The sequence below is a fragment of the Pallidibacillus thermolactis genome, from assembly GCF_025660415.1.
Taxonomy (GTDB): domain Bacteria; phylum Bacillota; class Bacilli; order Bacillales; family Caldibacillaceae; genus Pallidibacillus; species Pallidibacillus thermolactis.
The window spans coordinates 1-49776 of record NZ_JAOUSE010000017.1; the positions used below are offsets into that span (position 1 = coordinate 1).

Here is a 49776-nt window from a genome sequence, read left to right on the forward strand (position 1 = left end):
TCATGGTACGAGAGAATTTATATCCGACCACTTTTTTTGTATGTAAATCAAGAACGGACGCTAGATAACACCAACCATCACGAAGCGTATGGACATATGTAATATCAGCTACCCATTTTTCGTTGATTGTTGTTGTAGTGAAATCTTGATTTAATACATTTTCTCGTTCTTCTACGGGCTTTTGTGTTGGTGTTGGGCGGAATTTTTTTACAATACATGATTGGATGCCTGCTTGTTTCATCAAACGTTGAACTCGATTGATACTGCCTGTATAGCCTTCTTTTTTAAGTATTTCAAAGATTTTAGGGGCCCCATAACGACCCTTACTTTCTTTATGGATTGCTCGAATTCGTTCAAGCAGTTGTTCGTTGGCGACATGATAGCTATTCGGCTTCTTGTGAAACGATTGATAATACGTACTTTTAGGCATCTTTAAAACACGACACATCATTTGGATTGGATGATGTTCGCTTTCTTTTGTAATCAAGTCAATCAGTTCTTGCTCATCTATTTTCTCGCGAATATGGTCATAGCCTTTTTTAAGATTTCGATCTCCTGTTTTAATCGAAGATTTTCCTTTTGAATGGCTTCTATATCAGCCAAAGTTAATTCCTGTTCACATTCAATTGGAGAGAGTTGCTTAATCCATTTATAAATCGTTACTTCTGAAACACCATATTCGCTAGAGAGTTGACTGACTGTAGTGCCTAAGCGATAAAGCTCAACTACTGTTTGTTTAAATTCTTGATTATACCGTTTTTGACTCATGATTCGGACACAACCTTTCGTTAGTTTAATATTAATGACTTAACCAAGTTGTGTCCATAAATCTATACTACATCTAATGATTTTAACAGAGGTTTAGTTTGTAAGGACTAAACTTCTTTTATAGATTTTAATTTATATTAATACTAATCATCCTATATAAACGTGTGTCCCACAATCCTCTAAAATTAGTAGGTAATATCAAGCTAAATTCAAGAAAGTGTAAAAAGAGTGAATCGAGAAACACGAAGATTATTCAAACTAGTTCTATTTTTTAGACTTATTAGAGCCCTTTTACTTATTTTTTAAAATTAATCGAAACGTTACCTTATTTTCCGATTTATCGTGATCAGAAACCTAATTATTTAATTTTTCTTGTATCTTGCTTTAGTAGAATTACTAAGACCAAGTTGTTGATATGATTCTGTGATTTTGTGGAAATCTAAGTTCAATTGGTTTTTACTTGAACCATTTACGAAACAAATTGACTTTTTGGTTATAGATGATACTTTTACAAAAAAACACTCATGCAGGAGCTGATTTAATGGAGTCAATCTCTATCAATAAATCCTATAAAAACGAGCGTTTATTAATTAATTACCTGATACTCGTTTTTTACATCATTACTGCTTTTCTTATGAGTTATCTTCTAACAAACGAATATCTTAAAACATCAATTTTTTATTGCTCTATACTATTATTAGCAGTTCTATTCGCTAGTCTTGCTGAACATACTAATAATACATTGATATTTCATTTTTGTATTCTTTTTTCATGTTATTTTTCACCTACGGTTTTAGAAATTTTTCTGCAATAGATGATCCATCATATATAGGAATTTTTGAAAATACTTTGTCTCTTGGATGGTTTGAATATTTTAAGTCATCTACAATAGAACCTGGGTATTTAATATTAAATGATATTGTCGGTACTTTTACAGACGATTATTTATTTATGCAATTAATAACCTCTTTTATACCCTTATTTATATTTTATTATGCGTTCAACAAATATAAAAAACTAATCAGTTTACCTATGGCAGTTTTTTTGTTGTGTTCAATGCTTTATTTTCAAATGCTATCAGTAGCTTTAGTACGAATGTTTATAGCGATTAGTATTATTTTTCTAGCTTTGGGTTACATACCAGAACGTAGACCAGTTAAATATATAACGTTAACACTTATTGCAACTTTTTTTCATTATTCTGCATTTATAATGATTCTACTCTCATATTTTGCAATCAACAAAAAGAACTTATCAAAAAAAGTGTCAAGAATATACACATCTTTATTTTTACTAAGTCCTTTTGTTTTTATTGCTATTAGTAAACTGGTGGTTCCTATACTTGGATCGAGATACCAACAATACGGTTCAATTAACTATGGTATTAATTTTGATTTCTCTACCTTCTCAACTGTTCCTTTAATATTTTTACTTTTATTTTTTATCAAAAAGTTCAAAGATAAAGAACAATTATACTTTAAATTCTTTTTATTCGTATATGCAATATCAGTAATAATTTCACTTTTTGGAGGTATGACTAATCTTGGACGTCTTATATTTTATTCGTATGCCGCGTTTATTTTTTGTGCGTCTATGGTCAGCAACAAAATAAGATTCAATACCTCTAAAATAATATTTACATCAATAGTGATTTTCTATGGATTTTTATACCTATTTTACAGTCAATTCACAAATGAACAGCACATTCCTTACTTGTTCCCATATAATAATATCCTGTTTACATTATAATCATTTATTAGAAACATACTAATATTAGTAGTACAGACCTAGGTCAAGGTTTGTGCTACTTTTTTATAGTAGAAGTGAAGGAAGGTCGGATAGCCCTCAGTATAGAGTCCGTATTTTAAACAGACCAACTTCACCCCCTTATGTGAACCAGTTTAGTATATTGGGTCCAAAGAGACCGTGTATAAGAAAATGGAACCGATAAGGCAATGTGAAGAACTTCTATGATTGGCTAAAAAGGAGAAGCAGTAAAAATGAAACATGTAGTGGCATTTGTATAGGAAAATTACAATGGTTATTGACGATCATTATAGTCTATGTCAATTTGATGGTGAAGTAGCTCATAATCGTCACTCTTTCAAGAAATAAATAAAACACATTTAGCTTTGACACAATCGTTTTTTGGCCATCACTTGTGTGAATAGATTATTAAAAACGCATTTGCAACAACCTGTTATACGATTACGAAAAAGCAGCAATGCATCCGTAAAATCGTTAAGTAACAGTATATCATAGAGACCTGGTGAGAAAAAAATTCATGAGGTTTATTTGTCATGCAAAAATTTTTTTGTAGATGGAACAAAATAGAAGCAAATGCTAATAAATATCAAACCAATTTGTAAAGTGACAACTGAAGAATTAGAAGAGGACTTAGAAAATGAATTAATAAAGACAGCAGAAGAACTTATAAAAAGTGTTGAAAGATTGGAAGAAAAATATAATCAGGTACCAAATAAAGTAGAGAGAAAAGATGTAATTGTATAGCTATTTGAAAACAGACTATGATACCACGTTTAAGAGAATGAGGATGCCTCTATAAAAAAACTGTCAAAAAGCAGGATACAACGTACAATTAGCTACTCAAAATCAAAGTTATTTCTAAGCGTTTATTGAAAATTGGATTCTTACCAAAAGCATCTAAATAATTCGTTGCGTGTGCAGGTTATGTAAGTGAAGAAAAATATTTATTTGCGTTATGAACAAGATTTTAAAATTTATGTATGCCGGATTGTACAGGTTGTCCGTTGAAGTCAATCAAAAGAGAATCGTAAAGTTTATTAGAATCCTATTTACGAAGATATGAAAGCAAAGACCTTCGATGACGAACAAAAAGCAACACTTTATGTCAAACGTAAAATGGATGTCGAAAGTGAGTTCTGTAAAATTAAGGGAATTTTCCGCTCATTCGAAACCGATTGCGTGGAATCGAAAAGGTTGAAACTGAATTTGGAATTGTGGCTTTAGCCCACAATCTCCTAAAATTTGTAGGTAATATCAATCTGTTTACAGGAAAATGTAAAAAGAGCGAATTGAGAAACACAAGGATTTCTCAATTTCGCTCTTTTTTTGGGGACTTATTGGACAGCCCTTTATATTATTTTCTTATTGCGACTTATTAATCCTAATAAACGTTTTCCAAAATAGTTTCGTAACTTTAAACTTTGGACTAGATATAAATTCTATTTTAATTCTCATATCCGCTTGGATGGTTTACATGCCAATTCCAAGCATCTTTGATAATTTGTTCGATATTGGTTCGTGTTGGATTCCAGCCAAGAATTTGTTTTGCTTTGTCTGATGAAGCGATAAGAACACTTGGGTCACCTGGTCGTCTTTCCCCAATTTTTGCAGGAATGTCTTTACCAGTTACTTTTCTTGCCATATCAATAATTTCTTTCACAGAAAAACCTTGGCTACTTCCTAAGTTGAATACGTCGCTGTTCCCACCATCTAATAAATAACGAAGGGCTAATATATGGGCATCAATTAAATCTTCTACGTGTATATAATCACGAATACAGGTTCCATCCTTTGTTGGGTAATCCTCACCGAAAACCGTAATATATTCTCTTTTTCCTAAAGCGGTTTGTAAGACTAGGGGGATTAAATGAGTTTCTGGATTATGATCTTCACCGATTTCACCTGTTGAACGTGCCCCTGCCACATTAAAATAGCGTAAAGCCACATAGTTAATACCGTGAGCAGTTTCGCACCATTTCATCATTTTTTCCATTGCAAGTTTCGTTTCGCCATAGGTATTCGTTGGGTTAGTCACCATATTTTCTGTAATTGGGACGGATTCCGGTTCACCGTAGGTTGCAGCAGTTGAAGAAAAGACAATATGTTTGACGTTGGCTTCGATCATCGCTTCTAGCAGTATTTGTGTCCCATAAACGTTATTATCATAGTATTTCAATGGGTTTTCCATTGATTCACCCACAAGTGAATTAGCTGCAAAATGAAGAACGCCATTAATTTTTTCTTGTTGAAAAACATCCTTTAAAAATGCACGATCACGAATATCACCTTCATAAAACTTAGCCTGTGGATGGATCGCCCCATGATGTCCAGTTTGTAAGTTGTCGATTACAACGACATCATATCCATTATCCATTAATTGATATACAGCATGGGAACCAATATAACCCGCTCCACCAAGAACTAATATACTCATATTTTCATCCTTTCCTAATACTAATTGGACAACCATTTTTATCATAACTGAATTATAGCAAAATAATTAGTCTCCGTCCTTAAAAGTAACTATGACTTCTAGGGAATTTTTGGAAATAGTAGAATGTAGATGATGACTGAAAACTTAAAGTACTTATACATAAACCGTAAATTTAAAGTTTAAGTAGTCCTATATATTTTATATTGGTTTTTCCCAACTTCTTTTGCTTCATAAAGAGCTTTATCTGCATATTTTATTAACATGTTCATGTCAAGGGTATGATCTGGGTACAGTGTCATTCCGATGCTAATACCCATGTGTATACATGTCCCATTGAAAAAGAAGGGGGACGTAAAGGATTGAATAATCCGTTTTGCAATCTCCTCCGCTATTTGCTGCGATTCAATATTTGGTAATAATATTGCGATTTCATCGCCACCGATTCGAGCGACGGTATCCTGTTTCCTGACGTTGGCCCGTATTCGTTTACCCATCTCAACAATGACCGCATCTCCCGTCACATGACCATAAGTGTCATTGATCTGTTTAAACTTCCAACCATCGACCATCATAACGGCGACTTTTTTATTGTTGAGAGCCGCTTGTAATTGTTTATGAAAGACACGTCGGTTTGGTAGTTTAGATAATGAATCATAAAAAGCAGCCTTTTTCAACTTTTCCGGCAATTTCTTACGATCCGTAATATCGCGGGCAATGGTGACAAGTTCGCGGACTTCTCCATTTTCTAATACGGGTGTCGTTGTAATTTCTAATCAAAGGTAAAACCCTTTTTTATGTAGTACTCGAATTTCAACAACAGGCGTTTTTTCTCCATTCATAATGTCTGTTAATCTTTTTCGTAAAATAGAGACATCTCAGGATGGACATATTTTAAGTATGACTTTCCAACATATTCCTCTACTGAATATCCTAGAATTTTCTGTATCGATGGTGATACATATTTTACGTATCCTGACGGGCTAATCACCCTAATAATATCGAAGGCATTTTCAGAAATGAGCCGATACTTTTCTTCATTTTCTCGTAAAATTTCCTCCATTTCCTTCTGGGTAGTAATATCTTTTGCAATCCCAAATACCCCTTTGAGCTCTCCATCAATGACAATAGGGATATTCTTAATGAATAACTGAATAGGGTTGCCATCTTTATGATAAATCTCCGCTTCATATTCTTCATAACGGCCTTGTAAAGCTCGTTGGAAATGGGTTAACGTTTTCTCCCCATCATGTTCTCTGATAAAAGGGACAAAGGGTTTTCCAATGAGGTCCTCTTTATCGTAACCGGTAATTTCGGTTGCCCTATGATTAATACTCCTAAAATGTCCATTTAAATCTAATTCATAAACCGCATCTCCATTATGTTCGATCAATGATTGTAGTTTTTTCTGATTTTCCTTTAATTGCTGTTCGTCTTGTTTTCGTTTCGAAATATCTCTTACGATGGCCAATACATATTTACAAGTCCCATCTTTTGTTAATATCGGTGAAAGGGATGTTTCTCCGAAAAAAGTGCCTTTCTCCGTTTTAAAATGTTCTGTAAATTCAATGGTTTTCTGTGTATATATGACCAAATTATATTTTTTAATTAAAATGTCAGCCCGGTCTTTTGGAAGGACATCTTCCATTCTACGTCCTATAATCGTTTCATCCAGGTTGAGAATGTGTAATGCGGAATGATTGACGTAAATATAGCGAAAGGAATGATGATCTTCTTCCATTAAAAAGATTAAATCCTTTATATTGTCAAATATACTTTTAAATGCCTGTAAATCATGGCCAACTATCTCTAAGAAGTTTTTCACATTGACATTCTCCTTCTTAATGCGGTATACCATCTTTTCATGTCTTCCTATGATTGTTTTAGAAATCATTAATAATCTGTTTTTTGTTTAAAAAATGTATAGCGATTTCCTTTAACAAAACGACAATCGGGTACCAATGGATTTTTTCTAAGGAGGATGGATAACTTATTTAGTAATTTGGCTAAGTTTGTCCGTTCATTTTCATCGATCGAAAATTCTAATCCATATTGATAAATCTGATGTTTTAATTCTTTCATCCAAGCTACGGATCCATATAGTGTAATGGTGTTCCCTAAAATTTCTGTCTCGAATTCTAAAATAATATCTTGATGGACAGGTAATCGTAAATTGGAAAGAAATCTTAAACCACCAAGACCGATGTTTTCAACTAAAACTTCTGATTTCCCAAGTTTTACATTTCTTCCATGAATTTTCGTCAAAGTCATATCGGCAACTAATGGATAAGGAAAAGTAACTCGAAAGTACTTTCTCCGCTCTGTTTTGATTTTTGTTTCTTTTTTCTCACTTGCGGGCTCTATTTTCCCTTTTATTAGTAATTCGGCAAATTCACTTGCTGGCACAGGTTCTGAATATAGATATCCTTGGATGGTATTACATTTAAAACCTTGAAGTATTTCTTGTTGCTCGATCGTTTCTACACCTTCAGCAACAACATCCATTTGCAAATGATGGGCCAGGTCGATAATTGTCTTTGTAATAAAATTCGAATTTTCCTCATCGGAATGACTCAACTCATAAATAAATGAACGGTCAATTTTAATTTCGTCAATAATCCCTTTACATTGTCTGAGTGATAATAAAGAAGAATAGCCCGTACCAAAGTCATCTAAAAGAATTCGAATGCCCATCTCTTTTAACTCTTGTAAAACTCGGATCACGATATTTTCGTTTTCAAGCAGTGACGTTTCTAATATTTCAATTTGGAAGTACTCAGGTTCCAGTTTGGTTAGTTCGAATACGTTTTTAATATTCATAACGAAGTCTTTATCCATAAAACGCTGAGGTGAGATATTGATCGATATTGGAATGGCCGGTAACCCGGCATCTTGCCATGATTTATTTTGAAGACAGACTTGTTTCATAATCCATTTCTCAATTTGTGAAATCAAGCTTGTCTTTCCTGCAATTGGAATAAAATCATCCGGCAGAACTTCACCCCAATCTGGATGGTTCCAACGAATGAGTGCCTCAGCTCCAATAATTTGATGATGGGTCGCATTTACACGAGGTTGATAATACAATTCCAATTGGTTTAGTTCCAATGCTTTTCTCAAATCTGATTCTAACGAGAATAACTTAAATGTTTCTGTATTCATCGAAGCGTTGAAGATTTGATACGTATTCTTTCCTAACTTCTTCGCCTTATTTAAAGCAGAACTTGCATTTTTTAACAGTGTTTCAGCATCTTTTCCATCATTCGGATGAATACTAATTCCAATGCTAGTCGAAATATAAATTTCATATGTTTTAATATAAAAGGGTTTCTCTAGTAGTTCGATTAACTTTTTTGCACGGTTAATTACTTGTTCTGTGTTTTCGGTGTTAGGAAATATAATTGCAAATTCGTCACCACCGATTCGTGAAAGCGTATCTTGCTCTTCCAAGTGGGATTGTATTCGTTCAGAAATTTTTTTCAGTAATTGGTCACCGATGGAAGGGCCGAGCGAATCATTTATATGATTAAAGCGGTCGATATCCAACATCATGATCGCAAATAGTTGATGAGAATGTTTGTTTTGTGCTAAAGTTTGCTCCATTCTTTTAAGAAATAATCTTTTATTCGGAAGCTCTGTCAAATAATCATGGTCAGCAAAATATTCATGCAATTCTTCTATTTTTTTCCGTTCGGTTATGTCTTGAAGTGTTCCTACGATATGTGGCTTATGCTGTAAAGTGATGATTTGTGCATGTGATTCAACATAGATGACTGCCCCATCTTTTCTATGCATTCGAAACGAGTGAGTTAAACCTTTTTCAGCATGAGTTAAAGAATTGGAGACATCATTTAAGTGAGGTATATCTTCTGGATGTACATAGTCTCTAAAATTTATTGTCGAACGGTGATTTTCGATTCCAAGTAAGTTATAAAAGGCTTTATTTCCATAAGTAACTTTTCCATCTTCATTGACAATATAAACACCAGTTAGTGCTTCATCGACAATGCTACTAAATTTCAATTCACATTCCGCTAACTTTTTTTTCTGTCTTTATTAAATTTGTGTTATCTTTCGCGGTAACAAAAATGCCCATAATTTGATCGTGGAATCTTGCAGGAATCATGTTCAAACTAACAGAACATGTTTCACCATTTTTTTGGAGCAGTGTCATGTGAGCACACAGTACTTCACCAGCGGTGGCTTGAGTAAAAAGTTTTTGGTAATGTGCTATTTCACTAGATGGAAAAAATCGTTCAAAAGGAGTTAAGATAATTTCTTGTAGTGTATATCCGAGTGCTTTGACAAAACCATGATTAATGTGAACAATATTCGCATTCATATTTAAAAAAATGACCATATCGGGGTTAAATTTAAAAAGGGAATGATCGAAAAGATTCGATTCTACTATTTTGTTTGTTTTTCCATCATTTTTTACTGAACCGTCAAACGAACTATGGATCATTTCTTCTACTCCTTTTATCTAATTCAGCCTTAAAAAACACAAAATTTATTATATAGGTATTTCGAACTATTTTCATTATAAATTTTAAAATTTTTTGTTTCAGTGAGCATTATCACTTAAAGGTGAGTATTTAACACATCTCTCTCATCAAACATTATAAAAATAATGTAGAAAATTGACGATGTTGATCATAAAGTTGACGTAACTACTTTAAATTGGATTCATTGACGGAATGAATGAACAGGTATAAAATTAATGGGTAAAAATGCCTATTTTTAAAATTTGAGGGGAAATTTCGTGAAAAAGATTATGTGATGGGTTTAGTGTTGTATTTTTGGAAGACATCGATATAGTTACTATACAAGTCGATGCATTGTTTGTCATAAATCGAGATAAACAGTATTTTTGTAGAAATCGAATTTTAGGTGACCTTGTTTGAGGTGCTTTTTTTGCGTAATTTTCTGAGCGGCAGATTGAAGGAGATATCTATTAGTAGTTGAGATTGTGATAGCTGAAAAGAGAAGACTAACCGAATTGGTTCCGTCGGTCAGCCTTATGGATTGTCAAGGAATCTTCATTACAATGGTATTTTATTATATTAAATATCTACAATGATCCCTTTCTAGAGGGATAACTAAGTTTACTATGTATTGAAAGATTGTAAGGCTGATATGTTGATTTATCCGGATTACTCTACGGATGTCGCTGTTGGGCAACGGTTTGAAGATAGGTTGCTTGGATACAACGGTCTTGAACAAGATGGAATTTCATGCCTACAGGAATCGAATGACCGTTATCCATTTGGATAATCGTTTTGTTCCCTTCGTAAGGTTTAATATGTTGAATATATTTGTTAATTACCCATACTTTCCCGAGTCGATCGATTGAAGGAAAGTGGAGTAAGACAATTTCGGACAACGCTGAATAAACAACAGGAACCTGGTTCCGTTTATTCAAGATTGCCCTTGCTCCTCGGACTGCCCCTTCATAATCAGAAGCAATACGCTCATACGATTCTTTCACGATGTGTAATGGTGATTTCCTCACGTTAATTTCTCTATTTTTTTCAAGTACTTTCGAGTTTTCAAACCCGTTTTTATCAAAATTGGATTGGAACACATATGTATTTTTGCTGATATAATAGTTTTCTTTCATAATAAATTCCTCCTTTTAAAATGTTGTTACTTTTTTAAGAGAAGAAATTTACCTTCATCTTCTTGTTGGAAAGTCTATTGATCATCAGCAAAATTAGCGTCCAATGTTTAGGAGATCATTGAAAACTGCAGAAACAAGTCTAGCAAACCCGATTTGATCATGAGCAGTGTCACATGTGGAAAATCCACTTATTATACACAGAAACTTTTCATAAAAATTATTCTGACGTTTTATAAAATTCTACATATAGGTAAAAATTCCTTCTTTTTTTGTCAAAAAATAGTAAAAAATACCCGATTTTTGTAAAAAATGATAACTTATTGTATGTAACGGGGGCAGTTCGGTTAATAAATTACTTTAAAATAGTATCCTAAAATTTTATGTAACTTTTTAAAAACGTTCATAACAAATCGATGCCAGCGTACCAGCAACTAAAATCGTAATGGAGGAAAATAAAACACTTTGCATACCTAATACTTGATAGCCAGATAATACAATTAAGCCGTCAATGATAACGAACAAAATTCCAATATTAATCGGGGTGATTTTTGCAATAAAGTAGGCGAGTAAGTCTGTACCAGCAGTGCTTGTCTCATAACGAAGCATGAGTCCTACAGCCACGCCACAAATGGCCCCGCCTAGAATCGCACTAGGGGCGATCGGGAGAAAAAAGTGAAATGGAGCAAGAAGATCGATAAATAGAGCGGTCAAAATCATACCGTAGAAACTACCATGAAATTGTTTCCGATCTTTGATCCATGCATAAATAATGAGGGGAAGGCTCAATAAAGCAGAACAAAGTCCGGCAGGAAAATGAAAATAATATTGTAGAAGAAGGGCAATACCAATAAATCCACCGTCTAGTAAATGATGAGGCACTAAAAAACCATTGATTCCAATTCCGAGCAAAAAGCTTCCGATAACCATCGCTGCGATTCTTGTAAAAATGTCAACCACCCCACATCTTTTGAAAAAAGACAAGTTCTATTCAAACATTATGAAACGATTCCTAAATTTATACTTAAGTTGGGGGAACGGATTATTTATTAAAAAAATATTAAAAAAAGGTAACAAAATGTAACAATCGACAGTCAATATATAGAGGAATAAGTGGGATTGTAAAAAGGTGATAGTTTGTTATTTTTCCATAAACAAAGTATAGGAAATAGCATAACGTCAAGGATAAATCTTCTGGAGGTGTAACACAATGTGTGGATTTATTGGCTGTGTTCATGAGAACCGAAAAAGTGAAACTGAGGATGAAAAAATATTACAAAAAATGAACAATTTGATTACACATCGTGGCCCGGATGACAAAGGTTATTTTCAAGATGAACATGTGAAATTTGGTTTCAGCAGGTTAAGTATTATTGACTTGGAAGCTGGAAGCCAGCCATTAAGCTATGAAAACGAACGTTATTGGATTATTTTTAACGGGGAAATTTACAATTTTATAGAATTAAGGGAAGGATTGATTAAAGAAGGTTTGCCATTTGAAACGCATTCCGATACGGAAGTCATCGTTGCGTTGTACAGTCGCGTAGGTGAAAAGGTGGCTGAATATTTACGCGGGATGTTTGCTTTTGTGATTTGGGATAAACAAGAACAAACGTTGTATGGCGCAAGAGATCCTTTTGGCATTAAACCTTTTTATTACAGTGTCAAAGGTGATCAAACGTACTTTGCATCTGAGAAAAAAAGTATCCTACTCGCACTTGAATCAACTGAAATAAATAAGGAAGCTTTACAACATTATTTCACATACCAATACGTTCCAGAACCAGAATCCATAAATAAAGGCATCCAAAGGTTAGAACCGGGTCATTACTTTGTCAAAAAATTGGGTTTACCGCTGGAAATTAAACGCTACTGGAAAGCTTCATTCCACCCAGTGCAAAAATCTGAGGAAGACTTTGTTAAGGAAATTCGAACGGTTTTATATGATTCAGTTGAAAAACATATGCGTAGTGACGTTCCTGTTGGTACTTTCTTATCCGGTGGAATCGATTCATCCTTTGTGGCGTCGATCGCAAAGGAATTTCACCCATCCATTAAAACGTTTACGGTCGGATTTCAACGTGACGGTTATAGTGAAATCGATGTAGCTAAAGAAACAGCGGAAAAACTAGGTGTGGAAAATATTCATCATGTCATTACGCCAGAAGAATATATGAGTGAAATTCCAAAAATCATCTGGCATATGGATGACCCACTTGCTGATCCTGCTTGTGTTCCTCTTTATTTTGTCGCGAGAGAGGCAAGTAAACATGTCAAAGTTGTCTTATCTGGTGAAGGTGCCGATGAATTGTTCGGTGGTTACAATATTTATCGTGAACCACTGTCTCTAAAAGTTTTTAACAACATGCCAAACGTTTTCAAATCCTTTTTACGTTCGATTGCTAACATCATGCCTGAAGGAATGAAAGGAAAAAGTTTTATTGAACGAGGGACAACTCCTATAGAAGAACGTTACATTGGGAATGCGAAAATGTATACTGAAGCGGAAAAACGTGCGTTTCTTAATGTTTATCATGCAAACATCCATTATACAGATGTAACGAAGAAACTTTATGAAGAATGTCGTGGTTATGACCCAGTTGAAAAAATGCAGTATATTGATATTCATACATGGATGCGCGGCGATATATTATTAAAAGTCGATCGTATGACAATGGCCCATTCGATCGAAGCGCGTGTACCGTTTTTAGATAAAGAAGTATTTAAAGTTGCTTCCCAAATCCCATCTTCATTAAAGACGGCAAACGGTACGACAAAATACATCCTTCGTAAAGCTGCTGAGGGAATTGTACCTGATCACATATTAAATCGGAAAAAGTTAGGCTTCCCTGTTCCAATCCGTCACTGGTTGAAGGGGGAGATGTATGAATGGGCGCAAAACGTAATCCGTGAAAGTGAAACAGACCATTTGATCAATAAACAATATGTTTTAAACTTACTTGATGATCATTGTAAAGGTAAGGATGATTTTAGCCGTAAGATTTGGACAGTCCTTATGTTTATGGTCTGGCATCAAGTTTATGTTGAAGAAAAATATTCCTTTGAAAAAGTGACCGATAATACGCAAGTTAAACAACTATCAGTTATTGAAAGTTAAAATATCAATTACGGAATCATATTTTTTTGTTTTCATATCTTTTTATTTGTGGCTGTCTAAATATAGGCAGCCACTTTTTATATATGTCTAATTTCGTCAATGTTTACAATCCTAAACAAAAGAGCTTTGGGGGCAGGAGTGACTGATGACCTATATCATCATTGACAAATGCTGGGAGAATGTCCTATATTTATCTGTAAGAAAATTTTGTCAATATATGTCAAAGGAGCATGGAAATAAATGGAAAAAGAAAAGGAATTGCTGTTAAAAGAACTGCTTTTGAATACATATGAAAAGGTGTATACTGATGCAGATATTACTGTTTATGACATTCTAGATTACTTAAAAATGCAACTTAAAAAGATAATGGTCTAACTCATGAATTCTTTCGAAGGATTCATTGATTTTTATAATCGTAAAGTTTTTTAGTTACAATATGTTTAAATTTTATTTTTATGACGAGATAAACGCAATTAAGGGGATGCGCATCCACTCGTACTTCAGCCACCTTAAGCGTAAAAGGGGATGGGAGGCTATTATGCTTTCATCACAAAAGCTTTTGCTACCCCCTGGATTCGCCTCCAACACTCCCTATATAGAATGATGAATTGGAAAGCCTCGTTAAGATAAATAACCTTAAATATTTCAATATAGGAGATTGGTTATTTGTGCACTAAATGTGGGAAAGATGAAATGAGAACTTTTTAAAATTGTGCGGAATGTCCCGCAAGGCCGATCTCGGATAGAAAATGTTCGATGGCAATGGAGGTTGCCCCTAGAGCCGTCGAGCGGTAATTTAAGGCAGAAAAACGAATTTCGGTGCTTTCTTTGAAGTAATTTGCTAGCCGTTCGTCAATGATACGTTCAATTGGGTTCGTGAGCCAATTTTTAAAGCGATTAATGCGATTACCGATAATAATCGCTTCAGGGTTAAATGTATTGATAATGTTCACAATCCCCACTCCAATATTTTCCCCTAATGTATTTAAAAGCTGTAACACTTGTGGATTGCTGTTTCTCGCCTCTTCAAGAAGGATATCCAAATCCGCTTCCTGATTTGCATTTAATATCTGATTTTGCTCGGCTGCTAATAAAAGTGCACTTTCGGAAGCATATAACTCCCAACAACCACGATTGCCACAGCTGCATTTTCGACCATTCGCTTCAATGGTAAAATGTCCCATTTCACCTGAAAATCCTAATGTTCCTTTGTAAAGCTGGTTATGAACGATAATCCCGGTACCAATCCCCATTCCGATACTAATATAAATTTGGTTTGCAATATTTTTTCCAGCACCATACAAATGTTCGGCGTGTGCCCCTGCATTGGCCTCATTTTCAATTCTAACGGGAATGGAATAGCGTTCCTCAATAACTTGTTTAAGATCCACATTATACCATTTTAAATTTGGTGCCAGTTGTATTCTTTGTTCATTATCTACTTGTCCTGGAACCCCAATTCCAATACCGACAATCCCATAAGGACTTTCTGGCGCATTCTGAATTAAGGATTCGATCATGGTAAATATTTTATTTGTCACATATTTAAATGTGGTTTCTTTTAATTTTTCGGTCATCTCGTAAATGACATTTCCACTTAAGTCTGTCAATACACCAAGAATATAATTGACACCAAGGTCAATGCCAATAGCATAACCTGCATTTTGATGAAAATAAAGTAAAACAGGTTTTCTCCCTCCGCTCGACTTACCTGCGCCGATTTCTTGTATAAACGATTCTTTTATAAGTTCAGATACCATGGTCGATACTGTTGCTTTATTCAGTCCAGTTTCTGTTGATATTTGTGCACGAGAAATCGGTCCCTTATTTTTGACCGTATGAAAAACTATCGATTTATTGATTTGCTTAACTAAACTTTGATCTCCTGTTTGTAAACGCTTCATGTCTTTTTCTCCTAACATTTTTTCTAAATTTATTCTAGCATAAAGATAATTTATATTCACTTGATTTTACGTTAAGTTTGTTTAATGAATAAACTTATAATGCTGTTTTACCGTGATATTTTGCAATAATGAATGAAAAATTAATGATATTTCAAAAGTTTTCTATTGACAACGTTTACATTTAGAATTACACTTAGTTTAAACATTAAATTAAGTTTTCACATATAGATGACATTACACTTTAATTCAGAGAGGGGATATCGAAATGAGCTATTTTGAAAGCGTTAAACCTATTCAGTATGAAGGACCAAAATCGAATAATTCACTAGCATTTAAATTTTATAACCCAGAAGAAAAAATCGGCGACAAAACAATGGAAGAAATTTTACGTTTCAGTGTGGCTTATTGGCATACTTTTGTTGAAGAGTTATCCGATCCTTTTGGAAATGGAACTGCGATAAGACCATGGGATAAATTTACTGGCTTGGACCTTGCGAAAGCACGTGTGGAAGCAGCCTTTGAATTTTTTGAAAAAATGAATGTTCCATATTTCTGTTTCCATGATGTTGACATTGCACCTGAAGGCGATACTTTAAGAGAAACAAATAAAAACTTAGACACGATCGTTGCCATGATTAAAGATTATATGAAAGACAGCAAAACGAAATTACTTTGGAATACAGTAAATAATTTCACCCATCCACGTTTTGTTCACGGTGCAGCTTCTTCAAACAATGCAGATGTCTTCGCTTATGCTGCTGCAAAAGTGAAAAAAGGTTTGGAAGTAGGAAAAGAACTAGGTGCGGAAAACTATGTATTCTGGGGTGGACGTGAAGGTTACGAAACGTTATTAAATACAGATATGAAATTAGAATTAGATAATTTAGCTCGCTTCTTCCATATGGCGGTTGATTATGCAAAAGAAATTGGCTTTGATGCCCAATTTTTAATCGAACCAAAACCGAAAGAACCAACTTCCCACCAATATGATTTTGATGTTGCCAGCGGTTATGCCTTCTTACAACATTATGGACTACAAGATAAGTTTAAATTTAATATTGAGGCCAATCACGCAACATTAGCGGGACATACTTTCGAACATGAACTACGCTATGCACGAATTCATGGTATGTTAGGTTCTGTCGATGCCAACCAAGGACATCCGTTATTAGGTTGGGATACGGATGAGTTTCCAACAGATCTCTATGCTACAACTCTAGCAATGTATGAAATATTAAAGAACGGTGGCCTAGGTCGTGGAGGATTGAACTTTGATGCAAAAGTCCGCCGCGGTTCCTTTGAACCAGAAGATTTATTCCATGCGCATATTGCAGGAATGGATAGCTTTGCCGTTGGATTAAAAATCGCACACGCATTAATTGAGGACAAAGTGCTAGATCAAATTATAGCTGATCGTTATAAGAGCTTTACAGATGGTATCGGTTTAGAGATTGTAGAAGGAAAAGCAGATTTCCATAAATTAGAGGAATATGCGTTGAATTTAACCGAAATTAAGAATGAATCTGGTAAATTAGAACGCATTAAATCAATCATTAATCAATACTTATTGCGTTTGTATGCGGAATAATCATAGGCGGATTCTCATAGGAGATGAGTGAAAATGAAATATGTCATTGGTATCGACTTAGGTACAAGTGCAGTAAAAATTTTATTGGTCAATCAAAATGGTGATGTAGTTCAAGAAGTATCAAAGGACTATCCGTTAATTCAGGAAAAATCGGGGTATAGTGAACAAAATCCGCAAGATTGGGTGGATCAGACAATCGCTGGATTGTCTGATCTTCTCCACAATTTTAATTATGAGCCTAATGATATCGAAGGAATTAGTTTTTCCGGACAAATGCATGGGTTAGTGTTGTTAGATGAAAACAATGATGTTTTACGCAATGCTATTTTATGGAATGATACACGGACAACTGCCGAATGTGAAGAAATTGATAACCGAGTCGGCAGAGAAAGATTACTTTCCATTACGAAAAATATCCCCCTAGAAGGTTTTACGTTACCAAAAATACTTTGGGTGAAAAAGCACGAACCAGATATTTTTAAAAAGGCTAAGTCCTTTGTTTTACCAAAAGATTATGTGCGGTATAAACTGACAGGTCAAATTCACATGGATTATTCTGACGCAGCGGGGACGTTACTACTGGATATCGTTAAAAAAGAGTGGAGTAAAGAAATTTGTGATTTACTCGATTTAGATATTCATCTATGTCCACCACTCGTTGATTCTCATGCTGAAGTTGGAACAATAAAACCTGAGATTGCTAGATTAACAGGTTTGCCTGAACAAACTCGCGTATTTGCCGGAGGAGCCGATAATGCATGCGGCGCCATTGGTGCAGGGATTTTATCGGAAGGGAAGACATTAGCAAGTATTGGAACTTCCGGTGTCGTATTGTCTTATGAAGATAGTGGTGAAAAAGATTTTCAAGGGAAAGTTCACTATTTTAACCATGGAGCCCCTCAAGCCTATTATACAATGGGTGTGACTTTGGCAGCCGGTCAAAGCTTAACATGGTTTAAAAATACCTTTGCAAAAAATAAAAGTTTTGATGATCTGTTAAAAGAGGTTGAAAGTGTACCGGTGGGATCAAATGGCTTGCTGTTTACCCCGTACATCGACGGTGAACGTACGCCACATGTAGACGCACAAATTCGCGGCAGTTTCATTGGACTGGATCGTTCGCATGAAGAGAAGCATTTTGTACGCGCTGTTTTGGAAGGGATTACATTTTCTCTCCATGAGTCGGTTGAAATTTTCCGAGAAAATGGGAGGGAGATTAATGAAATTATCTCCATAGGCGGCGGTGCTAAGAATGAAGCATGGTTACAAATGCAGGCCGATATTTTTAATGCCAGAGTGGTGAAACTGCAAAGTGAGCAAGGTCCAGGTATGGGAGCAGCTATGTTAGCTGCCTATGGATGTGGCTGGTTTCCAACCCTTCAAGACTGTGCAGAGAAATTTTTAAAAGTGGATAAAGTCTATGAACCAATTGAAGATCGCGTTGAGAAGTATAAAAAATTATTTACGCTGTACAAACAAGTATACACAGCGACGAAATCATTAAACAAAGAACTGATGGATTTTCGTGACTAATTGAATGCGGGACAATGGTACGCTGTTAGGTCATTTGTCCCAACTAATAGGGGGGGATACCCCCTTTGCCCCAAAGACGTAAAGAAAAATGGTAACGCTTTAATTCAACTAGGAGGGGAGTGAGGAAGGAGCGGATTTTGCGATAAGTCTTGCTCTGAATGACCATGAAAACCAAAAATTATAATACGATGTATATTATATCAATCACTTTAATTGCGACCCTGGGCGGTTTGTTGTTCGGTTATGATACCGCTGTGATCTCTGGTGCCGAACAATCGGTGCAATTGTATATGATTGATAATTTAGGATTAAGTTCATTTATACACGGTTTAACAGTTTCGAGTGCATTAATTGGTTGTATTATCGGGGGATTAATTTCTGGGTATTTTTCCAATAATTTTGGTAGAAAAAAATCACTATTAATTGCAGCAGTTTTATTCTTAGTATCTGCATTAACTTCTGCCTATCCAGAATTCTTATTTTTCAATGTAGGGGAACCCTCGGTTGGGTTACTTATTGCATTTAATATTTACCGAATTTTAGGTGGAATTGGTGTCGGAATGGCATCTGCAATCTGTCCGACATATATCGGTGAGGTTGCCCCCCAAGAAATTCGTGGTCGATTAGTTTCTTGGTATCAATTTGCAGTCATTTTCGGTCAACTTGTTGTTTATTTCGTGAACTTTGGCATTGCCAATGGACAACCAAGTGCATGGGTTAATGATATTGGCTGGCGGTATATGTTTGCTTCTGAAGCTATTCCGGCATTCCTATTCTTTATATTAATCTTCTTTATTCCGGAAACACCAAGATATTTAGCATCCAAAAATAAAGAAGTTCAGGCATTTAACGTATTGTCCAAAGTGAATGGTTCAAAAGAGAGAGCCCAAGCTGTTTTAGCTGAGATCAAAGAATCATTAAGTAAGAAAACAGCGTCAGGCAAACTATTTTCTTATGGAAAAACCGTAATTATTGTTGGGATTTTACTATCAGTCTTTCAACAATTCGTCGGTATTAATGTAGCCTTATATTATGCACCGCGTATTTTTGAAAGTATGGGTGCAGGTCAAAATGCATCATTGTTGCAAACGGTGATTATGGGAATCGTGAACGTGATCTTTACTGTTGTCGCTATACAAACAGTGGATAAATGGGGAAGAAAACCACTTCTAATGATTGGTTCCATCGGTATGGCGATCGGTATGTTTGGTGTTGCGATCCTTGCTCAAAATGAAATTTTTGGAATTTGGACGTTAATCTTTATTGTATTCTATACAGCATCCTTTATGATGTCTTGGGGTCCAATTTGTTGGGTTTTACTATCAGAAATTTTCCCAAATCTCATTCGTGGACAAGCAATGGCAATTGCCGTCGCAGCACAATGGGCAGCAAACTTTTTCATTTCGTCCACATACCCTCCAATGATGGAAATTAGCGGAGGAATGACATATGGATTCTACGGACTAATGAGTGTACTTTCCGCACTATTTGTTTGGAAAATGGTTCCTGAAACAAAAGGAAAATCACTTGAACAATTAGAATCGTTATGGGGAAAAAAGGATAAAAAATCATCGGAAGAAGTCTCTCAAGGAAACATTTGGAAATAATAGGAAGAGTTGTTAAGCCCTTGGTAACTCCAATCGGTGTGATCAAGGGTTTTATTTTTGCTTGATTGAATGAACAGAGGGAAACTAAGAGTAAGTTTTTGTATGAATGTATATGGTCAATGTGACATCATATCGACGACTTGAACCCACACAAAAAAAACACAACCTCATTTTTAAAAGGTTTCAGGGAATAAACACATTCTGTAAGGAAATGCACATTCCGTTCATATATATCAATATAGTTGGTAAAAATCCCCGTCACTCCCCATTCTTCTAGATGATCGATTGCGGAAGGATCGTCAACGGTATACGGATGGACTTGCAACCCTGTTTCTATCGCGTTTTTTACATAGTTTTCATTAACAAATTTATAAGACGGTCCAACAGCAACGGCATATTTACTAATTTTATTAAATGTTCTCTTTGTTGATTTTTTAACTTCATAGGACGTTTGTAATTTTACTAACGGTAAAGATGGTTCGAGCGCGTACATAATTCGTAAGCTTCGTTCGCTAAAGGAAGAAATAATCACTTTTCCATCTGATTCATTTTCTTCTAGAAAGCCGAACTCCTCAAGTAACAAAACTAACGTTTTTTCCATTTGTTTATATTGTTCGGGATTTTTCATTTCGATGTAATAGTTTACGTCATGGCCAAACTCTTCGAAAATTTCCCGCAACGTAGGAATCGTTAAGCCTTCGTATTCCACTTTTGCTCGTTTTGGAAATTTTTCATTGAACCACGAACCGGCATCCAATTGTTTCAATTCTTCTAATGTATATAGAAAAACTTTCCCTTTTCCATTGGTTGTACGATCAACCGAATCATCATGCAAAGCAACAAGATGGCCATCCTTCGTCATTTGAAGATCAATTTCGATATAATCGGCACCTAATTCATTTGCTAGTTTGAAAGAAGCCATTGTATTTTCCGGAGCATAACCACTAGCACCACGATGTGCGAAAATTAGGAAATGGTCATATGTTGGAAGAGTCGCTTTCATTGCTGAACTATTACAACCGGTCAATAAACTAAAAGTAACAAGTAGTAGTAAGAAAAATCTCATCACTCACCCGCCTTAGAACGAGAAATGCCCCGTTCCTGTTTTTATTATTATTCTATTAGGATTTCATACTAAATGTTCATTGATATGGATCCACTCCGAATAAAAGCGGATTAGATGCGGTTTGAAGGATGATAAAGGTATGCTTGTTACTGCGGAAAAAAGCGTGTTACTACTGAAAAAAAGGTTAAGCTAAGGATAAAAAAGGTTTAACTACGGATAAAGAGAGTGTTACTCTGGATAAAAAGGTTGTTGCTGCGGAAAAAAGAGGTTTAACTGCGGATAAAGAGTGTGTTACTACTGATAAAAAGGGTTTAGCTGCGGATAAAGAGAGTGTTACTCCGGATAAAAAGGTTGTTACTCCGGATAAAAAGGTTGTTGCTGCGGATAAAGAGAGTGTTACTCCGGATAAAAGGGCTTATGCTACGGATAAAAAGGGTTTGACTACGGATAAAGAGCGTGTTACTACTGATAAAAAGGGTTTAGCTGCGGATAAAGAGAGTGTTACTCCGGATAAAAGGGCTTATGCTGCGGATAACAAGGGTTTAACTACGGATAAAGAGCGTGTTACTCCGGATAAAAGAGGATTAACTCCGGATAAAAGGAGTGTGACTACTGGTAAAAAGGTTGAGCTGCGGATAACAAGGGTTTAACTAATAGATAAAGGGGGTTAACTGCGGATAAAAGGAGTGATTGCTCTTGATAAAATAAGTTTTACTGCGAACAGTTGAAGATTTACCACGGTTAAACAAGGGTTTATTACAGATATAAGGAAGTTTCACTATAGAAACTGTGTTCAAGCCCTTGATGAAACCACTTTTTACTCCGTTTCAATTAAAAAACTGCGTTCAAGCCCTTGATGAAACCACTTTTTACTCCGTTTCAATTAAAAAACTGCGTTCAAACCCTTGATGAAACCACTTTTATCTCAGTTTCAAACAAAAAACTATGTTCAAGCCCTTGATGAAACCACTTTTATTTCAGTTTCAAACAAAAAACTGTGTTCAAACCCTCAATGAAAGCACTTTTTACTCTGATTCAATCCCTTGATGAAAGCACTATTTACTCTGATTCAATCCCAAAACTGTGTTCAAGCTCTTGATGAAAGCACTTTTTACTCTGATTCAATCTCAAAACTGTGTTCAAGCCCTCGATGAAAGCACTTTTTACTCTGATTCAATCCCAAAACTGTGTTCAAGCCCTCGATGAAAGCACTTTTTACTCTGATTCAATCCCAAAACTGCGTTCAAGCTCTTGATGAAAGCACTTTTTACTCCGTTTCAAACAAAAAACTGCGTTCAAACCCTTGATGAAACCACTTTTATTTCAGTTTCAAACAAAAAACTGTGTTCAAGCCCCAGATGAAACCACTTTTATCTCAGTTTCGAACAAAAAACTGTGTTCAAGCCCTTGATGAAACCACTTTTTACTCCGATTCAATTAAAAAACTGCGTTCAAACCCTTGATGAAACCACTTTTATCTCAGTTTCAAACAAAAAACTATGTTCAAGCCCTTGATGAAACCAATTTTTCCTCAATTTCAAGCAAATTCTATATATCTTGTAACATTTTCAAAAATTGTAAAAAATACTGCAATCAATTTTTAACCTACGTGTAACCTGCCTATAATAGTATCTATGTTAAGGTGGAAGTACAAGAGATAGGAGGTATTGATACATATGAAAAAAGGAGCAATAACCTTAGCCATTACCGTAGCAATTGCTAGTTTAGGTTTATGGGCTGGACAAGCTTCTGCTAAAGAAGTTGTTGTAAGGAAAGGTGACACTCTGTGGGATCTTGCTAGACAGCATCATACCACTGTAAATAATCTCTTTAAATTTAATAATTTGCAATCTTCCATTATCTATCCAGGCCAAGTATTACAAACTGAATATTTATATACAGTCGTCAAAGGTGACACACTTTGGGATATTTCGCGAGCCTTTGGTATTACAGTTGCTGAGTTAAAAGAGCGCAATAATTTAACATCTGACCTTATTATTGTTGGTCAAGTATTAACGATACCTAATGCGAATACTGAACATATCAATCAGCAAGTTGTTAAAAGAGCAAGCTTAGCGCATAAACAAAAGAATTTGAATGTCACAAACCAAGATACTCCAGTTGAAGTTCAATCGCAAAAAGCAGAGGAACAGCCTGCAAAAGCTGAGGAGTCAAATAAAAAAAGCACGACGCAATCAGTAGAAAAATCTGAAGAGCAAACAGAAAGTGCTAAAATACCGCCAGTAGAGAAACCTGTAAAACAAACAGAAAGTGCTAAAACACAATCAGCAGAGAAAACTGTAAAACAAGCTGAGAGTCCTAAATCACAATCAGCAGATGAACCAAAACAAGAAACGGAACGTGTTGAAACAAAAGCTGCAAGTCAACCAAATGAACAATCAAAAGAAGCAGAAAAAATGGTTGTTGAAGCAGGGGACACCATTTCTGTAGAGGCAACGGCTTATACCGTTGAAAGTGCAGGAGGAAATGGAATTACAACTATAGGTATTGATTTAAATAAAAATCCGGATGCAAAAGTTATTTCAGTAGATCCTAATGTTATCCCACTTGGAACTAAAGTTTATGTTGAAGGTTATGGTAATGCCATTGCAGGAGATACCGGTAGTGCCATCAAAGGCAACAAGATTGATGTTTACCTACCAACGGAAGAAGAAGCTCTAAACTGGGGTAGACGCACTGTTAACGTTACAATTTTAGAGTAAATAAGAATTTGAGATATTGTCCATACCCATTTATGTGTTTATCACGACCCAAGGTTGCATTTGCCTTGGGTCTTTTTGTGCTTTAAAACTTATATGAGAAATAATCCAATGAATATAGAGGAGTTGATGATTTTCTGGTGTTGTTTTTGCTGGTATCGTAAAAAATTGTAGGAATATAGCCAGTATGGCCTTGATCAAGTTTCCACCGGCAAACCGGCATTTAGAAACTCGGCAGTGCGGTTCGGAACGTATTCATCGAATATAATCAAGTTTATCATTCTTTGCTTTCACCAGCGTGCTTAAAAAAATAAAATAACCATACAAAATCAAATTATTGCGTGTTGAAATTGAGCCGTAACTCATAGTCGAACAACATTCCCTAGCTCCCATAAAGACAATATCGTCCGCAGGAAAAGAGTCCCCATTGGAAAAATCGATCATCCCAATTTGCTTAAACGTCTGCTACTCTGTTTTTTCGAGACCGGAATAACACCCAAATAGCTACAACGAGTCCTCCCGCACCGTCCGTAATTAAATCGGACATTGTATCAGCATTTCCATGTTGTAAATTCATGTCAAATAAAACATCCGCTAAGTATTCATAGATTTCCCACAACACACCGCCCATGATAGAGAAGGAAAAAATAAAGATAAATATAAACCAGGTGGAAAGTTCATACACCGTGTCCCTGGGCAACAATTTTTTATACAGATCAATCGCTAAACAGGCTAACAATATACCGCTAATAAAGTGTAACAATAAATCCCACCATACGAAATGCTGATAAAAATTGGCAATCGATCCAAGGATTTGACTACCAAATAAAAACAAAATATAAAAGCAAATCAATGGTAATCCAAGTTCGAACTTTGTGAATATCATAATTCCGATTGGGAACAGTCCTAAAGCAATGCCGCTTAACGCAACTAAACCAAAGTTGTGCGTACCATTTATAAAGAGCACTATAGCTAGGATGAGACAAATTATTGAGTAAAATAAACTGATGCCAATGATCGCTTTTCTTTTCATTTTTTCACATCCAATACCGAAAGACTATCGTTTTTCGTCCTATTGTAAGTTTATGTAACAATTCTTTTTTTTAAGCTCTTTTTCAAGAAAATGTTTATCCGAGCCTTTTTGTTAAAAATTATCTGGCCTCTTGTTCAAACCTCGTCTTTCAAGCCTAATTCATCTTTTATATAAAAAAGTAATAAAGAAACGGTAGCGCAAATATGCATATGTCAGTAGGCGTAATTTTTTGAACATCAGGAGGAGGATATATGAGGTTTTGTAGTGAATGTGGGAATCTGTTGGTGGAAGGGGCATTATTTTGTAGTGATTGTGGTACCCGAATTAATAAGCAGCATGAGAGCCAATCTTTTTCCTCAGATGAAGAAAATCAGCAAAGTAAACCGATACAAAACGATCAAGATGGGACACCGTCCCAAGAGGACCACGACAATAGACCTTTTGATTCAGAGCAAAATAACAACGTGAACGAGCCATTTAATAAACAGCAATATTTATCACAGAGTGATGAACCGCCAGGCCAATCTTCTTTTCACGGAACAAATCATCAAAACGTACCATCAGGAGGAGAACCCCCAGTTCAAAGTCCATTTCAAGGAATACCATCCGGACCTGTACCACCGAAAAAGCCAAGAAAACCACTTTCAAAAGGTGCCATTATTTCAATTATATCAGGTGCTGCACTCATTGTTTTGTTCATTGTGACGCATTTTGTACTAAATTATATTTTTTCAGTCGAACGTTTAATCGTTAATTTTGAAGATGCATTAAAGGAAAAAGATGTAGACACATTAGTTGACATGTTGTCAGCTGATCATAAAGATGTAAAAATTGATGAAAATGCCGTTGAAGCCTATCTCGGGTATTTTGAAGACCACTCGGATGAAGTGGAAGATGTCATTCGATCATTAAAAAAACAAGCAGAAGGACGAAAAAGTTCCGTTCATATGGCAAAACTTGAAAATGACGGGAAGTTTTTATACTTTGATAAATACAAAATCGTAGTGCCAACCGGGTATATCAAGGTCATGACAAACGTGGAGGGTGCAAAAATTTTTGTAAACGGTGAAGAAGTTGGAGTGTCTGATGAAGATTATTATGAAGGAACTTTTGGTCCTTTTATTACCGGAAAACATAAAGTGGAGGCCGTTTTACAAACGGATTTCTTAGAATTAAGCGCAAATGAAGAAGTCGTCATTTACGATGATGACAAATATTTTGCCGACCTTTATATTGAAGCTGAGGAGGTAGCCTTTTATGTTCCAACTGTCGATCCGGATGTGGATATTAAGTTGTTGATTAACGGTAAAGATGTCGGTGTTGATCTAACAGAAGAGGATGAGTTTGGTCCTGTTCTGACGGATGGTTCTATGACATATGCCTTTGAGGCTGAACTACCTTGGGGAACGGTTCGTACTGAAGAACAACCGTTAAAAGAAAATTTTATCGATGTTGTGCTTATGGATGAAACATTAAAGTCAAATCTCATGGATGTGGCCCATAACTATCAAATGGAATGGATTGAAGCGGTGACGAGTGAAAATTTAGATGCAATTACGCTGGGAGTTGAAGCCATAAAAGACAGTGTGCAAGTTACGATTGATATATTAAAGAGTGAAAATCTGGCTGTAAGTTTCCAATATTTATCGACAATCTTTGATTTAAATTCCTTTAACCTTTATTATGATAAAATTGATGAAGTTTGGGTTGTTGAACTAAATGCAAGAAGTACCTATCTGTATAATGAGTTTCCAGTTGGTCAAGAACCACCGGAATTAGAAGAAATGGAACAAGATCTTACTTATATTCTCATTTATGATGAGGAACAGGAAAAATGGTTGGTCGAGTATTATTTCGATACATGGTTGTTTAATGATGAAAATACAGAAGAAATGAAAGTGGACTCCCCAGAAACATTCACAGCGAAATGGGCAAACTAAAATGTTGAGAATAAGGGGGATCTGAAGCAGCAATGATATAGCCGAAGATGTTATCTTGAATTTGAGCTGAACCTGGTTTCATACCAGGTTATTTTTTTAAAATATTGCCAGTGAAAATGGTTTTATCGTTAGTGTAAGAAAAACATCATTAATGAAACAAAATATACCGCCAGTAAACAAAAATATGTATCTATAGAACCTCTAATACCCACAACTATTGAACCGGGCGAAATCGTTTGCCCGGTTTAAGCGATCGATCGATGCATGACATGACACGAACTTGGTCTTGTTTAACTTTGACTCACTTTTTTGCGAAGTTCACGTATCACGTTTCGATGCCATAATTTCACTGTTTGATAACTAACACCAAAGAACTCGGCAATTTCTATTAACTTTATGCCTTTAAAATAATATAAATCAATGATTTGCTGTTGTTTTTTAGGAAGTGATTTTAACAGTTCTAAAAGCTCTACCATTTTAATATTGTCTTTGTTTTCCACAACGGAGTTGGCAATCACCTGCCATTGATAGTCATCGACAAACTGTTCTCCTTCTTCCTTTATTCGATTTTTATTTAATTCTTTTAAAATAGCACCGCGAATATAATGATATGCAAATGTTCCAAAATTCCCTTTCTCAGGATCGTATGCCCGATAGGCATCCCATAATCCGATGAGTCCGGCTTGATAATATTCTTCAAAGTTTTTATAAATGTTGAGCTTACGAATAATGGAATAAATGATCGGCTTCATGTCAGTCACATGTTTTTCAAAATCCTTTGTTTCGTCTTTCATATACTACCCTTTCTGAAAGACGCGCCTTTCCAATTATTCCCGGGTACTTACAACATAAGCATTGTCGCCATTTTAGTCGAATTTCGTTTTCAGCCGAATCCTAATGGTTTAATGTGGAAATGGGGAAGGATGTGGTATAAAAGTGAAGAACTACACATAAAAAATTAACGATATAATGGAATTTTCTAAAAAGTTTTACAATAGACAAAAAATGAATTTTATCCTGTTTTTATAAATTTTTATTAAATTTGTTTCAAAAACTGAGGGGCTATACTATCTTAATTTGTGATAAAATGAACATTGAAAAATAAGGAAAAAATCCCCATTTTACAAAGATATTCTAGTTTGTTATATTGGAAATGAAAATGTTATGAATTTGAAATATATAAGTAACTAGTATTGTATAAACTATATAGGTACTAATGGAAAAATTTTTCTATCACGTCGAAGAATAATTGAAATGTGTTTATATAAATGAAATGTCAAAATTTAGGAAGTAGATTAGAGGAATTCTCTACTTCCTTCCTTTTTTCAGGCTTTCAATAGTTTAGGAGGACAACCATGAAACATTGTCAGAAATGTGGCAGGCAAATTCAAGAGGGTACGGTTATTTGTAGTGAATGTGGAACTCCTCTTAACGAGGCGACATCTGCCAAACAATCAAATAACGGAGTTCACAATTCTGTACCTGTGGCACCACGAAATCACTTAATGACTAAAAAAACGAAAATTCTATTATTCTCATGTTTATTTACTATTATTCTATTAATTGGATTACATTTATTTTTGCAAAATTTGTATTCACCAAATGTAATGATCAAAAATTTTGAGCAAGCTTTGATTGATGGTGATGTGAAATTTGTTGCTAATCTTCTTACGCCTGATAATGACAAATTAAAAATAAATGAGGAAGCAGTGCGCGGTTTTGTAAAATATTTTAAAGAAAATCCAGATAATATTCGATCAACTGTGTCGAGTTTAGAAGAACAGCTGAAAATATTAGAACATCAAAATCCCAAACAAGAAAAGGATACAACTCATACAGGGATGGTTTATTTAGATAAGGATGGCAAGTTTTTGCTTTATGAACGATATAAATTGGTCGTAAATAGTGTATATATCGAAATGAGTACAAATTATCAAGATACGATTTTGACTGTTGATGACAAGGAAGTTGGTAAAGCGGATTCTGACAAGTTTTCTAAAAAGTACGGGCCATTTGTCCCTGGTATCCATACCGTTAAGGCTAGTTTAAAAACGGATTATGTTGATTTATCAACAGAGAAGGAAATTTTATTAGATGGTGATTCAAAAAATGTTCCTGTTCATCTTTATTTAGATGGCGATTCGGTAACGTTTGATTTAGGTGACTATGACGGTCATGCTAAGTTGTTTATTAACGGAACTGATATTGGCCAAGATTTAGTGGAGGATTCAACCTTTGGTCCCATATTAATCGATGGCTCCATGTCTTTTTCTGTTGAAGCGGAATTACCTTGGGGTACGGTTAAAACCGATGAATTACCAATTGATAGTGAATATATAAAAGTAAATTTTATAAATGAAAGTCTAAGGAAAAAATTAATGGAGACTATTCATACATTTAACAGTGAACGTTTTCTAGTTAGAACAAGTGCGGACGGCAGTAAATTAACAACAGCGACGGAGGAAGTGAAAAACGAGTTACTTGCCCTAGCTGAATATGACCAAGAACGAAACTATGTATTAAGAGTGAAACATGTATCCACGACCTTTGACCTAGATTCTTTTGACCTTGAGTATGTACCATCGGAAGACAGCTGGTATGCTTATGTGACTGCAAAACCAATTTGGGAAAGTGAATATTATAAGAAAAATTATGGTTCTGTTGGGTTAAAAGAAAATGCGGAAGTATATCATTATGCCTTAATTTATCATGCAGTTCGAGGAAAATGGTTAATCGATACCGAAAGTTATTCGGAGTCTTTTAATAATGAAAATACGAAAGAGCTAACGGTTGAAGAACCTGTCCAATATATTTCTGGATGGGCGAAGTAATTATGACCTCCTGATGAAAGGGAGGTCTTTTTTTATTTCAAATGATACATATTAACGGATTCACTTTGATTTTCAAATATTTTGTAAAAAAACAATTGTATTTTTTTAGAAATTGTTTTAAAATGTTCACTATAAATAAACAAATGTACATACAAGAAAGACATAGAGATTGTTTTGGAAAAAGGGAGGAGCTACAAAGATATGAATGGCAAAGTGAAAATCGGTCTAATGGGGTTAGGAACAGTTGGAACTGGTGTCGTCCGACTTGTCGAATCTTTTCAAGAAGATTTATTTAAGCAAACAGGTTCATCGCTTGAGATTAGTCGTATTTTAATTAAAAATCCAGATAAAAAAAGATCGATCTATGTACATCCAGATAAATTAACAACCAATCCAGACGATCTCATTTATGATGATGAAATTGAAGTTGTTATTGAAGTAATGGGTGGAATTGAACCAGCCAGAACTTATATTTTAGAAGCTTTTGAGAATGGGAAACATGTAGTAACTGCAAATAAGGATTTACTCGCTGCCCACGGTGATGAATTGTTAAGAAAAGCAGCGGAAAAGGGCTGTGACTTGTTTTACGAAGCTAGTGTTGCTGGAGGAATCCCTATTTTAAAAACGGTTGTTGAAGGTTTTTCTTCGGATCGCATTACACAAATTATGGGGATTGTAAATGGAACGACAAATTATATTTTAACGAAAATGACACAAGAAGGACTTCCTTTTGAACAAGTTTTACGAGAAGCACAAGAGTTAGGCTATGCAGAACCGGACCCAACCTCTGATGTGGAAGGGCTAGATGCAGCACGAAAAATGGCGATTCTTGCTACTTTAGGCTTTCATGTTGGTATGAAGTGGGACGATGTAGCTTGTAAAGGGATATCTGAAGTGACACAAGAAGATATTCGATATGGTAAACAGCTTGGATATACGATGAAGTTAATTGGTATTGCCAAACGGGATGATGATTGTGTCGAAGTGAGTGTAGAACCAACTTTTGTAGCTAATTCCCATCCGATTGCGAATGTTAACGATGTATTTAATGCGGTTTATGTTTATGGCGAAGCGGTTGGAGAGACTATGTTTTATGGTCCAGGAGCTGGGGAGTTACCGACAGCGACAGCGGTTTTATCGGACCTTGTGACGGTTGTGAAAAATAGCAAACTAGGCATTAATGGTCGGGAAATGGCGTTTCCATATCATGAAAAACGACTGAAGTCTCCAGAACAAATATTTGCGAAATATTTTGTCCGGCTCATCGTACAAGATGAAAGTGGCGTATTAGCAAGAATTGCTAAATTGATGGCAGAAAACGAAATTAGTTTGGAAAAAGTTTTACAAGAACCGTATGGAAAAGAAGATGCAGAGTTAATTATAGTGACGCATTCAGCTTCGAAAGCTAGTATTGAGCGATTTTTAGAAGAAGTTCAAGAGTTTCATATTGTAAAAGAATTGAAGAGTTGTTATCGTGTGGAAGGCGGCGAATAAGATGACAGGAATTTTAGAGAAATATCGAGAATATTTACCGGTAACAGATAAAACCCCGATGATTAGTTTACATGAAGGAAATACGCCGTTGATTCGGGCGAATCAATTATCAGATGAGTTAGGTTTGGACCTTTATTTTAAATATGAGGGATTAAATCCGACGGGATCCTTTAAAGACCGCGGAATGGTGATGGCTGTTGCAAAAGCTGTTGAAGAGGGGAGCCAAGCCATTATGTGTGCTTCCACTGGGAATACATCTGCAGCAGCTGCCGCCTATGCTGCGCGGGCTAATTTAGATTGTTTTGTTTTAATTCCTGAAGGGAAAATTGCAATGGGCAAGCTTGCCCAGGCTATTATGTATGGAGCGAAAGTGATTTCAATTAATGGAAATTTTGATGAAGCGTTATCGATCGTTCGCGAGATTACAGGCACAAAACCAATTACGCTTGTAAACTCAATTAATCCGTTTCGCTTGGAAGGACAAAAAACGGGAGCTTTTGAGATCGTAGACGAGCTAGGAGATGCACCGGATATTTTGGCTATTCCAGTAGGGAATGCCGGCAATATTTCTGCATACTGGAAAGGATTTAAGGAATATTATAAAGATGGTAAATCTGCCCGATTACCACGGATGTTTGGTTTTCAGGCAGCCGGTGCAGCACCATTAGTGAAAGGTGAAGTTGTTAAGAATCCAGAAACGGTAGCAACTGCCATTCGCATTGGTAATCCAGCAAGCTGGGAGAAGGCTGCAAATGCGTTGAAAGAATCGGACGGTCGAGTGGATGCGGTAAGCGATGATGAAATTTTACAAGCACAAAGTTTGTTAGCAAAATCGGAAGGGGTGTTTGCAGAACCAGCTTCAGCAGCATCCTTGGCAGGAGTGATTAAAGCTCGTGAAGCAGGTGTTATTCGTGAAGGTCAACGTGTTGTTTGTATATTAACCGGAAACGGCTTGAAAGATCCAGACGCGGTGCTAAATCAAAGCGTTGACTTAATTACTGTAGAAAGTAGTTATGACGAAGTTTTGAAGGTTTTGTAGTAGGAAAAAAGAATAGAAGAGCAATCTAAGAGAAGAAAAGAAGAGAGACGTTCAAGGAGAAGGTAGGAAATAATAGAGACGCATTCAAGGACAAGATTCGGTGAAAGTTATCCAAGAGACAAAAGAGGGGATCTCGTGGACAAAACTTAGTGGAAGTAGGTAGAACGGTCCATGGGAAGGCGTCTCGAAGACAAAGCGCTGAGAATAATAGATCGAACTGGGAAGGGTTGTCGAGTCCAAAACATGGAGGAAAATAGGGTGAACTGTCCGTGAGAAAGGATCTCTGAGACAAAACGTGTTGGAAAATAGCGTGAACTATCCATGAGAAGGGTTGTCGAGGCCGAAACATGGAGGAAAATAGAGAGAAATGTCCGCGAGAAAGGGTCTCGAGGCCAAAATGCGTTGAAAAATAAGTAGAAATGTTCGCGAGAAAGGGTCTCGAGGCCGAAACACGGTAAAAAGTAAGGAAAAATGTCCAAGTGAGCGTCTTCTAATCAATGCTAATAGACATGCCTATAAGGAGTCTCTCAGCAAATGTCGCGGGTCTTCCTTATATGGAAACAATACCTCCAACTATTTTAAAATAATAATCAGGAGTCGTTAAATATGAATGATTATGAAGTCGTGGTAAAAGTGCCTGCCAGCACAGCAAATCTAGGATCTGGATTTGATTCGATAGGTATGGCCTTGCAACGTTATACAACTGTAAAAATGAAACTAGCAAATCAAACGAAAGTTAATCTTATCGGTCAACATCAACAAGGATTGCCGATGAACAAACAGAATCTAATTTATCAAGCTGCAGACTATCTTTGCAGACAGGCAGAAATCGAAACTCCACAATTAGAAATCGAAGTAGAAAGTGAGATTCCATTATCTAGAGGATTGGGCAGTAGTGGAGCAGCGATCATTGGTGGAATGGTGGCCGTAAATACACTTGTTGGTACCCCTTTTACAAAAGATGAGATTTTTCAATTGGCTAGTGAATTGGAAGGGCACCCTGATAATGTAGGAGCATCCCTTTTTGGTGGTGTCCTTGTAGCTGCTAAAAATAAAGAAAACAAGTTTACTTATGTGAACTTCTCACCTCCAGAACAATTAAAAGTTGTTGTTTCTATTCCAGATTATGAATTACAAACGAAGGAAGCAAGAGGTGTCTTACCTGAACAATATTCCCGTGAAGATGCAGTTTATGCCTTGAGCCATGCAGCTCTTCTTTCGGCAGCACTAATGAGGGGTGACTTCAAAGCAATGGGAGAAGCTTTAAATGATCAAATCCATCAACCATATCGGAAACATCTTATACCAGGTTTCGAGGAGATTTTAGAGAACGGAAAAAATTATGGAGCAATTGGTGCAGCCATTAGTGGAGCAGGACCAACAATTATTGCTTTTACCTCTCAAAGTAGCGAGCGTCTGATCCTGTATATCAAGCAAGTCATGGAGAAATACAACGTAAATGCCCAAACAATAGAAATACCAATCGATTATAATGGTGTGGTTTGTAAGATAAATGAACGGACTTTTGAAAAATTAGAAAACTAGGTGACGTTTATTTTCCAAGTAAAAAGGAAAGCAGTAAGGTAGCTTTCCTTTTAAAAATTTCCTAAAAACATTGTGCTAAAATTAATCATCTGTTTTCGTTTTCAGTTGTGCTTCCAACTCTTCAACCTGTTTTTTTAGTTTGTCAAATTCTTCTTTTGTCACGAAATCATGATCTTTTAATGTTTGTTTTACTTTTTCTTTAATCGAGGCTTCAAATTTACTTTGATATTCTTTCCCTTTTTTCATTAGTTCGTCAACGATATCGGCAGACTCTTCCTTTGCGACATTGCCTTTTTCAACAAGTTCGTCGACTAATTTTTCAATTTGTTCTTTACTTGCGATTGCTGCTCCAATCCCAAGGGTAAACATGCGATCTAAAAAGTCTTTGATATCCATTGAAATCCTCCCTTTGGAAACTTCCTTTCTTTCATTATACAACCATTTCAACATGTTATTCATGACAATAAAGGTACAGTTATATTCTGCCTTATACGATATGCAATACGATTTGAACTTAATATATTTGAATATATAAAAAAGGCAACCTTCAAGCAGGTTACCTTCGGCTTTATTTCACGAGTGTGTCTACAGTTTCAGCAAACCATTTACCTAAAATGCGACAATTTTCCAGTTCATCTGGGTCAGGATCGAGTTCGATTTTAAATCCTTCATAGATCAATTCGGCTCCTTGTTTTTTCAATTGTTCCATCATGATGTCAACTGCAATTCCATTATCGCCATATATGGAGTCAAAAGAACCGAATACGATTGCTTTTTTACCCGATAAATTCACATTCTCTAAGTCTTCGTAGAAGTCTAACATTTCATCTGGCAATTCGCCGCCGCCCCAAGTATAGGTGCCAACGAGAATACCGTCATAGTTTTCGAGCTCTTTCGCATCAAAATCATCAGACTCTTCCATTCGCACGTCATAGCCAGCTTTGCGGATTCCTTCTGCAAGTCCGTCTGCCATAGCTTTTGTATTGCCAGTCATGCTTGTATATACCATAATGAAATTTGCCATCATTCAAACCTCCTACATCTATTATCACCTTTTTTTAGGGAAAAAGGTAATCATTTGTTTGGAAGTTTGCCCCTATTTATGAAGAAGATTTTTTAAAAGATATTGGATTTTTTCAATGAGCATCGTCTTAGCTTCTTCTTCGATCTCAAGTTCACGAATTGTTTCCACCACCGTATTCATCCAAAGTTCGGCACCTTCACGACTCATTTGAAAAGCATGACTGCGATTAACACGATTTGTATGTTCATTTGCAGCTTCCGTGTTGGCAAGTTTATATAAAAATTCTCGCTGTCTATTCTTTAAATTTTCAACATTCACTTCACGTTTTGAGAAAAGTTCAATAAAATATTGTTCTTTTGTTAACTTGTCATAGAATCGGTCAACCAGTTCATTGATTGACTCTTGCGCAATCATTTCAGTCATGATCATTCACCCCTAATAATAGATTCTATGATAAGTATAATGGAAAGTTTTGCACTATTAAGTGATTTAGCTCACAGTGTCGAGTTAAAGCAAATTGAACACCCTAATTTTGAAGGAATCGTAGAGATGTACGAACGAGATCTATTTTCTGTACTCAGAAAAAGGAAAAAAAAATTAAAGGTAGAAACTACGTAAACATGATGATTCTTGGAAGAAACGTGACATAAGCAATGTACAAGTTTGTGTGTTGGTTGCCATGGACGATGGTAAAACTACCTTTTCCGAGATTTAGGAAAGATCAATTAGACACCATTGAGTATAGGCAAATGACCGATACACGGATTCTTAGAGTGCAACATATGCTTCTGAAACAATTCAAATCCGAGAGTAGGATGCGTGTCCCAAATTATCATAGAAGACAATACAACGATTTATTTTACTTGGTTTCAGGTTAGAAGTATCCATCACCAAAGTGTTGAAGTAACAATGAATCAATGATTAGTAAAAAGAAATTTTTGATATAATCAAGTTAACTAAATGTGCTGTATAACTGCTGCAGCTTAATTAACTAATGTGAAAGGGGCTGGTTAGTGAAAGAAGAAATAGCTAAAAAACTTTTATTTGATACAGTGATCAAATTGGAGGGAAAATGATGAATTTTTTTGATTGGAAAATAGAAATGGAAGACAGTTTAAAACCTTATATAGATATTGAAAATAAAAGAATGGCTATTCTTACAACTGAAGATGATGAAGTTCATATAGCTTTAGAATTTGATGAAAACAATAATTTAGTGATGCATCCAAGATGGAATATAAACATTACAATTTTGGGTGATAAACATTTCAAATTCACTACGAATTCATAAAGATACTCTTCAAGGAACGGGTGCATTAGTTGAAGAAGCCGTTATTATGAATAGAACTTTTAAAAAACAGAAAATTCTTCTGAACACCCTCAATAGAAAGAAGTTGATTTTGAAACTGCCAGTCAGCTTGATACATGTTTTGAGAATGTGTCTGAGGGTTGTCGCTGCTCATTAAAAAAACGGACTTCAATTAAGAAGTCCGTGAAAAATTTAAGCCACTTTTTTTAATCTAATCTCTTTCGGCCTTGTTTCTGGTAATGTCGGAATTAAGAAGCAATAAACACTTGCCACTGCAATAAAGAAAAAGAGTGATGGTACATAACCAAAATTACCAAGTATGAAGCTCCAAATAATGTTAGCAATTGTTTGTCCCGCATATGCGATGGCCCAAAAAAGACCAAACATAATGGTTAACTTTTGTGGCGTCATATTTTTTAATTCATGTGGTAAGTTCAAAAAAATTGGATATTGTACGAACATGAAAAATCCAGAAATCGTTAATAAGATGTATGAAACGACTGGAATTGCGTTAGCAAAGGCTAATGCAAGAGCAAAACTTGAAACCATGCAAATTCCTACGATCAATAAAGTTGGTTTCCGTGGGCCACCTTTATTTCCAATGGCAATCCCTGCTAACGTCCCGACAATGGCACCGCTAGAAATAAATAAGTTTGTAACAGAACCGTTTAATAATGTATATTGGTCGAAAATGTTTTTAAAACTGACTAACGATAATACATATAAAGTTAAGAATGACGCAAATGCTAGGCCAAAGCGCCAAATGAAACCGTCTTTAAAAGCTTGTTTATACCCGTACGCTTCAGTATTGCCTGTTGGTTGTTCTACTTTAAAGTCCTCAGCTCCCAACAGCCATATAATAAATAAAATAACCGTAATGGATGCAAAAAAGGTCATGGTTAATTTCCAATCCGAAACGAGTTGCTCAGCAAATAAAGTGAATAACACGGCAACGATAAAGGTTCCGATATTGTAAGTTGCTGTATTTGCGGCATTGATCCCCAATTTTACTTTTTGATTAGCAATGTAGTTTGATACAAATGGGTTCATATAAACAATAATCATTGATCCACCCATCGCCATAATCATCCGTGCAAAAATATATCCCCAATAATTTGGAATATAAATAGCAACAAGTCCCATCATGAGTAGACCGATTGACAATCCTGCTGCTTTTTTCGGTCCAAGTCGCATAATCACGACTGCTGCTAAAATATTAGCAAAAACCCGTGCGGTCGTAATGGAATAGTTGACGACTTCAGATATAAGTGGATCCACAGGACCGCCGAAAAATGTATTCGTGATTTGCGGTGTTAAGGATGAACCTGCTACCCAGTTCATGACAAAGGTAACGTAAGCAAGCCATAAAACCGCAAGCATTAAGTAACCCCGTTTATTTTGTCCTTTAGTGTTCATATTTTCACCTCATAGTTTCGGCTTAAGAAAGCTTTCGAGAAATTTTGTGATACTTTTCACATTTTCTATATTCAAAATAACAGGTTGATCATTGGCATTCAACTCCGTTCACAACTTTGTAATAATGAAAGGGGATTCAATCTTGAAGTTTTTGTAACAATAAAGTTCAGTAAGTTTGGGGAGTGAAGTGGAGTCAGAAACTTAGTAGAATCCGTGTCTAACAAGTGTGTTCCTCAAACGGACTGAAAGCAGAAATTCAGTTAATCTTGTGGAAAAAGTGTCTTCAATGAGGTTATGAAAACAGAAATCCGGTCAATCTAGTGGAAAAAGTGTGTTCATCGTTGTTATAAAAACAGAAATCCGGTCAATCTAGTGAAAAAAGTGTGTTCATCGTTGTTATGAAAACAGAAACTCAGTTGATCTTGTGAAAAAAGTGTGTTCATGAGCGTTATGAAAACAGAAATTCAGTTGATCCAGTGGAAAAAGTGTGTTCATCGTTGTTATGAAAACAGAAATTCGATTGATCTTGTGAAAAAAGTGTGTTCATGGGCGTTATGAAAACAGAAATTCGATTGATCTTGTGGAAAAAGTGTTTTTAATGAGGTTATGAAAACAGAAATCCGGTCAATCTTGTGGAAAAAGTGTCTTCAGAGAGGTTATGAAAACAGAAATTCAGTTAATCATGTGGAAAAAGTGTTTTCAGAGAGGTTATGAAAACAGAAATTCGATTGATCTTGTGGAAAAAGTGTGTTCATAGTTGTTATGAAAACAGAAACTCAGTTGATCTTATGAAAAAAGTGTCTTCATGGGCGTTATGAAAGCAGAAATTCAGTTGATCCAGTGGAAAAAGTGTTTTCAGAGAGGTTATGAAAACAGAAACTCAGTTGAACTTGTGGAAAAAGTGTTTTCAGAGAGGTTACGAAAACAGAAACTCAGTCGATCTTATGAAAAAAGTGTGTTCATTGGAGTTATGAAAGCAGAAATTCAGTCGATCTTGTGAAAAAAGTGTTTTCAATGAGGTTATGAAAACAGAAATTCAGCTGACCATGTGGAAAAAGTGTGTTCATTGGCGTTATGAAAACAGAAATTCGATCAATCATGTGGAAAAAGTGTCTTCATTGGCGTTATGAAAACAGAAATTCGATCGATCTAGTGGAAAAAGTGTTTTCAGAGACATTATGAAAACAGAAACTAAACCGATTCCGAGTAAAAAGTGCATTCATCGACCACACGAAACCAAAAACAATGGTAGTTTCATACAAAAAGTGTGTTCATCGACTTTATAAACAAAGACTACCCTCGTTTCAAGCAAAAAAATGAGTTCATCTCCTATATGAACGCAGAATCTCAGTTCGTCTCAATATCAAAGTGCGTTCAAACGGTTGATGAACTCCCATTTCAAATATATATTCTACAGATCTATTCAATTTCAATCCCTCGAATGCCCTCTAACAACATATCCTGTTTATTTTGACCAATTAAGTAGAGCTGGTGCATTGGTCTTGTCATGGCGATATACAATAATTTTAAATCAAGTTCATCACGAGTATAGGTTTCATCCATTACAACAATCAAAACAGCGTCAAACTCTAAACCTTTTGCTAAATAAGATGGGACAATCACGATATGATCGCTTTTAATTTCTTCATTTTCTTTTAATAATTGAATTGGTGGTTTCGACTTATCTGTCAATAATTTTCTTATCTTCTTGCATTCATGGTCTGTTTTTCCAATAATTGCGATGGATCTGTAACCGGCTGCTTTAGCTTTCCCAATAGCATCATTCATGATCTCCACTAAGTCAAGAGTGGAATTGTATTCAATATATGTTGGCTTCTTGCCATGGCGCACAACGGGTTCAACTCTCGGCAAGTCTTCTTTCATTAAACTTAAAATTTCGTTAGCCACATTCATAATCTCTATCGTCGTCCGATAACTTTTTTGTAAGGTCACGTAATTGGCTTCAGGAAAAATCGCTTTCCGTAAATATTCCCAAGACTTCAATCCCCGGTACGAATGAATACCTTGTGCCAAGTCACCAACGATCGTAAACATCTCCGTTTCGAGTCCTTTTTTCAAAGCGTACAATTGAAAATAACTGTAATCTTGGGCTTCGTCGATGACAACATTTTTTGCTTTAAATTGTTTATCAATCCCAAACAATTTATGTTGCATATAAAAGAGTGCAGCTAAGTCCTCCCATTCAACTTGGTTATGAGCAAGCAAGTTTGCATTATATTGAAACATGAACTTTGCTTGTTCGTTTGTGAGCAATCCTTCGCCATATTCCGCAAAACGTTTAAAATCGGCAAATAGTTCCTTGTAATAGCCGATAAGCGTATTTCGTTTAATTTTCCCCATATAACTTTTAACCGCTGTTTTAATGCTATTTTCAATTTGTTTCAATCGTTCATCCTTCGTATCCATCAATTGAACAACTTTTGTTTTCCGCTTTTCTGCATTCCGAATGTTGAGTGCACGGTCGAGTTGTTCATCGTATTTTTTGGCCAACTTGTCAAAAATTACTTTTTTCTTTTGACGGACATCGGTTTGTAACACGTTTTTAATTTTTTCGAGCCGTTTATAATATGGAAGATAATTGTAGTCTTTTAAAAATAGATATTGTAATCGTTTTCCAGTAATTAATCGATATTTATCTAAATAAAAATCGTCCCGTGGACAAAGTTCACTACGAAGATCTTTTAAATAACGGTCGATCAGTTTTGTATATTTTAGTGAACCTTTAAAATAAGATAGCCATTTCACCATTTGTTCATCTTCAATTTCATGGTTAATCAATCCTATTAGTTTCTTTTCTGGTTTCGTCACTTTCACTTTTTTCCCGATGCATTTGCAAACAAAATCTACATATGTTGTCTGCCGAATTTTATCAACGCCTAATTCTGGTAAAACATCAGCAATATAGCCGATAAACATATGGTTGGGGGCAATGATCATGAGTTGTTCGGGTTCGAAACGGTCGCGGTATCGATAAATAAAATAGGATAAGCGATGGAGTGCAATTGTTGTTTTCCCGCTTCCAGCGGCTCCTTGAACGATGATCGGTTTATTCAAATCAGCTCGAATTACACGGTTTTGTTCTGCTTGTATTGTGGTGATAATTTCGGTTAAACGGGTATCAGCTTTGCCGGACAAAGCTTCTAAAAGGAGTTCATCGGCGGCCATCATATCGACATCAACAAAATCAATGAGCTTTCCGTCTTCAATACGAAATTGTCGTTTAAGAGAAAGATATCCTTCGATTTCACCTTCATTACTTTCATAGGAAAGTTCACCGAGGCGGCCGTCGTAGTAAACATTGGCAATGGGGGAGCGCCAGTCTACGATTATCGGTTCTTGTGTTTCCCGCTCATACAGGGAAGTTTTCCCAAGATAGTAAGTATCTGTATAGTTTTGACCTTTCCTTTGGAAGTCAATTCTCGCAAAGTAAGGCTTGCCCATAATTTTGTTCAGCGTATCCACTTCTTTTATAGCCATTTCTAAAAAACGTACATTAGATAGAGCGCTTGTATAGCCTAAACTACTGTCTTTGTCATTTAGTTGGGAAAGGGCTTCTTGGACGTTGCCTTTGACTTCACCCAATTTTTCCTTTGCTTCTTTTATAATGAGTTCCATATATTTTCTTGTATAAATCAAATGTTGTTCTTCTTCTTGAAAGGCGGACATCTCACATTCCCCCCTGTCTTTGCGAATTTGTCTGAATTTTTAAGATAGCATAAACAAATTTAAATGTCTATTCCTATTTGGAATTCGGGTCTTTACCATAAATTATTGAATGACTAGGACAATAATCGGCTGGCTATGTTAAAATATGGAAAAGTAATTTTGGAGGAATGAGATGCTTAGATCGAGACGTAGAAAACGAAAAGTTGGACCATTGCTTGGAGCAGGTATACTATCGGTTATCATTATTGTTGTATTAGTATTCATGAATTTGCCGGAACAAAAAGCAACGATGACAAAATGAAAGTGAGTCTTCATAGTAAAAAAGCTCAAACGAGAATTCTAAGTAAGTTATATGAATTAGATGAAGAAAAACTAAGTGCATATCTCGAAGGGAATTTAAATGGGGAAGAACTTGAATCGATGAAAGAGGGAGAAGTAGAAGAAGTCGATTCGGTTGTGATAAATAAGGAGAATCATCATACGGCTAATACTAGTAAACGTTTCTCAACACCTTCAACATCAAATAACTTGAGTCATCGTTCTAGAAAGGTAGATAAGGGTTCGGAAACAAGTAAGCGTGATCATAAAAAACCAACGAAATCAAAAGAACCAAATCCACCGGCAGTAGAGGAAGAACCTGAAGAACCGAAACAAGAGGATTCAACACCATTGGAACCAAAGGATGACCTAAATTTAGAGCCAGATCCAACACCAGCAGATCCTGTCCCAAATCCGGAACTGGATCCAGCGCCACCGGAACCAGAGACTGAACCGAATGCAGCGCCACCGGCACCTTCTAATCCTCCTAAAGCGAACGGTGAAAATTGATTCAGATATAACTTAACTAAGTTTAGCCTTTAATTCATTGTTTTTTATAAGGAACAAGAATTTTTCACATTTTACTCTTTACCGTTTCTGGGTTAAATAAACTTTTAGGGGAAGAAGGCTGCTGAAGTAGAAGGGGGTCTTTTTGCAAGTTGAGGTAAGCTCAAGCAAGTTTGAAGTATATTAGTGACTTTTTTGGGATTGAAACATTTTGTTCAAACTGTGGACGGTAAGGGCTTTCTCAACAATTGGTAAATTCTTGTCTGCCCTTCTTTTTTAGATAAAAGCGATACGTTTTTCTTTTAAAATAAGTTTGATTGTATTAAGCTTCATTAAGTAGTCAATATTCACATATGTGTACTAAGGAGCGATTCCATTGGTCGTAGCAGATTTTATTCGTAAAATAGATCCGATCTTAATTCAAAATGATCCAATTATGCAGGAAAATGTTCTACATATCATGAGGGAGTTTCCTTATGCGCCTGTCGAATGGACCAATCGGTTATTACAACATGCGATTGAATCTGAAGATAATCGTATTAAAATTATTACAACCGTTGGTTCCCTGCCCTTTAATGAAGAATCCGTAAAACCTTTACTCAAGTTAACAGACATAGTTGATGAACCGAGAAAATTTTTACTTGTACGTTTAGTAAACAGATTAAAGCCAGAATCCATTGTAAAATATGGAGAGACTCTTGTTCAAAAGCAGTTAATTACGAGGGAATATATTGATTATTGTCGCTTTTTATTAGAAGGGGAAGAAGAAAATCTTTGGAAACAATATCGTTCATTTTTAAATCAGTTAGATCATGCAAAACAGTTTGATCCCTTTCTTTTTCAATTAACCAAACAATTGGTTTCGATCATGGTTGAAAAAGGGGTATATGAACCACAAAAAGTAAAAGATCACATTGAAAAGAATTTAGAAAAAGATTGGTTTTCTTTTGAAGGGATCATGGCCATTTTTGCGGCAGGATTCCTTCAAGATGAATCGATGATTCCACACCTAGCAAAACTATTAGCTTCTGATGATTATCTTGTATTAGAGACGGTCTTAGAAGCATTACCACATTTTCAAAGTGAAGAAGCGGTATGTGCGGTGGTACCTTATGCGAAGAATCATAAACATTATATTTTTGCCTTAGGTGTATTGAAGCAAATGAAAAATGAAGCAGCTGAAAAAGCGCTTATTCAATGTTATGATGATGCTAAAGCTGATGGCAAAATTATGTGTATTGAAGGGTTAGTTGGCCATTTATCTTCGAAAGCTTTTCCGTTAATTGAGGATTTTGTAAAAAACGGCTATCAAACTAGTGTGCTAAATGCAGAAGAGTTATTTTACTTTTTTTATACATTAATGAATCAAAGTCATCCGTTACTACCAAAGTGGAAAGAAATAACAGTAACAAGAGAAGAGGAGTATTTACAAAGATCAAAAAATGAAGAATTGCTTTTTAAGAAAAATGTTGAAAAGAAGGTCAAAGTGGGAAGAAATGATCCTTGTCCGTGTGGAAGTGGCAAAAAGTATAAAAAATGTTGTGGTAAATAAGGATTCACTCAAAAGAACATGTTGGGCCATGCTTTCTCCGTGTCCTCATTAAACGGTGGCATGGCCCTCTGTCTTTATACGTATTGGACTTGTTTACCAGTTTGTTTTTCTACAGCTTTCATATATTCGATTTTTTGTTGTGGTCGGTTGCGGACTTGTTCATCTGCATGGTAAGAAGAACGGACGAATGGTCCTGCTTCACAATGGGTGAATCCTTTTTCTAATGCAATTTGTTTGAGTTCTTCAAATTCGTCTGGATGATAGTAGCGAACTACATTTAAATGTTTTTTCGTTGGTTGCATATATTGACCTATTGTAAGAATATCTACATCATGGGCTAATAAGTCATCCATCGTTTCGAGTAACTCTTCTTTTGTTTCTCCAAGTCCTACCATTATGCTTGATTTCGTTGGTGTTTCTGGTGAAATTTCTTTTACCCGTTTCAATAATTGTAGGGAACGGTCGTATTTTGCAATTGCACGAACCCTTGGCGTTAGTCGACGAACCGTTTCAACATTATGGTTGAATATATCTGGTTGTGCATCCATTAATGTATGTAAACTCTCATTATCCCCTTTCATGTCAGATGGTAACACTTCAACGGTTGTAGCTGGATTTTTTCTCCGAATTGCACGGATGGTTTCAGCAAACACAGCAGCTCCACCGTCTTTTAAGTCGTCACGAGCTACAGCAGTCACCACTACGTGTTTTAAGCCCATAACAGAAACGGAATCAGCAACCCTCTCAGGTTCTGCCCAATCCAGTTCCGTTGGGCGCCCCGTTGCCACCGCACAAAACCGGCAAGCCCGTGTACAGACACTACCTAAGATCATAAATGTAGCCGTGCTACGTTCACTCCAACATTCATAAATATTCGGGCATTTTGCCTCTTCACAAACGGTATGTAGACGATTGTCACTAACTAGTTTTTTAATATTTTTATATGTTCCTGTTGTATTAATTTTAATTTTTAACCATTCCGGTTTTTTCACGTGTTCATACTTTGGCAATGGTTTCACGCTCCTTTGAAGTGTACAAATTCCAAGTATCTGTGGCATATTTCGTTTCAGCCAATTCCTTTACTTCCGCCCATTGTTCATCTGTCAATTCATACGGTGTTAACGAAATGCTTAATCCTTTGGCAAATCCATTTTTAAAAGCTTCAACCATTTCTTCATAGGTAAAAGTTTTACCTGTTACTTCTTGAATTGTTGTTGCTTTTTCTGTAAATCGGACCTTTCTCCGTTCGCGCATTTTTTCAGATGAGAAGGCAAATAGATCAAAAAGCAAATCATTATCCATCGTGATTGGTAGTGATCCGTGTTGCAAGAGGACACCCTTTTTTCTTGTTTGGGCATTCCCGCAAATCTTTTTGCCGTCAACTAGCATTTCATAAAAGGATGGTTTTTCAAAGCAAATAGCTGAGCGATCATTGTCGAGTTCTCGTTCAGGAATAGCAAAATCTGCATCTATGCCTAAATTTTTATATCCTTCTAAAACTCCTTGTGTTAAAACATAATAGGCTTTCGTTACAGACTTCGGAATGTCGGGATCATTTTCTGAAATAACGAGACTGTAAGTCAGTTCATCTGCATGTAAAACAGCGCTACCACCGGTTAAACGGCGTACAAATTCACAATCATGTTTTCGGATTCCTTCAAAATTAATTGTTTTGGCCCGTTGGAAATAACCGATGGATAAAGAAGGTTTATTCCAACCGTAAAACCGTAAAGTAGGTGGAATTTTACCCTCACTTTGCCAATTTAGCAAACATTCATCAAATGCCATATTGATTGCTGCACTGTGGTAGCCAGTGTCGAGTAATCCCCAGTTCGTTTCCAAAAAATCGCCACCTTTTTGTAAACTATAAAACTTTCCTTTTTAATTCGATTTGAAGTACTTTTTAGAAAATTTCATTCATACGATACTATTTTAAAACTTTTTTTATCAACATAATTTATAACTTGGTTTTTTAGTAAAAAATCGTATGAAAGGGGATACATTTTGCATATACCGGGTTTTTTGCTATTTTACAAAAGTAATTTTCGCTTCCCCGATATTCGTATACGTAACGGTATAAGTTCCTTCTTTTACAACAGGAGGTGAAATAAATGTTCCGGAAGATATGACCATCCCTTTTTTTAGTTGTTTATCATGTTTTGCTAGTTTTTGAGCAAGCCAAATAACCGCATCAACGGGGTTCCCGAGTACAGCGGATGATACACCTTCTGCAATTTTTTCATCGTTATGGAAGAGTTCCATTTTGACATTTGCGAGTTGTTCATAGGTTAATGGTTTGATCACATCCGATATAACGACAAATCCAGTAGCGGTATTATCGCTTAATAGATCCGCTAATTTGAAGTTTGGAAACCAATTAATATAACGGGCGTCAGGAATTTCAATCCCTGCAGCAAGTTTACTTTTTTGTAAAACTTCATTCACATCCGCATCAGGTGACAGGTCCTCTTGTAAAATAAACATAATTTCCGTTTCGATTAACGGGGAGAAAAGGTCAGAAAGTGAAAGAGTATCACCGCTTTTTATGAGATTCGTAGTAAGTAAGGTTCCGTAGGCAGGTTCATTAACTCCAGCAATTGCTTGGGTTTCGGGAGTTGTCATACTAATCTTATAACCGGCAACTTGTATGTTTTGACGTTTACATTGTTTTTTTATGAGTGCATCTTGGATGGCGTACCCGAGATCTTCATCGATGTCATATTGATCGTGAATAAAGGGAATTGGCTCCTTTGTATCATATGCATGCAATATTTTTTCTACGACTTCTTCAATAACATTCGACACTTTGGCAGGCTCCTCCTTTTGTTTGTAAAACTTTACATGAATCATATACAAATTTGGAAGATTGTGCAAATAATTAATGTTTTCTATTTTGTAGGGAAGGACGGAAGAATAAGATAAGAAAATAGCTAAAATATTTTTTGAAAAGTCAAACAATATGTTATTTATTTTGTGGCAGACAACATGAAAAAAACAACTGCAACAATTTTGCCAATGTGAATATACTCAAGTTTCAAATTGTGGCGGTGTTTTTGTTATCTATTAAAAATAGTAGGGCTTCAAAAACTGTGAAGCCCTATTGTCACCTACAATTTTTCACTCCGTTTTTGCGTAAGAAACCGTTCTGTTATTGGTTTTGGAAAACTGGCAAGTAAAGCACCTACTATGGATATACTGCCCCCGATTAAAGAGATAATGGTTACCGTTTCATTTAAAAGAATGATACCAAATAATAGAGTACAAACCGGCATTAAATTCATAAATGGAGCAGAATAGCTAGCTCCAACTTGTTGAACCCCGATCTGCCATGCGATAAAAGCAACTACTGATGCCAAGGTGCTAACATAAACTACGGCTAGCCAAGTTTCAAGTGTCATCTGTATATGTTCCACACGAACGGTACCAATACAACTTATTGCACTTAAAATAGCACCGTAAAAAGATGCCCCTGTTATAAACGTTAATGGATCAAATTTGTTACTGTATTTTTTACTGAGAGCCGTATAGATGCCCCATGAGAGGGAAGCCAAAATAATTAATATTCCGCCGAACCAAGATCCAGCTTCTTCTGCATTTGACTTTCCTAAAAATAAAATAAAAACACCTATTACCGAAATAACAGTGCCAATTAGGCCCTGCCGAGAAATATTCTCTCTTAGTAAGACAATGGCAAAAAGCAGGATTGATATGGGGGTAAAGGCAGTGATCATTCCGACTTGGGAGGCGGTAAGATAGTTTAATCCCCAATATAATAACGTTGAAAAGATGAAAATGCCGAAAAAGCCTGAGATAAAAAATTCCTTCCAGTTTAAAATTAATCGGATTCTTTTCTTTTTATAAAAGAGTATAGCAAAAAGTATTATGGTTGAGATTACCCAACGGATGGTGTTGAGTAAATGGGGTGGAAGTGCATCAGCTAAAAATCGTCCACATATGTAATTACCAGACCAAAGGACAATCGCCATTATTAAGTAAAAAATACCTCTTTTCACCATTGTCCCCCCTAATATTCGAAACTATTAAAATCATATTATTAGGAACGCGAAATATTGTCAATTTTTAAAAATTAACCGCGTGTCAATTTTTCAATTCTTATATTATGAATTGTAAAAAAAGCATGTACCCTAAATAAGTACATGCTTTATAAAAAGGACCCATTTTTATGGGTTCCAACAACGTTATTCCTTTTCTGTCTAAAAGCCAACTTATACTTACACTTTTCATTACATATTAGGTGTGATAAGCTTATCTTGAGATTCACTTTCTTTCATATAAATAATTTTAAAACCTGTGATGGCAAATAAAATGCTGATAATCGGTACAGCAAAGTTTAATATCGCGTACGGTGCATATTCTAGAGGACTGACAAGTAATGTGGAAGCGATAAATACCCCGCAAGTATTCCAAGGAACAAATGGTGAGGTAAGTGTTCCACCGTCTTCAAGGGCACGGGATAGGTTTTTCGAATGAAGCTGTTTTTCTTTGTATGCTTCTGAGTACATTCGTCCAGGGAGCAATATTGATATATATTGTTCAGAAGCAACAACGTTTGTGAAAAATGATGAAAGAACGGTACTAGAAATTAAACTGCGTGTGGTGCTGGCAATTTTTAAAATTTGTCGCACAATGGACCGCAACATTCCTGTTGCTTCCATAACCCCGCCAAAGGCCATTGCCACTAACGTCATAGAAACAGTGTACATCATTGACTCGATACCACCACGATTAAATAGTTCGTCAGCCAACTCATTTCCAGTTTCAATTGAATAACCGTTATGTAAAACATTAACAGCTTCCGCTACACTGCCTCCTTGTACAAATATATGACATAAAAATCCTAAAATAAGACCAACAATTAAAGCGGGTAGTGCGGGAGTTTTTTTCACAACAAGTAATATAACAATAACTGGAACGAGTAATAACCATGGTGATATGACAAAGTTTTGTTGCAAAGCAGTAAGAATCGCTTGAATATCTTCATTATTCATGTTAAGGGAAGCAAATTGTTGCCCGATCAAAAAATATACAATTAACGCGATGACTAATCCGGGTACCGTAGTATAAAACATATGTTTGATATGATCAAAAAGATCAGTACCAGTAATTCCAGATGCCAGTAAAGTTGTGTCTGAAAGCGGTGACATTTTATCACCGAAATAGGCGCCTGAAATAATCGCACCCGCCACCATTGGTGCAGGAATTCCCATACTAATCCCAATTCCCATGCCAGCAACACCCACTGTGCCCATAGTTGACCAAGAGCTACCAATTGATAATGCTACAATTGCACACAAAATACAAATGGTCACTAAAAATAAGGAAGGTGTAATCAACAATAATCCGTAGTAAATCATGGAAGCAATAATTCCGCCACCAATCCATGCACTAATGATCATCCCGACCGTAATAATAATGACAACCGCTGGTAAAGCAAGTCGAATCCCTTTATATATCCCTTCTTCAATTTCTTTCCATTTAAACCCAAGTCGCCACGCAATAAAGGCAGCAATGATAGATCCGACAATTAACGGAACATGGGGCTCACCTTCAAAAACAATAATGGTGACTGCCATAATTATAATCATGCTAATCACAGGAATTAATGCTAGAAAGAATGGAATATTTCTATTTTTTACATCCATTCCAATCCCCCCTTAGTAAACAATTGTTATAACTCTAAAAAGTATAGCTCTATGTGCATGATTTTAGTGTAAATTGGAAAAATTTTCAAATTATTTACATTATATTTATTATTAAATCAATATATTAGAATAGTAACTTACATATAAAAAGATGTTTATTTATTGTATATATGCTGTGATGATGTATAAAATTTTGTGTAAGCAAATTTCTAGATAAATAAAAATAGGTAGGGTATTCTCAGATTTGCGACCAAACAAATTGAGAAAGGATGACCCTACCTATGTCTAGTAGTATACCT

General features: G+C 35.8%; 41 protein-coding genes. 18 read left to right on the forward strand and 23 right to left on the reverse strand.

All coding sequences use genetic code 11. The features are described 5' to 3' along the window. Together OEV82_RS07330 and OEV82_RS07335 are read right to left on the reverse strand one after the other, a co-directional pair. A partial coding sequence (locus OEV82_RS07330) for an IS3 family transposase (RefSeq protein WP_263061474.1) occupies nt 1–487 on the reverse strand: 487 nt, incomplete at its 3' end. A 20-nt stretch (nt 488–507) separates the two neighbouring features. Beyond that, nucleotides 508–768 (reverse strand): transposase, encoded by a 261-nt coding sequence (locus OEV82_RS07335; protein ID WP_263061475.1) that lies wholly within the window; start codon nt 766–768, stop codon nt 508–510. A gap of 756 nt (nt 769–1524) precedes the next feature. Between OEV82_RS07335 and OEV82_RS16155 the strand changes: the two genes are divergently transcribed. Further along, complete coding sequence (locus OEV82_RS16155) at nt 1525–2517, forward strand: EpsG family protein (protein WP_407672752.1); 993 nt, start codon at nt 1525–1527, stop codon at nt 2515–2517. 591 nt (nt 2518–3108) lie between these two features. Continuing rightward, a complete protein-coding gene (locus OEV82_RS07340) occupies nt 3109–3279 on the forward strand; it encodes a hypothetical protein (RefSeq protein ID WP_263061476.1) in 171 nt (56 codons plus the stop codon). 700 nt (nt 3280–3979) lie between these two features. Here OEV82_RS07340 and galE read toward each other — a convergent pair. From galE to OEV82_RS07375, 7 genes are all read right to left on the reverse strand, one after another. Then, nucleotides 3980–4969 (reverse strand): UDP-glucose 4-epimerase GalE, encoded by a 990-nt coding sequence (galE, locus tag OEV82_RS07345; protein ID WP_263061477.1) that lies wholly within the window; start codon nt 4967–4969, stop codon nt 3980–3982. A 179-nt stretch (nt 4970–5148) separates the two neighbouring features. Further along, nucleotides 5149–5655: a GGDEF domain-containing protein gene (locus tag OEV82_RS07350; RefSeq protein WP_263061478.1), complete on the reverse strand. Its 507-nt coding sequence runs from the start codon at nt 5653–5655 to the stop codon at nt 5149–5151. Nucleotides 5656–5816: 161 nt separating this feature from the next. Beyond that, nucleotides 5817–6824: a PAS domain-containing protein gene (locus tag OEV82_RS07355; RefSeq protein ID WP_263061479.1), complete on the reverse strand. Its 1008-nt coding sequence runs from the start codon at nt 6822–6824 to the stop codon at nt 5817–5819. A gap of 35 nt (nt 6825–6859) precedes the next feature. Continuing rightward, complete coding sequence (locus tag OEV82_RS07360; RefSeq protein ID WP_263061480.1) at nt 6860–8989, reverse strand: EAL domain-containing protein; 2130 nt, start codon at nt 8987–8989, stop codon at nt 6860–6862. 1 nt (nt 8990) lies between these two features. After that, the gene (locus OEV82_RS07365) at nt 8991–9431 is read right to left on the reverse strand and encodes a PAS domain-containing protein (RefSeq protein ID WP_263061481.1); all 441 of its coding nucleotides are present in this window, start codon (nt 9429–9431) and stop codon (nt 8991–8993) included. Between the two features lie 693 nt (nt 9432–10124). Beyond that, nucleotides 10125–10586: a competence protein ComK gene (locus tag OEV82_RS07370; protein ID WP_263061482.1), complete on the reverse strand. Its 462-nt coding sequence runs from the start codon at nt 10584–10586 to the stop codon at nt 10125–10127. Nucleotides 10587–10976: 390 nt separating this feature from the next. Next, nucleotides 10977–11543, reverse strand: coding sequence for a YitT family protein (locus OEV82_RS07375; RefSeq protein ID WP_317634305.1), 567 nt, complete (start codon nt 11541–11543; stop codon nt 10977–10979). 250 nt (nt 11544–11793) lie between these two features. Between OEV82_RS07375 and asnB the strand changes: the two genes are divergently transcribed. Both asnB and OEV82_RS07385 read left to right on the forward strand, forming a co-directional pair. After that, complete coding sequence (gene asnB / locus OEV82_RS07380; RefSeq protein WP_263061483.1) at nt 11794–13701, forward strand: asparagine synthase (glutamine-hydrolyzing); 1908 nt, start codon at nt 11794–11796, stop codon at nt 13699–13701. 240 nt (nt 13702–13941) lie between these two features. After that, entirely contained in the window at nt 13942–14076 is a 135-nt protein-coding gene (locus OEV82_RS07385) for a hypothetical protein (protein ID WP_263061484.1), read from the forward strand. 329 nt (nt 14077–14405) lie between these two features. Here the strand turns inward: OEV82_RS07385 and OEV82_RS07390 are convergent, their stop codons facing one another. After that, nucleotides 14406–15605 (reverse strand): ROK family transcriptional regulator, encoded by a 1200-nt coding sequence (locus OEV82_RS07390; RefSeq protein ID WP_263061485.1) that lies wholly within the window; start codon nt 15603–15605, stop codon nt 14406–14408. Nucleotides 15606–15870: 265 nt separating this feature from the next. Here OEV82_RS07390 and xylA point away from each other — a divergent pair, with 265 nt between their 5' ends. The 3 genes from xylA (at nt 15871) to xylE (ending at nt 20333) form a co-directional block, all read left to right on the forward strand. Next, on the forward strand, nt 15871–17193 hold the full coding sequence (gene xylA / locus OEV82_RS07395; protein ID WP_263061486.1) for a xylose isomerase: 1323 nt from the start codon (nt 15871–15873) through the stop codon (nt 17191–17193). A 33-nt stretch (nt 17194–17226) separates the two neighbouring features. Then, nucleotides 17227–18726 (forward strand): xylulokinase, encoded by a 1500-nt coding sequence (xylB, locus tag OEV82_RS07400; RefSeq protein WP_263061487.1) that lies wholly within the window; start codon nt 17227–17229, stop codon nt 18724–18726. Between the two features lie 164 nt (nt 18727–18890). Then, a complete protein-coding gene (xylE, locus tag OEV82_RS07405) occupies nt 18891–20333 on the forward strand; it encodes a D-xylose transporter XylE (RefSeq protein ID WP_263061488.1) in 1443 nt (480 codons plus the stop codon). A 127-nt stretch (nt 20334–20460) separates the two neighbouring features. On the opposite strand, the gene OEV82_RS07410 is transcribed toward xylE, so the two are convergent. After that, nucleotides 20461–21399, reverse strand: a complete 939-nt coding sequence (locus OEV82_RS07410; RefSeq protein WP_263061489.1) for a glycerophosphodiester phosphodiesterase — start codon at nt 21397–21399, stop codon at nt 20461–20463. Between the two features lie 437 nt (nt 21400–21836). On the opposite strand from OEV82_RS07410, the gene OEV82_RS07415 reads away from it, so the two are divergent. Further along, nucleotides 21837–22049: a hypothetical protein gene (locus tag OEV82_RS07415; protein WP_263061490.1), complete on the forward strand. Its 213-nt coding sequence runs from the start codon at nt 21837–21839 to the stop codon at nt 22047–22049. A 1026-nt stretch (nt 22050–23075) separates the two neighbouring features. Further along, the gene (locus OEV82_RS07420; RefSeq protein WP_263061507.1) at nt 23076–24122 is read left to right on the forward strand and encodes a LysM peptidoglycan-binding domain-containing protein; all 1047 of its coding nucleotides are present in this window, start codon (nt 23076–23078) and stop codon (nt 24120–24122) included. Nucleotides 24123–24573: 451 nt separating this feature from the next. On the opposite strand, the gene OEV82_RS07425 is transcribed toward OEV82_RS07420, so the two are convergent. Then, nucleotides 24574–25152: a hypothetical protein gene (locus OEV82_RS07425; RefSeq protein ID WP_263061491.1), complete on the reverse strand. Its 579-nt coding sequence runs from the start codon at nt 25150–25152 to the stop codon at nt 24574–24576. A gap of 251 nt (nt 25153–25403) precedes the next feature. On the opposite strand from OEV82_RS07425, the gene OEV82_RS07430 reads away from it, so the two are divergent. Beyond that, nucleotides 25404–27092, forward strand: coding sequence for a zinc ribbon domain-containing protein (locus OEV82_RS07430; protein ID WP_263061492.1), 1689 nt, complete (start codon nt 25404–25406; stop codon nt 27090–27092). A 290-nt stretch (nt 27093–27382) separates the two neighbouring features. On the opposite strand, the gene OEV82_RS07435 is transcribed toward OEV82_RS07430, so the two are convergent. Continuing rightward, the gene (locus tag OEV82_RS07435; RefSeq protein WP_173657816.1) at nt 27383–27886 is read right to left on the reverse strand and encodes a sigma-70 family RNA polymerase sigma factor; all 504 of its coding nucleotides are present in this window, start codon (nt 27884–27886) and stop codon (nt 27383–27385) included. A 561-nt stretch (nt 27887–28447) separates the two neighbouring features. On the opposite strand from OEV82_RS07435, the gene OEV82_RS07440 reads away from it, so the two are divergent. From OEV82_RS07440 to thrB, 4 genes are all read left to right on the forward strand, one after another. Continuing rightward, the gene (locus tag OEV82_RS07440) at nt 28448–29923 is read left to right on the forward strand and encodes a zinc ribbon domain-containing protein (protein WP_263061493.1); all 1476 of its coding nucleotides are present in this window, start codon (nt 28448–28450) and stop codon (nt 29921–29923) included. Between the two features lie 201 nt (nt 29924–30124). Further along, complete coding sequence (locus OEV82_RS07445; protein WP_263061494.1) at nt 30125–31417, forward strand: homoserine dehydrogenase; 1293 nt, start codon at nt 30125–30127, stop codon at nt 31415–31417. A 1-nt stretch (nt 31418) separates the two neighbouring features. Further along, the gene (gene thrC, locus OEV82_RS07450) at nt 31419–32456 is read left to right on the forward strand and encodes a threonine synthase (RefSeq protein ID WP_263061495.1); all 1038 of its coding nucleotides are present in this window, start codon (nt 31419–31421) and stop codon (nt 32454–32456) included. Between the two features lie 606 nt (nt 32457–33062). Beyond that, nucleotides 33063–34001, forward strand: a complete 939-nt coding sequence (gene thrB, locus OEV82_RS07455; protein WP_263061496.1) for a homoserine kinase — start codon at nt 33063–33065, stop codon at nt 33999–34001. Nucleotides 34002–34082: 81 nt separating this feature from the next. Here thrB and OEV82_RS07460 read toward each other — a convergent pair whose 3' ends face one another. From OEV82_RS07460 to OEV82_RS07470, 3 genes are all read right to left on the reverse strand, one after another. Next, entirely contained in the window at nt 34083–34397 is a 315-nt protein-coding gene (locus OEV82_RS07460) for a phasin family protein (RefSeq protein ID WP_173657944.1), read from the reverse strand. Between the two features lie 172 nt (nt 34398–34569). After that, nucleotides 34570–35025, reverse strand: a complete 456-nt coding sequence (locus OEV82_RS07465) for a flavodoxin (protein WP_173657945.1) — start codon at nt 35023–35025, stop codon at nt 34570–34572. A gap of 72 nt (nt 35026–35097) precedes the next feature. Beyond that, nucleotides 35098–35448 (reverse strand): protoglobin domain-containing protein, encoded by a 351-nt coding sequence (locus tag OEV82_RS07470; RefSeq protein WP_263061497.1) that lies wholly within the window; start codon nt 35446–35448, stop codon nt 35098–35100. 652 nt (nt 35449–36100) lie between these two features. Between OEV82_RS07470 and OEV82_RS07480 the strand changes: the two genes are divergently transcribed. Next, nucleotides 36101–36316: a hypothetical protein gene (locus OEV82_RS07480; protein ID WP_263061498.1), complete on the forward strand. Its 216-nt coding sequence runs from the start codon at nt 36101–36103 to the stop codon at nt 36314–36316. Between the two features lie 210 nt (nt 36317–36526). Here OEV82_RS07480 and OEV82_RS07485 read toward each other — a convergent pair whose 3' ends face one another. Next, nucleotides 36527–37750 carry an MFS transporter gene (locus OEV82_RS07485; RefSeq protein WP_263061499.1) on the reverse strand — a complete coding sequence of 408 codons (1224 nt, stop codon included), beginning with the start codon at nt 37748–37750 and terminating at the stop codon, nt 36527–36529. 1419 nt (nt 37751–39169) lie between these two features. Then, nucleotides 39170–41437 (reverse strand): RNA polymerase recycling motor HelD, encoded by a 2268-nt coding sequence (gene helD, locus OEV82_RS07490; RefSeq protein WP_263061500.1) that lies wholly within the window; start codon nt 41435–41437, stop codon nt 39170–39172. Between the two features lie 172 nt (nt 41438–41609). Here helD and OEV82_RS07495 point away from each other — a divergent pair, with 172 nt between their 5' ends. From OEV82_RS07495 to OEV82_RS16090, 3 genes are all read left to right on the forward strand, one after another. Further along, complete coding sequence (locus tag OEV82_RS07495) at nt 41610–41738, forward strand: hypothetical protein (RefSeq protein ID WP_263061501.1); 129 nt, start codon at nt 41610–41612, stop codon at nt 41736–41738. Next, nucleotides 41735–42265: a hypothetical protein gene (locus OEV82_RS07500; protein WP_263061502.1), complete on the forward strand. Its 531-nt coding sequence runs from the start codon at nt 41735–41737 to the stop codon at nt 42263–42265. Before OEV82_RS07495 ends, OEV82_RS07500 begins: the two co-directional genes overlap by 4 nt. A gap of 373 nt (nt 42266–42638) precedes the next feature. Further along, nucleotides 42639–43814, forward strand: coding sequence for a HEAT repeat domain-containing protein (locus OEV82_RS16090; RefSeq protein ID WP_317634306.1), 1176 nt, complete (start codon nt 42639–42641; stop codon nt 43812–43814). Between the two features lie 74 nt (nt 43815–43888). Here OEV82_RS16090 and lipA read toward each other — a convergent pair whose 3' ends face one another. The 5 genes from lipA to nhaC form a co-directional block, all read right to left on the reverse strand. Further along, on the reverse strand, nt 43889–44824 hold the full coding sequence (lipA, locus tag OEV82_RS07510) for a lipoyl synthase (protein WP_263061503.1): 936 nt from the start codon (nt 44822–44824) through the stop codon (nt 43889–43891). Beyond that, entirely contained in the window at nt 44811–45656 is an 846-nt protein-coding gene (locus tag OEV82_RS07515) for a lipoate--protein ligase family protein (RefSeq protein ID WP_317634307.1), read from the reverse strand. The genes lipA and OEV82_RS07515 overlap by 14 nt, the downstream gene beginning before the upstream one ends. A 183-nt stretch (nt 45657–45839) precedes the next feature. Beyond that, nucleotides 45840–46619: a 2-keto-4-pentenoate hydratase gene (locus OEV82_RS07520; RefSeq protein WP_173658617.1), complete on the reverse strand. Its 780-nt coding sequence runs from the start codon at nt 46617–46619 to the stop codon at nt 45840–45842. A gap of 302 nt (nt 46620–46921) precedes the next feature. Next, the gene (locus tag OEV82_RS07525) at nt 46922–47827 is read right to left on the reverse strand and encodes a DMT family transporter (RefSeq protein ID WP_263061504.1); all 906 of its coding nucleotides are present in this window, start codon (nt 47825–47827) and stop codon (nt 46922–46924) included. 231 nt (nt 47828–48058) lie between these two features. Beyond that, the gene (gene nhaC, locus OEV82_RS07530) at nt 48059–49477 is read right to left on the reverse strand and encodes a Na+/H+ antiporter NhaC (protein ID WP_263061505.1); all 1419 of its coding nucleotides are present in this window, start codon (nt 49475–49477) and stop codon (nt 48059–48061) included. Between the last annotated feature and the right edge of the window lie 299 nt (nt 49478–49776).

Excerpts from the sequence above, each read along its gene's own strand:
- OEV82_RS07335 (WP_263061475.1), bottom strand. The coding sequence starts at position 768 with ATGAGTCAAAAACGGTATAATCAAGAATTTAAACAAACAGTAGTTGAG.
- OEV82_RS07340 (WP_263061476.1), top strand. The coding sequence starts at position 3,109 with ATGCTAATAAATATCAAACCAATTTGTAAAGTGACAACTGAAGAATTA.
- galE (WP_263061477.1), bottom strand. The coding sequence starts at position 4,969 with ATGAGTATATTAGTTCTTGGTGGAGCGGGTTATATTGGTTCCCATGCT.
- OEV82_RS07355 (WP_263061479.1), bottom strand. The coding sequence starts at position 6,824 with ATGGTATACCGCATTAAGAAGGAGAATGTCAATGTGAAAAACTTCTTA.
- OEV82_RS07365 (WP_263061481.1), bottom strand. The coding sequence starts at position 9,431 with ATGATCCATAGTTCGTTTGACGGTTCAGTAAAAAATGATGGAAAAACA.
- OEV82_RS07370 (WP_263061482.1), bottom strand. The coding sequence starts at position 10,586 with ATGAAAGAAAACTATTATATCAGCAAAAATACATATGTGTTCCAATCC.
- asnB (WP_263061483.1), top strand. The coding sequence starts at position 11,794 with ATGTGTGGATTTATTGGCTGTGTTCATGAGAACCGAAAAAGTGAAACT.
- OEV82_RS07385 (WP_263061484.1), top strand. The coding sequence starts at position 13,942 with ATGGAAAAAGAAAAGGAATTGCTGTTAAAAGAACTGCTTTTGAATACA.
- OEV82_RS07390 (WP_263061485.1), bottom strand. The coding sequence starts at position 15,605 with ATGAAGCGTTTACAAACAGGAGATCAAAGTTTAGTTAAGCAAATCAAT.
- xylA (WP_263061486.1), top strand. The coding sequence starts at position 15,871 with ATGAGCTATTTTGAAAGCGTTAAACCTATTCAGTATGAAGGACCAAAA.
- xylB (WP_263061487.1), top strand. The coding sequence starts at position 17,227 with ATGAAATATGTCATTGGTATCGACTTAGGTACAAGTGCAGTAAAAATT.
- xylE (WP_263061488.1), top strand. The coding sequence starts at position 18,891 with ATGAAAACCAAAAATTATAATACGATGTATATTATATCAATCACTTTA.
- OEV82_RS07410 (WP_263061489.1), bottom strand. The coding sequence starts at position 21,399 with ATGAGATTTTTCTTACTACTACTTGTTACTTTTAGTTTATTGACCGGT.
- OEV82_RS07420 (WP_263061507.1), top strand. The coding sequence starts at position 23,076 with ATGAAAAAAGGAGCAATAACCTTAGCCATTACCGTAGCAATTGCTAGT.
- OEV82_RS07425 (WP_263061491.1), bottom strand. The coding sequence starts at position 25,152 with ATGAAAAGAAAAGCGATCATTGGCATCAGTTTATTTTACTCAATAATT.
- OEV82_RS07430 (WP_263061492.1), top strand. The coding sequence starts at position 25,404 with ATGAGGTTTTGTAGTGAATGTGGGAATCTGTTGGTGGAAGGGGCATTA.
- OEV82_RS07435 (WP_173657816.1), bottom strand. The coding sequence starts at position 27,886 with ATGAAAGACGAAACAAAGGATTTTGAAAAACATGTGACTGACATGAAG.
- OEV82_RS07440 (WP_263061493.1), top strand. The coding sequence starts at position 28,448 with ATGAAACATTGTCAGAAATGTGGCAGGCAAATTCAAGAGGGTACGGTT.
- OEV82_RS07445 (WP_263061494.1), top strand. The coding sequence starts at position 30,125 with ATGAATGGCAAAGTGAAAATCGGTCTAATGGGGTTAGGAACAGTTGGA.
- thrC (WP_263061495.1), top strand. The coding sequence starts at position 31,419 with ATGACAGGAATTTTAGAGAAATATCGAGAATATTTACCGGTAACAGAT.
- thrB (WP_263061496.1), top strand. The coding sequence starts at position 33,063 with ATGAATGATTATGAAGTCGTGGTAAAAGTGCCTGCCAGCACAGCAAAT.
- OEV82_RS07460 (WP_173657944.1), bottom strand. The coding sequence starts at position 34,397 with ATGGATATCAAAGACTTTTTAGATCGCATGTTTACCCTTGGGATTGGA.
- OEV82_RS07465 (WP_173657945.1), bottom strand. The coding sequence starts at position 35,025 with ATGGCAAATTTCATTATGGTATATACAAGCATGACTGGCAATACAAAA.
- OEV82_RS07470 (WP_263061497.1), bottom strand. The coding sequence starts at position 35,448 with ATGACTGAAATGATTGCGCAAGAGTCAATCAATGAACTGGTTGACCGA.
- OEV82_RS07480 (WP_263061498.1), top strand. The coding sequence starts at position 36,101 with ATGAATTTTTTTGATTGGAAAATAGAAATGGAAGACAGTTTAAAACCT.
- OEV82_RS07485 (WP_263061499.1), bottom strand. The coding sequence starts at position 37,750 with ATGAACACTAAAGGACAAAATAAACGGGGTTACTTAATGCTTGCGGTT.
- helD (WP_263061500.1), bottom strand. The coding sequence starts at position 41,437 with ATGTCCGCCTTTCAAGAAGAAGAACAACATTTGATTTATACAAGAAAA.
- OEV82_RS07495 (WP_263061501.1), top strand. The coding sequence starts at position 41,610 with ATGCTTAGATCGAGACGTAGAAAACGAAAAGTTGGACCATTGCTTGGA.
- OEV82_RS07500 (WP_263061502.1), top strand. The coding sequence starts at position 41,735 with ATGAAAGTGAGTCTTCATAGTAAAAAAGCTCAAACGAGAATTCTAAGT.
- nhaC (WP_263061505.1), bottom strand. The coding sequence starts at position 49,477 with ATGGATGTAAAAAATAGAAATATTCCATTCTTTCTAGCATTAATTCCT.